Below are 57,671 nucleotides of genomic sequence, written 5' to 3'. Positions count from 1 at the left end.
CTCTTTTCGCTAGAGCTGGAGGCATAGAATTTTTTTATAACCGTCTATTTCTCAAAGATATAGCATGCAAGCTAGGGCATTTCTGGATCAAACTTATTCCAGAACAATTCCTTGAGCAAGCTAAGATAGGAAAATCCAGCAACTTTCATCTGGCTTGACTTTTTATGACTGAGAGGCAGCTTTTTCACTGCGTTTCTTTACCAGATATTGGCCCAGCAGACCACCGATTAAAGCACCTGCCACGACCGTAACGATAAAACTAGCGATGGTCGGAAAATCCAACGGCAGCAAAATCCTATTGATGTATTCTGCTGTCTTACCACGCGCTACTAAGCTATCAATATAAGCTCGCCGCGCTAGCCACATGAGGATAATAGGGCCTGAATTAACAAAAGAGAAACAAGCAAAGGAAAGCAGATTCAAGAATTTATTTTCGTATTTGCCTAAGCCTGCAATCGTGTCCGCCAAGAGACCGAACACCAAGCCCGGCAGACCAGCAATCATAAAATGACCAGACAGGAGGAAGAATCCTCCCATTATTAGGCCTACTAAGCTGATCGCTCCAAATTTCTTAATCTTACTTTGCAAGCACATATAAACGCTTCCGCCAAAAACTGCAGCAAAAACTGGAGCATAGAGCATATTGCCAGCATTGTCAAAAAAGTGCCCTACTAGTACTCCTAGACCGACACAGAGAAAGTAGAGCAGAGCAAAGACTCCCGTCCATTTCAACTCTTTCAGTGTTAACGATGTCATTATTGAATCCTTTCTAATTGTGAAGCTAAAACTTCATAAAACTATTGATAGCTATATCCTTGATAAGTGAAAATGTGCATTTCATGCTTTGCCATCCTTCCTGCAGGAGGAAGTTTTAGCAGGGTTTGTAGATCTAGCATCCTTGATAAGCTTTCTTCCTAGGAAAACTAGTTGTTTATTAAAGCAACTTTCCTCGGCATGGGCAAAATCCAGCACTGCCAAGAAGTAATTTATTATGCTATTTTTCTATACTTAGCTTTATTTATTATAGCATTATGAAAATAGAATGTAAATTAAATTTTCAGACTTTTCAAAGGAGGATAGCTGACAAAAGGAGGCTGGGACAAAAGTCCTAGCCTCTAAATTGTCTTTGGATTGTCGAGCCCTACTCAACTACGCGGAGGTGGGACGACGAAATCGAATTCTAACGAATTACCGATTTCTGTCCCACTCTCTGTCTAGCGATGACTGATCTTTCTAGTTAGGAAATCTCCCAGAAACTGGATAAAGAAGATAAGAAGCAAGAGCAAAACAGTCGCTAAAATGGTCACGTCTTGGTTGAAACGTTGATAACCGTAGGCAATCGCTACGTTCCCAAGACCGCCTGCACCGATCGCTCCCGCCATAGCTGTTTCACCAACTAGCGAGATTAGGGTCACTGTTGTCACCCGAATCAAGTCTGGTAAGCCTTCACGCAGGTAAACACCGATGATATCCCATGAGTTAGCTCCAACCGCCTGCGCTGCTTCAATCACACCGCGGTCTAATTCTGATAGAACCACCTGCACCTGACGAGCAAAGAAAGGAAAGACTGCCAAAGATAATGGTACCAAAGCTGCTGTTGGACCAATCCCTGTCCCCACAATCATCCGTGTGAAAGGATTGATCAAAGCTAGGAGAATGATAAAGGGAATTGCCCGAAAGATGGACGTGACCTTGTCCAAGATGAAAAAGGCTGTTTTATTTTCTAAAATACCGCCCGGCGCTGTCAATACCAGGAAAAGTCCAGCGATCAAGCCTAGAATCCCACCGATCAGAAAGGAAATAATTGTCATATAAAGTGTCAGATAAATCGCTGTTCCCCAGCCAGCCTGACCAGCCCAGCCCATTTTATAGACGTTAGGCAAAAATGTTTTAATCAAGTCTATCAATCTAAATTCCTCCCTTAAGCACTTTTAATTCTACGCCAGCAGCTTGTAAATTGCTTTGAGTAGACGCAAGATTTTCTGCATCTCCTGACAAAATGACTACCATCTCCCCAACAGGCACATTGTCTAAAATCTCAATGTTTGCATGTAAAATATTGGCTGAAACTTGATACTGCTTGTAGATATCGTTGATAATGGCTGTATCTGTCACCGTACCAGCATACTTCAAATGCGCCAAGACAGAATCTGCTGGCAGGTTTTGCACAATCTTCTGTTGATTGATTTTAACCATCGCTTCAGTGATACCTGTTGCCGTTGTGATAAAGTCTTGGGTCAATTCGTTCTGTGGATTGGTAAAGATATCTAAAACCGAGCCTTCCTCGATCAATTTCCCATTCTGCATAACAGCTACACGATTAGCAATATCTTTGACAATCTGCATTTCGTGCGTGATGAGTACAATCGTCAGCCCCAACTTTTGATTCAAATCCTGAAGCAAGACCAAAATTTGCTTAGTTGTTTTAGGATCCAATGCCGAAGTCGCTTCATCTGAAATTAAGATTTTCGGATCATTAGCCAAGGCTCTAGCAATCGCCACGCGCTGCTTCTGACCGCCAGACAGCTGAGACGGATAATTATCCGCTCGATCTTCCAGACCTACCAGTTCTAAAAGTTTGCGAACTTTCTCCTCTTTTTCAGCAGTAGACAGGGAAGAGTGCTTCAAGGCAAATGCGACATTTTCCTTAGCCGTCATCTGGGCCATCAGATTGAAATGCTGGAAAATCATACCAATATCTTTTCGCTTTTCCCGCAGTTGAGCCGCGTTCAGCTGGACTGTACCCTTGTCGTATAGGACTGTCCCATCCACAGTGATGCGACCACCAGATGGCTTCTGCAGGAGGTTAATAACCCGCACCAAGGTTGACTTTCCGGCACCAGAATAACCCACGATACCGTAAATATCTCCCTGATTAATGTGAATGGTCACATCTTCAACCGCCTTGATGACACGATTTTTCTGTGTAAAAGTGACATCAATACGGTCTAATTTGATAATTTCATTGCTCATAACTTCTGATTAACTCCTTGATTAATTCAATATGGGTATAATAATCGGCAATCTTGACATTTTCGTCGCCACCATGATCCCGACTATTGGCATTTCCCAAGCCAAAGGCAGCCATCGGAACTTCCAAAGCCTCAAAGACTGTATGCATGGGTCCTGTTCCTGCCGAGGTCGGAAGCACCGAGATGCCTTCTGGATAAAAATCCTTGGCCAGTTCAATCACATTCAGGATAGAAGGAGCACTCATATCGCTACGATAGCTCATTTCTCCCAATGTATAAGTTAATTCTACCTTATCATAGCCATTTTTGTCCAGTTGCTTGCGAATCTTGTCCAAGACATCATGAGGCTCTAAGCCTGGTACCAATCGTACTTCCATCTTGGCAGATGCATATGCTGGTAGGATCGTTTTGACTCCTTGTCCCTGATAGCCCGAACTGAAGCCTTCAATGTTAATGGCTGGCTCAAAATAGAAGCGACGGAGGAATTCCTGCCTATCCTCTTTCAAGACCGGAAGCTGGAGTCCATAAATTTCCTTCAACTCTTCTGGTGTTTTCAAGGCATACTGGGCAATCAAAGCCAGCTCTCGCTCATTGGGCTCCTGTACTTGCTCATAGATCCCCTCTACTAAGATTCGACCGTCAGCACTACGCAGGCTAGAGATAGCATCCATCAAGTACCAAGAAGCTGAATTAATGACACCGCCATAGCTAGAATGAATATCAACTTCCGCACTGCGAACAGACATATCAAAGGTGACAATCCCCTTATTTCCACCAGAAATTTCCAACTGGCCTAGATTATTACGCGTGCCCTGCTCCCAGACCAGCAAATCTGCTCCCTGCAAATGTTTCTTATGCTTGGCCAGATATTTATCCAAGTCTGTCGAAGCCGACTCCTCTGCACCTTCCATCATGAAGATGATATTGACTGGCAGCGAACCATGCTCTCGGATATACTTACGCACTGCTGTCAAACGCGCAGTGATGTGTCCCTTGTCATCATCGACCCCGCGACCATACATAACACCGTAGTGGACCGACAGAGTAAAGGGATCGTTGGTCCAAGGCTGGTCATTATCGGCCGGAACCGTATCATAGTGGTGATAGAAAATGATAGTCTTGGCCTCAGGATTGTCCGACTGAAACTCTGCCAATACAAAGGGAGCCGTGTAACTGTCATCAATCATCACTTTAGCACCTGCGGCAGTGAAAATTTCTCCCAGATATGTAGCTACTTCCTTGAGCCCAATTTGCTGGGCAAAGATAGACTTTTTAGAAATCAAAGTCCGCAACACCTCAAAATAGTGTTGGGCCACCTCATCATTTTCAAACTTTTTAATTTGTTCACTCTCAGTTGAGAAAGGCATGTGTAACTCCTACTAATCGCATCTCTTTAAAGATTATCTGCTATGATTCACGAAAGAGCAAAGACTTGCTGTCATGTAAGTCTTTGACTCAGCGTTTTAATATTGCTAAGTTATCTTTGCTGATAAAAACTCTAACTAATAGCAGATAAAGGGCTGGAGAAATCCATTCCCCGCCCTTTCTATCTTCAATTATTTTCTATAAAATCTTACCAAACTGGTTGATCCATACCATCTGAAGATTCTTCAATGACTTTTTTAACTTCGTCAGTATGGTAAGCCTTGATGATTTTCTTGATGGCATCTGCCTTGTCAGATTTTTCCCAATCTTTCTTAGCAGCAATCAGGTTGTACCACAATTTAGAATTTTCATCTGTCTTTTCTTTGTAAAGAGCGCTCTTGTAGTCAATACCAGCTTCACGAACGAAGGTATTGTTGACAACCGCTGCATCTACAGAAGTAAGAGAAGCTGCTGTTTGAGAAGCATCCAATTCAGAAATTTTCAAGTTTTTCTTGTTTTCTTTGATGTTAGCAACAGTCGCAAGCTTCGTTGAATCCACGTCTAACTTGATCAAACCAGCTGCTTGAAGAAGGTTCAAAGCACGGCTTTCGTTTGTTGCATCGTTTGGTACGGCAATGCTTCCGTTTTCTGGAATGTCTTTCACAGCAGTGTATTTGTTTTTGCCATCTTTAGTACCAGAGTAAAGGCGGATTGGTGCGATATACGTATCTGCTACAGAAACCAAGTCAGCATTGTTTTCTTTATTCCAGTTTTTCAAGTAGTAGTAGTGCTGGAAGGCATTAATATCCGCATCACCGTCGCGAACTGCTTGGTTAGGTTGAGAATAGTCTGTAAATTGGGTGAACTCCAATTTAACACCTGCTTTCTCCTTATCAAGGATTTCCTGAACCTTGTCCCAGCGCGCTTCTTCTGTATCGCTAAGGTTCATCACACCAACTTTTACAGTCACTGTTGCACTGTCTGCTGACTTAGCGTTTTTTGATGTTGAAGACGAGCAAGCTGCCAAACCAAATGCTGCTACAGCTAAGAGTGCTGTTGCACCAAACCATTTTTTCAATTTCATGAGATAATCTCCTTATAAAATATATTTTTTCTAATGAAAGGGTTGTAAGTTATTTCCAATTGCCTAGGGCAAAGAAAATCAGAACTTACTTGATATCCTTGGCATCTGGCAAATAAGTGCCGCCAAAGAATTCTTTTGATAATTTTTCAAGTGTTCCATCCTCGTAGAGTTCCTTGATCCGCTTGTTCATGAAGGTTTGAAGCTCTTCTTGTCCTGAAGCAAGGATCGGATAGACATACGGTTGTTGGTCACTTGGAAGTTCAATCACTTCGACATTATCTAAACCTTGGTCTTTGATGATGGTATCTACCGTGATACGCTCAAAGATCTTGTAGTCTGAACGGCCATCATTCAAATTAGCCAAGATTTGCTGGATTGTACCATCTGTGTAGTTGATGGTTGTTGGATTTGAACTGTGTTCTTCATTGTACTTTTCCAGTTGTTTGGCTGTTGAAGTACCTTGAACAACCTCAGTAGACTTGCCTCCGATATCGTCCAGCGACTTGATATTCACTCCTTTACGAACCACCAAGACGGTTGGGTTTTTAGCGTAAGGGTTGGTATAGAGGTATTTACCAGCACGGTCTTCTGAATAACTGATGTTATTGGCACCGATTTGGTAGCGGTCACTGTCCAAGCCAGAGAAAACAGAAGCCCATTTGGTTTTGTTGAAGTTGACTTCGTACTTATCTGAACCTTTGAAGATTTCACGAAGCACTTCAATTTCGTAACCAGTCAGTTTTCCGTCCTTATCCTCATAAGAGAAAGGCTTGGTTGTTCCAACCGTTCCGACTTCAATCGTCTTTTTCTTTGTAGTACTATCTTTACTTGCAGAAGACGAGCAGGCTACAAGCAGCCCAACTGCAAGACTTCCTACCACAGCAGTGGCAGTGTATTTCAATATTTTTTTAATATTCATATCTCTATCTCCTCCTAAAGAGCATGTTTCTATCATACCAAAAGTCGAAAATCCTGACCATTATATATTTTTTATCAAGGTGATAGATTTTCTTTATCACTGATTCGATTATTCAAACTATTTGAAAATATCGAAATCTTGTTTTTCTATGATAACAAAAGAAGAGGAGCTTGCCTAGTTCTTATTTTCTATGAAAGACTATAGTTATTTCTTATAGTGCTTGAGGAGGAAGAGGGCGTTTTCGACATAGTAAGGCACAGAAACCTGAAAGGCCGCATCGTCAATCGTCATGCTATCATGGTGCAGGTCAGGCGCATCTGCTGCACCATTTGAGCCGATAAAAGCAAAGACACCAGGGATTTTTTCTTGATAAAAGGCAAAGTCTTCGCCAGCTGAAGACGGCTGGGCAGGCAGTAGCTCCCCGATATTCTGAGAATTTTTAAAAATAAGCTCGGCTAATTCTGGATCATTATAGGTCACTGGCGGAGTCTGATCCCAGACAATGGCGACCTTAGCACCGAAGTTCTCCGCCGTATGTTCCACAATACGGATAAAATCTGCCTTCAAGCGCTTTTGCAAATCAGGGTTAAAACAACGAATCGTGCCTTCAAAGAAGCCATTTTGCGGCAGAACATTCCAAGTCGCCCCAGCCTCAATGTGGGTCACAGATAAAACAACTGGCTCAAAGGGCGAGACAGTCCGAGAAACCAGAGCTTGAAGATTTTGAATCATGCTGGTCAGGGTCAGCACCGTATCCACTCCCAAATCTGGCCGAGCCGCATGGCTGCTGACTCCCTCCACAGTCACCTTAAACTTTTCCACGCCTGCCATCATAGCTCCCGGCTTCAAGGCCATTTGCCCAGCTTTTAACTGGGGCATATTGTGAAAACCGATAATCGCAACTACATCATCCAGCAAACCCGTAGCCAGAACTTGACTGGCTCCTTGGGAGGTTTCCTCAGCTGGCTGAAAAATCAATCGAATGGTTCCCTGTAAATCTTCTTCCATAGCCTTGAGCAACTCCGCCGCTCCCAAAAGACTAGTCTGATGAAAATCATGACCGCAGGCATGCATGACACCAGGATTTTGGCTAGCGTAAGGCAGATCTGTCTTCTCTAAAATGGGCAGGGCATCAATATCTGCCCTTAAAGCGATAACTGGGTCTCCCTGACCGATTTCGGCAATCAAGCCCGTCTCTAAGCCAGAGTCCAAAATTTTAATTCCTAAGTCTTGCAAATAACGGCTTAGAAAGGCCGTTGTTTCATATTCTTGGCCAGATAGCTCTGGATGTTGATGGAGATAATGGCGCGTTTTTACTAATTTATCATAGAATTGTTTCATGCTAGACTCCTTTACTCTGCATATCTACCCTCCAGTATAGCACAAAGCTAGGCTAGGAAACAAAATAAAATAGAGAGCAGAATGAAGCATCCGCTCTCTCATCTTGCTATTAGGATATATCGCCCTCAAAAGCTCTGACGATGGATTCATAAGAATAATCACGCTCTAGGACCCATTTTCCATCTGTTTTGACAAATTTCAACTGATAATCTCGTTCTGGTGTAAGGAGAGGACGCGAATCCATTCCAGCCATCATATCATTAGCGTAGCTCTTATCGGTAGCTTTGTAGACGTCACTCAGACTTCCATATTCAGAGCGATGTTTGTCATAAAAATCTTGACGGTAGGTATACATGGTTTTATTTAGACTGACCGTTCTCGGTTTGATCTTGATAACGATTGAATTTGGCATGTACTGGGCTACTGTGTAATCAATTTCTGAGCGTTTGGCATTACTTTTCACATAGGCATCAATGAAAGCATTGATTTCATCATCACTAAAGGGATAATCATGCAATTTACGTGTGAAATCTGCTGCAAAAGCTGCTCTATAATCTTTTTTATCTTGCTCCAAATCGCCACCTAAGACCAAACCGCCTTTGTCTTTGGAGGATTTTGTCTTGGCTTCTCCTCCTAAGAAAACAGCATTGAGGTAATCAGAAGCTAATTTCTTTGATTCGTCAACGTGATTCGGATATTTCGCAGGATCAACTTTTAGTTTGATGGGTTCTGCTTTTTCATCGGAGCCGTAGGATTTCTTCTCATATTGAAGTTCATATTTCTTGCCATCTTCAACCTTAAAGACCAGATTACCAGAAAGAGTCTTTCCTTCCGCTAAATCTTCATAGCTTAGTGTTTTAAAGTTTTCTTTGTCGTCATAGACTCCGACCGGCTGGATCTTCTCTCCCTCTGAATCATAAAAACCAATATCTGAGGAGGAAATCATAATCTTATCATTTGTTTTATTCTTAAATTCCAAAGACAAGGCTAAGTATTTGGCATCAGCTGATCCGTTGCTTGGCATAATGAACTGACCATCCTTAATCTGGATATCAACCTGCCCATTGCTGGCTGATTTTTTGACAGTCGTTTCCTGGCTTGGCTTACCAGAATGTTTTTTATTTGGACTTGGAAGCAAAGCACAGGCTGTTAAGCTCACACCTGCCACAAGCAAGGCTGTGTATTTAAATACTTTTTTCATCATTGTCTCCTTAATTTCTTAATACTGTGACTTTTCTATTTTATCATACTTGGCTAAACTGGTAAATAGCGTTTGAAATCAACCTCATGTAAAAATGCATCCTTGCAATCTCTAAAATGACCAAGCAGATCAAATGAAAATTTTAAAGTGCACCCTTAAGTAAAACAGGCAACATTTCTAACCTTCATATAAGGAATTGGTTACAAAAGAAGCACAGCCTGAGCTGTGCCATTCTTTATAGTAGAATATCCCATTGCTATCCTTAAGCTACTTCATCTTCCTCAAACTGACTATTATAGAGGTCCGCATAGAAGCCATTCTGCTCCATGAGTTCATCGTGGTTGCCCTGCTCGATGATATTTCCATCGCGCATGACCAAGATAAGATCCGCATTACGGATAGTGGACAGGCGGTGGGCAATGACAAAGGAAGTCCGGCCCTCCATGAGTTTGTCCATAGCCTTTTGAATCAGCTCCTCCGTCCGCGTATCAACTGACGAAGTTGCCTCATCCAATATCAAGAGCGGCGCATCTTTGAGCAGAGCACGAGCAATTGTCAGCAGCTGCTTCTGACCGACCGATAAGTTGACCGTGTCATCCAGCACCGTATCATAGCCCTGTGGCAGAGTCATAATAAAGTGATGAACACCGACCGCCTTCGCTGCGGCAATAACTGCTTCATCCGTGACATGCTCCTGATTGTAAATTAAGTTCTCCCGAATCGTCCCCTCAAAGAGCCAGGTATCCTGCAAGACCATTGAAAAGGCATCGTGAACCTCGGAGCGTTTCATATCCTTAATATCTATACCATCAATGCTGATACGCCCTTTGTCAATTTCATAGAACTTCATGAGCAGATTAACAATGGTCGTCTTACCAGCACCCGTCGGGCCGACAATGGCAATCTTCTGTCCGGCTTTGGCCTGGGCTGAGAAATCATGAATGATTGTCTGGTCTGGCTTGTAACCGAAGAAGACTTCTTCAAAGGCAACATCTCCCTTGACAGCAGCAAGCTGCCGCTCTTTATACTGGTCGTCTTCCATCTCAGGCTCAGCCAGAAAGTCAAGGACACGAATCAGTGCTGCACCAGCCTGCTGCAAGACAGTTATACCTTGGGCAATCTGTGACAAAGGCTGAGAGAAGGTCCGCACATAAACCATAAAGGCGACAATAATTCCGATGCTAATAGAGCCATTAATCGCCAGAGCAGCACCGACTAAAATAACCAGCACATAGGCAAAATTCCCCGTAAAGAACATGAGCGGCATCATCATGCCAGAGATAAATTGAGACTTCCAAATACTGTTATAGAGATTGTGATTGAGAACTGCAAAGCGCTCCTTAGACTGCTCAATGGCATTATAGCTGGTAACAACATTATGACCAGAGTACATCTCCTCCACATAACCGTTGACAGCCGCCAGATCGTTTTGCTGGGCGGTGAAATAGCCCTGAGACTTGCCCATGATGAGGCCGACAAAGACAAAGCCGACTACAGTAGCCAAGATGGTTACCAAGGCTAAAATCCAGTTCATGAAGAACATGGTCAAAACCACAGCCACCAAGAGCAGGCTAGCAGAGATAACATTCCCCAGACTCTGGTTGAGGGATTGGCCGACTGTATCCACGTCATTGGTCACGCGCGACAGAGTATCTCCCTGAGAATGACCATCGAAATAGCCCAACGGCAGCTTATTTATCTTCTCTGCAATAGCCGTCCGCAGCCGCTTAGAGAAATACTGGATAACCGTACTGATGATAAAGGACTGGCCGTAGTTGAGCAGGGCTCCGACTGCATAGAGCACGGTCAGCAGAAGAGCAATCTGAGACACAGCTTTTAAATCAATGCTGGTAGCCAGACCATCAGAAATGAGATTGGTAATTTCTTTTAATTTATTTGGCCCATAGACTGTAATAATGTTTGACAAGACAGCTCCCACAAATGCCAAAGCAAGAGGAAGCTGGAAGCCTTTGAGATAAGGCCGTATCTGGCTAAATAATGAAGGCTTCTTATTTTCCATTTTCTAATTCCTCCTTGGATAGTTGTGAGTAGGCAATTTCTTGATAGACTTCGTTGCTGGCCAAAAGCTCTCGGTGAGTACCTTGACCGACAACCTTACCAGCATCCAAGACCAAGATTTGATCCGCATCCATGATAGTAGAAATCCGCTGCGCCACGATCAGCTTGGTCATATCCTGCGTCCGCTCAGCCAGTTCCTTGCGCAAAATGCGGTCTGTCTTATAGTCTAGGGCTGAGAAGGAGTCGTCAAAGATGAGGATTTCTGGCTTACGAGCCAAGGCTCTGGCAATGGCCAAGCGCTGACGCTGGCCACCAGAGAAGTTGGTTCCGCTTTGAGCCACTTCAGCTTTCAGCCCCTTTTCCTTCTCTTGGACAAAGGGCTTAGCCTGTGCTAGGTCAAGAGCCTCCCACATTTTCTGCTCATCCAGCGGGCTTTCTTGGCTTTGACCGAAGTCCAGATTGCTCTCGATATCGCCAGAGAAAAGCACAGCCTTTTGCGGGATGTAGCCGACCTTATTATGCAGATCTTCCAGTTGGTAATCCTGAACATTGACACCATCTACCAGAATCTCTCCTTCAGTCACATCATAGAAACGAGGGATGAGATTGACAAGTGTGGATTTCCCTGAACCAGTTGAGCCGATAAAGGCCACAGTATCACCAGCCTGCGCTGTAAAGCTGACATGCTCAATGACCGCTTCAGAATTCTTAGCATAGCGGAAGGACACATCTCGAAAGACCACTTCTCCCTTGCTATCTGCTGCTGCCTTAGGATGTTCCGGACTGGTGATAGAAGAATGCAGATCCAGCACCTCATTAATCCGGCCAGCGGATACAATGGTCCGAGGCAGGACGATAAAGAGGGCACCCATGAGCAAGAAGCCCATCACAACCTGCATAGCATAGGACATAAAGACGACCATATCACTAAAGAGCGGGAGACGCTCCTGCAGCCCAGCCTCCTGAATCAAATAAGCACCAATCCAGTAAATCGCCAGTGTCAAACCGCTGGAAATCCCCATCATAACTGGATTCATCATGGCCATCAGACGACCGATGAAAAGATTGAGTCGAGTTACTTCATCATTTGCCGCCGCAAATTTCTCATCCTGATAATCCTCAGCATTATAAGCCCGGACCACGCGAATCCCAGTCAGACTCTCTCTAGTGACACTGTTTAGCTTATCGACCAAGCGCTGCGCTACTGACTGCTTGGGAAAGGCCAGTGTAACCAAAACTACTGTCATCAGGATATTAACAAGAACGGCAATGAGAACAGCAACCAGCCAGTTCTCGGACTTACCGATAATCTTGGTCATGGCCCAAATCGCCATAATCGGTCCTCTGGTCACCACCTGAAGCCCCATGGTAATTAAGGTCTGTACCTGGGTAATGTCATTCGTCGTCCGAGTTAGCAGACTAGGAATCGAAAATTTCTTAATCTCCGTCTGCGAATAGTCTAGCACACGGTTGAAAATATCGCTTCGCAAACTCTGGGTAAAGCTAGCTGCTATACGAGCGGCAAAAAAGCCAACCACAATAGCTGACAGCAAACTAGCAAAGGACAAGCCAAGCATTTTCAATCCCGGTTCCCACAAATCTGCTAAGGCTGTTCCCGGCGTTTGTAGTAGCTATGTAATCGTCGAAATATAGGTCGGAACTTCTAATTCCAAATATACCGTCAGGAAGGTGAAGAGCACACTGAGAACAATCATGCTCACTTCCCTTACCGTCAGCCGTTTAAATAGCTTAATCATCTTTCCCTCCATTTTCTAAACTTTCGATATTCTGATAAAACTTGCTCATGACTTGAGAAAAAATCAACAGCTCCTGCTCAGAAACACCATTCAAAATAGACCGATCAATTTCACCAAAAAAGTCACGGATTTTCTTCATTCTTTCCTGCGACTGCGGAGTAAGGCGGATATACTTGGCCCGCTTGTCTGTCTTGCTCGTTTCCAACTGAATAAAGCCATTCTTCTCCATCCTTTTCATTAAGTTAGAGGCCACCGATTTGGAAATATCCAACTTCTGCTCAATATCCTTGATAAGAGTATCCTTCCCCTCTTCCGTACGACAGGCGACAATATGCAAGACCTGCCCCTGTGGCCCAGCCATGGACTCAATCCCGTGCTCCTTAGCAAGTTTCTCTACCATGAGATGAATCTTTCGGCCAAAACGCTTCATTTCTAATAAAGGCTTTTCCATCAATTCTTCCTTCCTAGATTGGTTCTCATGAGAACTAATTAGTTTCCATGAGAACCATTTTAGCACACAAAAGAAAGATGTCAAGAAAAAAGTTTCTATGAGAACTATTTTTTGACAAAAAATAAACTGGAACCAAGAGTCCCAGTTCTACCAATCCAAAGTTTTTTTAATTTTAATATTTTTAACCGAAACAGGAGTAGCAAATCCCTACTCTAGAATAATCTTCCTCGTCATTCATTTCTATGGAAAGAGCCACTTGATATGAGGCGCAAGATTGGAAATTTCTTGATGAAGTTCATTGAAGCTAGTATTTTTCACATCTGCCAAGTCTAAAGAGACCGCACTCTCCTCTTGATTTTTAGGATAGAAATATAAAATTCGACTGGTCGGTTCGGAAGATCTCATCCTAGGTCGAGATATGTCGTATTCAATTTGCTCAATCTCCTGCCACAAGAAGTACTTCTCTCTCTTAGCAGATAAACTTCTCAGCCTTATTCCCATCTCATCCATCTCTAAAATCGGTGGTTTATGATTTGAAACATAGCCTAGAACAAACATAAAAATAGCGGTTATGCCCATTCCCCAATAGAGCGAATTGAGCGTATTGTTGCTTTCTTCAGTAGTCTGCCTGCTTCTTTGGTCTTCTTTGTTGGTAGAAGCCCTATGAACCAGTTGATTAGCACTATTTTGACTTGTTGACTCAAGGGAGGACTTATCCATAGATACAAAAGCCATGATAAAAAAGATAGCAAATAGTAAGAGAAAGCCTATGGCATAAAATTTTGCTCCATCGCGCTGGTATACTTTCATTCTATTCCTATCCTTTCCAGATACATTTCCTATATGAGAATTCCTTCCAAATGATCCAATTCGTGCTGGCAGATTTGCGCTGGGAAATCCTCTAACGTGATGATCTTCTTCAGCCAATTCTGATCCAGATATTCGACAGTGATTTTCTGATAACGAATGGTTGACCGACTGCCTGTCAAAGACAGACAGTCTTCTTCCGTTTCATAAGCTCCTGATTTCTGAATGAGAACTGGATTAAACATGACCATGGGCAGCATGCCATACATAAAAATAATCACCCGCTTTTGGAAACCAATCATATTGGCAGCAAGACCGACACAAGACTCTCTATGGGCCAATAAGGTATCCTGCAAGTCCTGAGCCAAAAATAGATCAGCTTTCGTGGCAGGGACTGATTTTTGCTGTAAAAATAAAGGATCTTTCACAATTGCTTTTTGCATACTTCACCTCAAATGGAAGAGGCTGGATTCCCCTATCTCAGCCTCCTTAGTTTATTTGAACACTCTCGACGTTTTGTTTACTTATTTTGCATAGCGTTCGCTAATATCTTTTGCGAGGACAAAATTTCCTAGTGTGGCTGATCCATTTCCTGCGACAGCTGGTGTAACAATGTAATCACGCACATCTGGCACTGGCAGGTAACCATTGAGCAAGACAGTAAATTTCTCACGGACACGGTCTAACATGTGCTGTTGCGCCATCACTCCGCCACCAAAGACAATGACATCCGGACGGAAAGTCACCGTTGCTTGAATAGCCGCTTGCGCAATATAGTAAGCCTGAATATCCCAGACAGAATTATTGAGCTCAATGTTTTCACCACGCACACCCGTCCGCGCTTCTAAGCTAGGACCAGCTGCTAAGCCTTCCAAACAGCCCTTGTGGAAAGGACAGACGCCGTTAAAGCCTTTTTCCACATCCATCGGGTGCTGAGCTACATAGTAGTGTCCCATCTCTGGATGGCCTGTACCCCCAACAAATTCACCACGTTGGATAGCACCAGCGCCAATACCTGTTCCAATCGTATAATAAACCAGATTTTCAATGCGGCCACCAGCATTGTTACGGGCTACAACTTCACCATAAGCTGAGCTGTTGACATCTGTCGTAAAGTAGATTGGCACATTCAAAGCACGACGAAGCGCTCCCACGATATCCACATTGGCCCAATGTGGTTTTGGAGTTGTCGTAATGTAGCCATATGTTTTTGAATTAGGGTCAATATCAATAGGACCGAAAGAACCGACTGCCAGACCTGCTAAATTGTCAAAACGAGAGAAAAATTCAATTGTTTTATCTAGCGTCTCAATCGGCGTAGTCGTAGGAAACTGTGTCTTTTCTACAACATTAAAATTTTCATCGCCCACAGCACAGATAAATTTGGTTCCACCGGCTTCTAAACTTCCGTACAATTTTGTCATTTCAAACACCTCTTGTATTCTTTATACTCCATTATAGCATATTTCCATATTGGAAATGGCTCTATATTTTAGATTTTCCTCTGTAAATCTTAGCACTCAAGTAAAAAACGAACAAACATAAGTTGTTCGTTTTCCTTTGTTGACTTTCTATAGCTAAGATTAAGCTTTCACTTCAATAATCGCATCGCCTTTAGCAACAGTTCCTTCTGCTACTGGAGTCACAGATGCGTAGTCGGCTGTGTTAGTCACGATAACCATAGTCGTGTCATCCAGACCAGCTGCTGCGATTTTAGCTGAATCAAACGTTCCAATAATATCGCCAGCTTTGACTTTAGAACCTTGAGAAACTTTTTGATCAAATCCTTCGCCATTCATAGACACTGTGTCAATACCAACGTGGATCAGGATTTCAGCACCATTAGCTGTCTTCAAACCATAAGCATGACCTGTCGCAAAAGCAATTGTCACTTCTGCATCAGCTGGGGCATAAACGACACCTTCAGTTGGTTTGATCGCAATCCCTTGACCCATAGCTCCGCTTGAGAAAACAGGATCATTTACATCGCTCAAAGCTACTGCACTACCAACGATTGGAGAAATGATTGTTTCATCTTGGAGAGCTGCTGGAACATTACCAGTTGTTTCTTCTTCGACAAGTTTTTCAGTTTCAGCTTTTTCTTCAGCAGTTTCTTCGTCTTTGTATCCGAACATATAAGTCAGAACAAAACTCAAACCAGTTGTCAGAACAACCATAAAGATATATTGCAACAATTGACCATTCAGGTAAAGGAGTGTACCTGGAATAATTGTGATACCGAAACTTGTACCTGCAAGCCCCATAATAGAAGCTAACCAACCACCAACAGCACCAGCACCCAGTCCAATGACAAACGGTTTAACGAAGCGCAAGTTAACCCCGAAGATAGCTGGCTCAGTAATACCTAATCCTGCAGAAAGTGCTGCTGGGAATGCAAGAGCCTTGAGTTTTTTAGATTTTGTCTTCACAGCTACAGCCAAAGTTGCACCAGCCTGAGCTGTCATAGCAGCAGTGATAATCGCATTAAATGGATCTTTCCCAGTTTGAGATACCAATTGAGATTCCAGTAAGTTGAAGATGTGATGAACACCAGTTACGACAATCAGTTGATGTACTGCACCAATAATCAAGCCAGCAAGACCAAACGGAAGGCTAAGAAGGAACTCTGTACCATTCAAAACATATGACTCAACAATGTGGAAGACTGGACCAATCACAAAGAGTCCCAAAATAGACATTACAAGAAAAGTAAGGAATGGAACAAGAAGAAGATCCAAGACATCTGGAATTTTCTTGTGCAGCCATTTTTCAAATTTCGCACCAAACAAACCTACAAAGAAGGCAGGAAGCACCGAGTTTTGGTAGCCAACCACCGGAATAAAACCAAAGAAGTAAATTGGATGAGCTTTTGTTGCTGTAACTTCGCTAGCAAATTTCAGACTTCCTAGAACATCCATATTAGCAATTTTGTCTAAAATATCCTTAGAAGGATCAACAGCAAATTTAGTAGCCTGACCAGCTACATCCCAAGCATTTGGAAGTGCTGAGTTAACCATCATTAGACCAAGAACCAAACCAATGATGGGGTTCCCGCCAAAGACTCTAAAAGCTGACCAGCAAATCAAAGCTGGGAAGAAAGCGAAGGCTGTATCAGTTAATACTACTGTATAAGTATAGAAGTCAGTCGATTTGAAAGCATCCGCTGTGGTACCAAATAAAGATAAAACTTGATCCTGAGCAATCGCTCCACGAACTCCCATAAAAAGACCTGTCGCAACAATAGCTGGGAGAATTGGCACAAAGACATCACCGAAAGTACGGATGGCACGTTGGAACCAATTCCCTTGTTTAGCAGCTTCAGCTTTCATGTCATCTTTTGATGAAGTTGGCAAGCCAAGTGCTACAACTTCGTCATAGATTTTATTAACCGTACCTGTACCAAAGATGATTTGGTATTGGCCTGAGTTAAAGAAAGCACCCTGAACTTTTTCTAGGTTCTCGACAGTATTTTTGTCGATCTTTCCTTCATCTTTAACCATGACGCGCAGACGAGTCGCACAGTGAGCTACACTGTTAACGTTCTCACGTCCACCCAAGGCTTCGATGACCTTTTTTGCAATTTCAGTATTGTTCATTTGCAAAAATCTCCTTATAAAAATATTGTAAAACTTTTTGAAAGCGATTTTATCGCCTTTACGAATATTATTTTACCATGATTCAGAGATATGTCAAGCGTTTTGCAGAAAAAATATTTTTTTACTGTTAAATGTTGATTTTTCAGCAGAAAACGTTTACTATAGTAATAAGAAATAATATGATTCGGAGGACAAAAGATTGGCTTGGACGACTGAAAAACGCTACAAACGCTATGAAGACTGGACTCAGGAAGAGCTACAGCAGATCAAAGAAAACATCGCTAAATCTCCTTGGCGGGCTAACTACCATGTGGAGCCTCAGACAGGTCTGCTCAATGACCCCAACGGCTTCTCTTATTTTGACGGCAAGTGGATAGTTTTCTACCAAAACTTTCCTTTCGGGGCAGCCCACGGTCTCAAATGCTGGGTTCAATTAGAAAGTGATGACCTAGTTCACTTCACTGAAACTGGCCTTCGGGTGCTGCCAGATACTACTCTGGACAGTCATGGTGCCTATTCTGGCTCTGCCATGCAGTTCGGTGACAATCTCTTTCTCTTCTACACCGGCAATGTTCGTGATGAGAATTGGGTGCGTCATCCTTATCAAATCGGTGCCTTGCTAGATAAATCAGGCAAGCTCGAAAAAATTGACAAGGTCTTGATTGAGCAACCTGCCGAAGCAACCGACCACTTCCGTGATCCGCAGATTTTCAATTACAAAGGACAATTCTATGCCATTGTTGGTGGGCAAAATCTAGACAAACAAGGCTACGTCAAGCTTTACAAGGCAGTTGATAACGACTATACCAACTGGGAAGTCGTCGGCGATTTAAACTTCGCCAACGACAAGACAGCCTATATGATGGAGTGTCCAAACCTAGTCTTTATCAATGACCAACCAGTCCTGCTCTACTGCCCTCAAGGCTTATCTAAAGACGTACTGGACTATGGCAACATTTATCCAAATATGTATAAAATAGGTCAATCGTTTGACACAAATAAAGCCGCGATGATTGATCCTAGTCCTATCCAAAATCTGGATTATGGCTTCGACTGCTATGCCACCCAAGCTTTCAACGCACCTGACGGTCGTGCACTGGCTGTCAGCTGGCTAGGCTTGCCTGATGTTGAATACCCATCTGACCGCTTCGACCATCAAGGAGTCTTCTCCCTCGTCAAGGAATTGACCCTGAAAGACGGCAAGCTCTACCAATACCCAGTCCCAGCAATCAAGGACTTACGAGCAGAGGCTCAGCCTTTCACTCCTTTGACAGAAAGCAAGAATAGCTACGAACTAGAACTGAATCTCGCTGCGGACACCGAACACGAAATCGTCCTCTTTGCAGGCAAGGATGGCAAGGGGTTACGCATCAACTTCGACCTTAAGGAAGGTCAAGTGACTGTTGACCGCAGTCAAGCGGGCGATCCATTTGCTCTGGACTTTGGAACCAGCCGAAGCTGTGATATTGGCAAGAAAGCAACGAACGCTACTATTTTCATCGATAAATCGATTTTTGAAATTTTCATCAATAAAGGAGAGAAAGTATTTTCCGGCCGTGTCTTCCCGAGAGAAGACCAGACAGGCATTGCCATTACCAAGGGCAATCCAACCGGTACTTACTATGAATTAGATTATGGTCGCAAAGCTAACTGATGTAGCAAAACTAGCAGGAGTCAGCCCTACAACTGTTTCCCGCGTCATCAATAGGAAGGGCTACTTATCCGACAAAACGATTTCCAAGGTTGAAGCAGCCATGCGAGAATTGGCCTACAAGCCCAACAATCTGGCGCGCAGCCTCCAAGGAAAATCAGCCAAGCTGATTGGACTCATTTTCCCCAATATCAGCAATGTCTTTTATGCAGAATTGATTGGCAAGCTAGAGCACGAGCTCTTTAAACAGGGCTATAAAACCATCATCTGCAATAGCGAGCACGACTCAGATAAGGAGCGTGAGTACCTTGAGATGCTAGAGGCCAATCAGGTGGATGGTATCATCTCCGGCAGTCACAATCTAGGCATCGAAGACTATAATCGCGTAACTGCTCCTATCATTTCCTTTGACCGTAACCTTTCACCAGATATCCCAGTTGTCTCCTCAGACAACTATGGTGGCGGAGTACTGGCTGCTCAGACCTTGGTCAAGGCTGGCGCTCAAAATATCATCATGATTACTGGTAATGATAATTCCAATTCCCCAACTGGCCTGCGCCATGCTGGCTTTGCTTCCGTCCTGCCGGACGCACCGATTATCAATGTCTCCAGCGATTATTCTCCCGTCCGAAAGGAAATGGAAATCAAGCATATTTTAACCCATGAGAAGCCCGATGCTATCTTTGCTTCAGATGATTTGACAGCCATTTTAGTGATGAAAGTCGCTCAGGAGCTGGGCATCCAGATTCCTAAAGATTTAAAAATCATCGGCTACGACGGAACTTACTTTGTGGAGAACTATTATCCTCAATTAGCGACTATTAAACAGCCACTGAAGGAGATTGCCAAACTTCTGGTCGATTTACTGCTACAAAAAATTGACAAGCAAGAAGTCACAACGACCGGCTACTTCCTGCCTGTGAACCTCTTGCCTGGTAAAAGTGTGTAATTTTCATTCAATCCCTACTAAATAAGAAAATACGACTTCCAAAATGGAAGTCGTATTTTTATCTATCACGGCTGAGAAACATGGATTTCTACAACTGCTGAGTTTGGGACAAAAGTCCTGGCCTCTCAATTGTCTTTGGAATGTCGAGCAAGACGCAGTGATTGAGTGGGCTCTACTACGCTGATCTCATCAGCTTTTACAGCCCTACTCAACTGTGCGGAGGTGGGACGACGAAATCGAATTCTAACGAATTACCGATTTCTGTCCCACTCTCACTTTATTGCTTCTTTCTAAAAGCGAGCAAGCCAGCCAAGAAGGCAAGAGAACCACCTAAAATCGCCAGCAGAGAAGTTTCTGTGCCCGTTTTCGGCAAGACTTTTTCTGTCGAAGCAGTCTCAGTAGGACTTACTTTGTCCTGCTGTGGCTCTGCAGCAAGTTGTTTTTGACTCTCTGAAGATGGAGATGTAGTAGCAGATGGAACTTGAACAAGCTTATTCGACAAGCTAGGTCTAGGGCTTTGTTCTTTTTGAAGTTCCTTAACGCTGCCTTGAGACGGATTTTGCTGGATGTCTTTACTTGTATCTTGAGGCTTTTCTTCTTGAGCTGGACTCGCCTTTTTAATCCGCAAAATTATCGCTGTCAGCGGAGCTAGAGTCAATCCATTACTGTTTCTAGTGACACCTGCTGGATTTGAAATAGCAGAAACGCCTGCGCTATTGCCATCAACCACAACCTCTGCACCTGCTAGATGCTTGTAGGTTTCACCAAAGTTGAAGTTTCGCTCCTTTTTATCCGCATTGACAAAGACTGCATAAATATCGCCATTCGAAGCAACCACTTGGTAGCCAAGGACAAGGTCTTCTTTCTCAACGCCATCCTTGCCAGGCTGGGTGATGAGGGTCACATTTTGATCTACTTCTGCTTTGGAGCTGCGGGTAAAGGCGTCCGTTGATTTCCGCAGACTAATCAAGCCCCTCATATAAGCACGACTCTTGGCATTTTCTGGGAATTTCTCCGCATCAGTCGCCTTGGTCCAGTCAAAATGATTGACCGCGTCGCTCGAATCATAAGAATCATGAATGAAATACGGGTATTCAAACGGTGTGCCATCCTCATTGGTCAACAAATGCGCTTTGTTTGGAACTTTGTCTTCAGAGACAGGATATTTATAGGCAGGATCGCGGAATTGCTTGGTCCGGCCGTACTCTTGACCAGAGTGGATGAATGGAGTTCCTTGCGAAGTCAGCATCATCAGATTTCCTAGGCGCAGACGGCGATGAATCTCTTGATTATTGGCAGCGACTGCTGGATCTTTCTTAATCGACTGGGCAATAATATCAAAGAGGGTCAGATTATCATGGGCCGCAATGTATTGGATCACATCCCCTGGGCTATCTGCCTCAAAATTGGTTGGCTGCGCCTTGATATTCTTGAAAACATCTTCTACATTGCGCTTTCCACCGGTGATAAAGGCTGGCGTTCCCTCATTTGGATAACCCGATTTCAAGGTATTGCGAATGTCATCTGAGAAGACTGCTACCGTGTCTGTTGACTTCATCCAAGTTTGGTCAGCAGGCTGGACTGCTTTATTTTCATCACCTGTATAAGTCTTCCAACCCTCACCCAGCATAATGAGATTTGGATTAAGCTTCTTGGCTTCTTCAAAGGCTTTTTGGATGGACTCAGCATCGTGGTCCCCCATCATATCAAAGCGGAAGCCATCTACCTTGTACTGCTCTGTCAGGTACTTGATCGAATCCACCAAGACCCGTCTGCTCATATAGTGAGTAGTACCCAAGCGGCCGCCACCAAAGCTAGTTCTTGGTGTCCCATCCGCATCCATAAAGTGGTAGTAATTGGGCTCCAAGTCCTCGAAGATAGAAGTCTTGGCTGTGTGATTATAGACCACGTCCATGATAACGCCCATACCACGCTTATGAATTTCATTGACAAGATTTTTGAATTCCTCAATGCGCTTGGCTGGATCTGTCGGTGTGCTCGAATACATACCTGTCAACGAAAAGTAGTTTTGCGGGTCATAGCCCCAGTTGTAGTTGCTGTTGCTGGAAGCATACTTGTCCATGCGCTCAGCATTTTTCAGCTCATTTACAAAGTAATAACTCAGAACTGGTAAGAGCTGAACGTGGGTCACTCCCAAGTCTTTCAAATAATCCAATTTCTCAATGAAAGCTGAGAAGGTTCCAAATTGAGATTTTAAATCCTTTGAGATAGCTGGATCTGAAGTAAAATCACGAACATGCGCCTCATAAATCAAAGCATCTTCCCGCTTCTTGAAGTTCGGAATAGTTGCATAGGTCAGGTCTTTTGGTCCATATTCACTTGGATCTACAAAGGCTGCCTTGGCAATCTTGTAGGCATCCCCCTTGTCCGCATCCTCACTGTTCCAAGCAGCTAAAGACTTAGCATAAGGATCCAGCACCAGAACCTTTTTGCCGCCACGGCTAATTTCATAATGATAGAAATAGCCACGATAGTCAGAAAGACCTAGCCCGCTCTTAGGCGTCAAGCTGCCAGTCCATGTGCCAGACTCACCCTTCTGCATAGCTATGCGCCCAAGGACCTTGTTCTGATCTTCCTTGTCATAGACCACCAAATCAACTTGATCCGCACTCGGTGACCAGAAGGTCAGGTCTACTTGTTTGCCCGCTTGAGAAACACGCGCGCCCAAATCACCATCATACTTGTAAAGACTGTCCTTCAGCTGCCAGTTCATGCTGGTTTTAAATTGGTCGTTGCCATATTTGATAAGATAAGGTGACTGAGCTTGGTTAAAATCACCGATTAATTTTGCGCTTTTATTCTTAGGATCCAGAACCACATCTTTAACAGCGACTTCTCCGCCATCTTTATTGGTAATTTTTAGGTTTTTCAGAATATCTTCTTTTTTAGCATTTTCTAAGGTAGAGAAGGTCGCCTCAATCTCTGTCAAGCTAACATGCTGGGCTCCTGTCATGCGGATATCATTGACAAAGTAAGGGTTGGTATAAACCGTTGGATCCGCATCACGCAAGAAAATCTGGCTAGTCTTACCCAAATTTGCAAAATTATAATCCTGTTTTTGAATCTTCACATCATCTCCTGACTTGCTTTCATCTAAAAGCAGGAAGCCAATCATCTTTGCAGCCTCTTTCAGAGGAACATCTACGTAGCGACCGTATTTCCCAGTCTTTTCAAAGTCCACGCCATCAGGCCAATTTTGACCTGGATTTTGCACATCTCCCCAGAGCCAAAGGGATTTCTTATCATACTGACCATCTGTGCGATAATAATTGATCCGAAGCATTCCTTCTTTCAAAGGCTCGGAGGTATGAGGGTTATAGTCTTTGTCAAACCAAACTTCATTCATCTGAGGGCTGAGCAGCTCAACCGTCTTATCACCCGTAATATTTTGACCTGCTGTATTGTTGATTAAGAGACTAACCTTGCTCCTTTTCTCTGCCATCTTGACATCAAGGTAATAGCCATAATCATCTTTTTTAGCTGTCGCAAAACTAGTCGCACCGGTCGGCCAGCCTCCCTTTTGACCAGAAGGGGTTTCAACATCATCCCAAGTCCATAAACCTAAGCTATCCAGATTCTCGGATGGTAGATTTTTGAAATGGAAACGCATATGGCCATCTGCGATAGCATCCTTGGTCGATATCTCTGACTGATCAGTTGACGCTGGCTTTTCTTTCTCGTCAGATGCAGCTGTTTCCTTGGCTTCTTTCCCAGCTGCTTCTGGAGTCGCACTAGAGTCTGCCCCCTCTGTCGGCTGAGCAGCTTGATTTACTACTGCCTCAGGCTGGGCGCTTTTCTCGATATTGCCTTTTTGTTCGCTTTCTTTTTGCGCGGAACTATCCACTTCCTCGGCTTTTGCTTCATCTGCTGGCTTAGGCAAAGCTTCTGAATTAGTAGCTGATACTGTTTCCGTTGTTGGGCTAGTCGTAGCCTTTGTCTCATCCGCTTTGACTAACTGGGCACCTCCAAAGAGAAAGCCAGACGCAATCACGACAGATGCTACTCCGACTTTCAAGCGACGAATTCCAAAATAATGACGCTTTTCACTGGTCCGAGACTGTAGATAATAGTTTCTTTTCATAAATAAAAAAACTCCTTTATTTTTTCCTATAGAAAATACGTGTGCAAACGTTTTCTGTATTTATTATACAGATTCTCTATCGAAATGTAAAGGTTTTCATAGATCATTTTTTTATTCCAAAGCTTTATGTATGATTTCAGATTCCTTTCATACGAAATCCACCACCTCTCTCTTTGTTGTTTAAGTTGATGAAACTAAAAATTTCTTTAGGCTCATCAAAAAAGCATTTCTTGCATAAATCTTTTCTTTAAAAGTATTTTTTAATGCAGTCCAATCCCTGATTACTTTTTGATCTCATAATCATTACCGTTTTCCTTAGCCTATCGCCTGCATCCAATAGCACTGTTCGTTTTTTAGAAAGATAAGGTTTTCCCAAATTCTAAAGGAAATCAAACTAATCTACATAGAAAAATCTTCTATAAATTCGCGCAATCGTTAAAATTATGATTAAAAGTATAGCTATTATAGACAATACTATTTTCCAAAAACTTATTTCCGAACGGATTATAAAAATGTGAAAGAGAGGTGCCAATCCTACACCTATAGCAATTAGATAACTAGCAAAGTTTATGGCACCAAGCCCTGCAAAAAAATGTTTCATTTTAAATACCTAACTTTTTAACTTTCATTTTATAGTGACTCTCTCTAAATCAGTTTCATTGCTTACTTCTCACCTTTTCAAAGAAATTTGATAGTAAATGTACTCCACTGAGGGCTATTACTATGTCAATTGGTAAGAAATAGTAATCCCATATAAAATGAGACAAAATCAATGATAGAAATAGAATACAATCAATATAACTATTCTTAAAATGTTCTGCGATTTTATGATATAGAAATGCAATAATAACTGAAATCAAAACAATCGTCATGCTTATCCTCCTGTAATCTGCAAATAATCCTTGTATTCACCTGCTCTAAGCTATTCCTCTTCTTGGAATTTTTCAAGTACCTTAAAGCTCTTAATAATACAAACTATTAGATACTCCCTTGGGGCGATCTCATATCCAAACATAATAAATGCAACACTGACCATTATTAGCATTATCTTTAAGATAGTCATTAAGCACCGCTCTATTGCAATTCCAACTTCTAATTTAATCTATTCTTTTTTCAAGCCGAAACATTCCGTCTGGAAATTGCTCATCAAATTCCTTAACATCCGCTTCTGGCTCATTTGGGTCAGGATGAAATTTATTAAAAAATTCAACAATATGAAACCCACATCTATTTACATAAAAATGTATATTACGCTGCTCAAAGTATGGTGTCATAGTCTCCCAAATTTTGACTTCTGGATGTAACTTTTCAACTTGACACCAGGCAGCATATCCAACTCCCTTACCGTGAGCATCTGGGGAAACGAATAGCAGGTCTAAACTTCCTTTTTCTCCATCAACTTTAATTACAGCACCGCCAACTTTTTTCTCTTCAAGAATAATACGATAAGCCTTTCCGTGGTCAATGGACTGTTCGATGGTCTCTCGTGAAATGATTTGACCATCTTCTTCAAAGTGGTTATCTCTACACCCAAACTCCTCCAAAGCCCCGTAGTTAAAAGCTTCCTGATTGTCCAAAATAAACAGCTCTCGGTCATCTTCTTCCATCAAACATAACTGTATATCTTTTTCCATTTCAACACACCTACAACCTCTAATTTGTCTACACCGCTTTAATCTTCTCATTTATCAATTCAATAAAAGCGATCACAGTCGCTCCTATCATCGGAAGACCATCAGGACTAAATATGTATTCTACCTATTATACCATTCTTATTACTTTATTTTATTATTTCTTACAAGCTTTTAGATAATTGTAGATACATTCTATAATTTTATGTAAACGCTCAACTAGAGTTACGAAGTGTTAAGCAAATAAGCTTTCAAGGGTGTCAGAACATTTCCAAGTGTCATCGCGACGTCCATAAGCGGGGATCAAAGCTGGACTAAAGTTCCCATTACGATCTCTTGGAATGGTTAACTGAACAGTCCCATATTTGGTTTCAAATTTCTGTGAATAGGTTCCGTTACGACTATTTCCAGTATGATAGCCTACTTTATCGTAAGGCTCATACCCTAAAAAGGCTGATAACTCCGCTTGAAGCAGATCATTCATGGCTGTTTCAAGAGAAGAACGGCAACATTCATCAATATCTTGCTGTTGGGCTAGGAAGTTAAGTAGTTCTGTGGTAAACTGAGTCATATGAATAAATCTCTTTCTAGTAATGTTTCGCAACTCTACTATAACGGATTTATTCCTTTTTTGTGTTTACACAACTTATTTTACACTACCACTATACAAAAACAGACAGGAACTTTTTCAACATTATCAAGTTTACTAGCAATTTAAATTTCCCCACATAGCCGTATTCAATCCAAAGTTCCCCCTCAAAAACTCTCTTCTGAAGAATTACTCTTTAGTCGATTTTCTCTTATCTCTTTCTTTTCTTACTTAGACTGACTAGACCATTCCTCATCTCTAAAAGACCTAGTAAAAATCGTAAGAAACGAAAGCGATTCATCCTATAAATAGAGATGAAAAGCACATTCGAGGTCTAGATTGTCATGAAGCTATAGGAAAAGTGAATAGCTAAGGCCTAGATTACCATGATTCTATAGGGAAAGTGACCAGACGAGACCTAGGTTACCATGAATCTATAAGAAAAATGACCGGCCGAGGCCTAGGTTACCACGAATCTATAGGAAAAGTAAGCAGCCGAGGCCTAGGTTACCATGATTCTATAGGGAAAGTGACTAACCGAGACCTAGATTGCCAGGAATCTATAGGAAAAGTGAGCAACCGAGGTCTAGGTTACCAGGAATCTATAGGAAAAGTAAGCAGCCGAGACCTAGGTTTCTATAATGGAAACTTCTTAAGCATTATCAGCAACTACAACTATCAAAAACCAAAAAAAGCTGAGACAATCGTCTCAGTCTTTTTCTTCTGTTATAAATTGGCTTAAAATACCATTGATAAACTTACTTGATTTTTCATCAGAGAATTGCTTGGAAAGTTCAATAGCTTCATTGACCGCTACTCGCTCAGGAGTATCAAACTCTGTGATTTCAAAGATGCCTAATCGCAGGATATTCTTTTCCACCAAGGTCAGACGCTCAACTGTCCAGCCTGCTTTCAAGTGCTGGGCGATTTTCTTATCTAATTCTTCCTTGGATTGAGATACTCCTGTGACCAAGTTGAGTAGAAATGCTGGGATATTGACTTCAGCATCTGTCTGCTCTTCGTCCTTATCATAAGTATAGGCAAAGCGACAAGACTCAATGGCATCCCCTTCATACTCTAGGCTCATCAAGGCCTGAAACGCCCGCTGGCGTAGCTCTCTTCTAGATTCTAACAAAACATCAGTCATTGAGGAAATCCTCATCAAACAGATCTTTCAAATCTGGTTTTGGTGATTTTTCTGGAACAATACCTGCCACATGGATATTGACAGCAGACAGCTCCACTTCAGCCATATCGCTTACAGCGCTTTTGACTGCTTTTTGGATTGCAACTGCAACTGTTGGTACACTGATACCGTACTCCAGATAGAGGTAGATATCAACTGATATGTCGCCACTTTCATCCGTATGTAGCGCAACACCGCGTCCAAGCGTACGCATAGAAAGGCTATCTGACATGCTTTTATTTGCAAAAGAATGAACGCCCTCTACCTTAGCCGTAGCAATGGCAATAATTTTTTCCAAGACTCGTGGCGCAATAACGATTTCGCCTAATTGTTCGTTTGCCATAAGAATTCCTTTCTATATGAAAGATTGAAATTACGCACGAGAAACGTAAGTTCCTTCGGCTGTATTGATGACCAATTTTTGTCCAACTTCGATGAAGTCTGGTACATTGACAACAAGACCTGTTTCAAGAGTTGCTGGTTTACCAGAACCTGTTACAGTAGCACCCTTGATAGATGGTTGTGTTTCTGTTACCACCAATTCAACAGTTGTAGGTACTGTCACACCGATCACTTCTGATCCGTAGAATTGGATTTTCACATCTGAGTTTTCAAGGATGAATTTCAACTCGTCCTCTACATTAACGACTGGAATTTCGTATTGGTCATAAGTCTCAGTATTCATGAAATACGCAGTACCATCCATTTGGTACAAGTATTGTGCTGGTACTGTTTCGATGATAGCTTGTTCAAATTTTTCTTCTGGACGGTAGCTAGTCTCAAATGTAGAACCAGTACGAACATCACGCAATTTCATACGCATGATAGTATTTCCCTTACCTGGTTTGTGGTGACTTGCTTCCAAGACACGGATCAATTTACCATCAGCAGTTTCAAAAGTCATTCCAGCTTTCAGCTTGCTTGCTTCAATCATTTGTTTTTTACCTCTTTAATAAATAATTTACTCTTTATTCTACCATAAAGCTTGATAATTCTCAAATCACAATCAACTCTTTTGGAGCGAGGGTCAAGACCTCACAACCAGTCTCTGTGATCAGAAGGTCATCTTCGATCCGAACGCCGTATTTGCCATCCAGATAGATACCCGGTTCATCTGTCAGAACCATGCCAGCCTTGATCGGCTCTTCTGACTTACCAAAGTAAGGAATCTCATGGATATCCAGCCCAATTCCGTGGCCAATTCCGTGGCTAAAGTAAGGACCATAGCCTGCGTCGTTGATAATTTGACGAGGAATCCGGTCAAAATCAATACAGCTGAGTCCAGCTTTAGCCGCTTCTATCAGAGCCTGATTACTACGCAAGACAATGTCATAAATCTCCCGCTCTTCATCTGTCACTTGCCCCACATGAACAGTCCGCGTCATATCGCTGACATAGTGGTTGTAATAGCAACCAAAATCCATGGTCAGGGTTTCACCATTTTGAATAACCTTGTCACTGGCCACACCATGTGGCATAGCAGAACGGTAGCCCGAAGCGATGATGAAGTCAAAAGAGGCACCTGAAGCACCTAGCTGGCGCATGCGAGCATCCAAAAAGTTCATAACAGCCAGCTCTGTCGTCTGACCAGGCTTGATAAAGTCCAGCACGTCTAGGAAGGCTTGATCAGAAATCTGACAGGCCTTGCGAATGGTCGCGATTTCTTGCTCATCCTTGATCATGCGCAGATTTTCGATAAAACCTGTCATCGGCACCAACTCATGACCAGCAAACACACTTTCCAGCATCTTGAAGTAAGCATAGGAAATTTCATCATCAAAACCGATTTTTGCCAACTGATCGTCTGCAATGATTTTAGCAATTTCTCCAACTGCATCCCGCGTTTCAACAATATCAAAGCCCTCAACCACGCCCTTGGCAATCAAGGTATAGCGAGAATCCGTCAGGAAAATCCGACGTGACTTGCTGATGAAAACCGTCGCTTCTGTGCCACTAAAACCAGTCAGATAGTAAATATTTTTCAGATTGGTTACTAGGACAGCATCGCATTCTGTCTGAGCCAAGGCTGCTTCAAATTTTTCAACTCTTGATAACATGAGAAAACCTCCGTAAAATAATTCGATTGAGTATCGTAAAATAAAAATTCTGCTGATGAAGAGTCGCTACTCTTCGTCTTTTGTTTCTTTTTGCGCCTTTTCCACATTACGCTGATAAGCCTGAATCTGTCGCTCCAACTCCCGTTCGATCGCTGGTTCTGGCGCATATTTTTCTTCCCAGTCATCTGGTTTGAGGATTTTATGGGTTACTGGATCAAAATGCGCTTTTCCATCTGGGAAAATTTTCCCCATATTGGCCTGATGGACAATATCGAAAATCCGCTCAGGATCAACTCCCATCAAGACAAAGCTACCGTAAGTAAAGTAGAGCGTATCAATCAGAGCATCCACTTGACCAACTAAGGAGATTTCTGCCTTGCTCTTGCTACGAACCTTGGCAGCAGCCTTATCTAAAGCCTCGTGCATTCTGGCCATCGACTGATCAAATTCTTCCTCTGAAGAGCTGGCAGCTCTGAGAAATTCAACCAACTCTTCCAACTTGAAGTCAGCACGGTGCCGAGCTTCCTCTGGTGTCCAAGCGATGGGTTCTTCCTGCGTAGACTCATCCATGACACCATGGAAAGTCTTGACCTTATTGAAGTGGTGATCGCGAGACACAAAGACTTTCTCACTCGCTAAAATACCAAAATGTTCTAGTGCCCGATGAATCCCGTCCTGACTATTGCTGCTAGTCGTATGCTTGGCTACTTCCTTGACAGAGCTGGTACCATTCCCCATGGCAATAGACAAACCAACTCCCGACAGCATTTCCAAGTCATTGTCAGAGTCGCCGAAGGCCATGACCTGATGGATATCAAAGCCATACTCTTGACCGACTAGACGAATGCCCTCTAGCTTGGACATCCCTTGATTGATGATGTCCGCTGCATAAGGACTAGAACGAGTAAATTTCAAATGTGGAAAATCTGCTTCAATCTTTGCACTCTCAACTGGATCCGCCAAAATCAGCACCTGGTAAATAGGCTCTTGGATCAATTTCAACAGGTCTTCTTCATGCTGAGGCAAGGCCTTGCTCACAATCTTGTTAAAACCATGGCTCACCGTCCGAGTCATCTTCCTAGGAATAAACTGGGTAGCCCACTGTGAAAAAGAACTCATACCAAAGGTCATAATTTTTGAACCTTGCATGGCCTGTTCTGTCCCCAAGGAAATCTCTTTTCGGTGCTCCTTGGCATAGGCAATCAGATCACGCAGGCTCTGCTTATCAATCGGTGTGGCAGAAATGACCCTGTCTTTTGAAAAAATATATTGACCATTGTAGGTGACAGCAAAGTCTAAATCCAGCTTATCCATAAAAGGCTTGACAAAGAAGGGGCCCCGACCTGTTGCTAAACCGACCAAAATCCCTTGTTCCTGCAAACTCTTAATGGCAGCTTCTGTCGATTTCAAGACGGTTCGACTGTCATTAATCAAGGTTCCATCTATATCAAAAAAGACGGCTTTTATTTCCATTGATTTTCTCATTCTTTCCTTTTATGATACAATAAATTATAACACAATTCACGGAGAAGCTCATCTATGAATAAGCAAATTTTAGTTTTACATACGGGTGGAACCATTTCCATGCAGGCTGACGGAAGTGGTGCCGTCAATAGTAGCCAAGACAATCCCATGAACCATGTGGCTGTTCCTTTAGATGGTATTGAAGTGACGGTGGTTGATTTCTTCAATGTTCCCAGTCCTCACATCACTCCCCAGCACATGCTCGACCTCTACCAAAAAATCAAAGCTGACGCTGACCAATACGACGGTGTGGTCATTACCCACGGAACCGATACTCTGGAGGAGACTGCCTACTTCCTTGATACCATGGACCTGCCTGACATCCCTGTCGTTTTGACCGGAGCTATGAGAAGTTCAAATGAACTTGGTAGTGACGGAGTTTATAACTACCTGACTGCTTTGCGGGTGGCCAGTGACCAGAAAGCTCGTGGCAAGGGTGTCCTAGTCGTCATGAATGACGAAGTGCATGCTGCCAAATATGTCACTAAAACCCACACCACCAACGTCAGCACCTTTCAAACTCCGACGCACGGTCCTCTAGGCCTGGTCATGAAACACGAAATTCTCTATTTCAAAACAGCAGAACCTCGCGTCCGCTTTGACCTGACTAGCATTTCAGGGCTGGTACCCATCATCCCAGCCTATGCCGGTATGAAAACAGAACTGCTTGATATGCTGGATTGGCAAAAGCTAGACGGTCTCATCATCGAAGCCTTTGGCGCAGGCAATCTGCCAAAAGAAACTGCGGAAACATTAACAGCGATGGCAGAAGCTGGTCTCCCCATCGCTCTCGTTTCACGTTGTTTCAACGGCATTTCTGAGCCTGTCTACGCCTACGAAGGTGGCGGTGTCAAGCTACACCAAGCCGGAATCATGTTTGTCAAAGAGCTCAATGCACCGAAGGCTCGCATCAAGCTACTGATTGCCCTCAATGTCGGCCTAAGTGGTCAAGCATTAAGAGACTATATAGAAGGATAAAAAACCAAGCTTGTCTACTCGCTTGCTAGGCATTATTTCTTGATTTTCCTTTATAAATGCTGTATCCCTCGATATAAAATTCATAAATATTCTTAGCCTTAAGCTAAGTTATAAATTCAAAAAAAGAGTCTGGGACAAAAGTCCTAGACTCTTCAATTGTCTTTGGATTGTAGAGCAAGACGCAGTGGTTGAGTGGGCTCTACTACGCTGATTTCATCAGCTTTTACAGCCCTACTCAACTGTGCGGAGGTGGGACGACGAAATCGAATTCTAACGAATTACCGATTTCTGTCCCACTCTCTCTTTTTCTTGTTTTTATGAATTTGGATCATCTAGACTGCGGCCATGAAGACCTTTCTCGCGCTGAACTTGGCGCAATTTTTCAGGCGTCACATCATTGCCGTCCTCATCAACGATCTTGATGCCTTCAATGTGATGGCGAACAGAACGGCGGTAGCCTTCGATGTACTCTTCACGAAGCTTGGCTTGTTCCACTTTTTCCTCAGCAGTTAGGCCTTCGGTTTTTTTCTTTTTAGCCAGTTCGTTGATGCGTTCAATTTTTTTAGGATCCATGATTCTACCCCTCTTACCTTTTATTTGGTATTAATCTGATTAAACTGAGCCATTTGTCCCGCCTTGGCTGTCAAAGAAGCTAGGAGAGCTAGGCGATTGTTACGCACAGCCTCATCTTCTGCCATGACCATGGTATGGTCAAAGAAAGCGGCAATAGCTGGACTGAGGGCAAAAAGTTGATCCAGATTAGCAGCTAAGTCTGCCGTCAGCTCCACTTTTTCAATGGCCGCAGCCAAGTCTTTTTCCTCTTGATTTTCAAAGAGGGCTGGATTGACAGCTGTCTGCCCTTGGGCTTTCTCAGCTAGATTGAAGACTCGAGACAGGCTTTCTACTGCTGACTTGAAGTTGTCTTCCTGAGCTTTTTCTGCTAAAAGCGCAGCAGTTTCTACTAAATCGCGTACGACAAAGTGAGTGCTTTGAAGAACAGCCGTCACGATGTCTTTCGGAATGCTGCGGTCCATCATTTTCTCAACGCGGGCACGGAAGAAGTCTAGCACTGCCTCTTGATTTTCATAACTTAGGCTATCAAATTTCAGTTCGTAAAGTCGGCTAACCAACTGAGCCAAATCAATGTTCCAGCCAAACTTATCCAAGATACGCACAACACCCTGAGTCGCACGGCGCAGCGCATAAGGGTCATTAGATCCGCTCGGAATCAGTCCAACAGAGAAGAAGGACAGAATGGTATCCAGCTTATCAGCCAGAGCCAAGACGGCTCCGACCTTGGTGTCAGGCAATTCGCCATCGGCTGAAGTTGGCATATAGTGCTCCCGAATGGCAGCTGCCACTGCAGCATTCTCACCAGCCAGAAGAGCATACTTCTCACCCATGATACCTTGCAGCTCATCAAATTCCCCAACCATGCCGGTCAGCAGGTCAAACTTATAAATAGCCGCTGCACGAGCCAAGTCAGCTGTCTCATCAGCATCCAATCCTGCTTCTTGCGCTAAGAGAGCAGCAATCTTGCCAGTCCGCTCCATGTGCTCTGCCAGAGAGCCAATCTTTTCGTGGAAGGTCACATTGCTCAGCTTTTCAACCAAGTCGGCAATAGCTAGTTTTTGGTCTTCCCGCCAGAAGAATTCCCCATCTTCCAGACGAGCCACCAAGACTTTCTCATTCCCCTTGATAACATTTTCCAGATGCTCTGCATTTCCGTTGCGGACAGAGATAAAGTGTGGCAAAAGCTTGCCTTCACTATCGCGCACAACAAAGTAACGCTGGTGCTCTTTCATAGAAGTTACCAAAACTTCCTCTGGCACCTCTAAGTATTTAGCATCAAAATTACCTAGGAAAGCAGTTGGATATTCTACCAGATTCAAGACTTCATTAAGCAAGTCTTCGTCAATCTCAATAGAAACCCCGTGCTCCTGCTCTAACGCCCGAATCTGCTCGATAATCATCTTTTCTCGTTCAAGAGGATTGGTAATGACAAACTGAGCCCGCAAGTCATATTCATAGGAATTTGCTGAAGAAATCTCCGTTTCTTGACCCAAGAAGCGATGGCCACGGCTAGTACGGCCGCTCTTGATGTCCAAGAAATCCAAATCAAAGGCCTGCTCATCTAAGAGCACAGTCAAGGTGTGGACCGGGCGGATGTATTCAAAGGTGTTGTTGGCCCAGTGCATGCTGACAGGGAAGGTCAAAGCTTGCAGAACTTCCGTCACTGCTGGGATGATTTCCTCTACAGGGCGACCGATTTCTTCCTTGGTCACATAGACATATTCTTCCCCTTTGATTTCACGGAAAGTAATGTCCTCAACCGTCAAGCCCTTGCCACGGACAAAGCCTTCTGCAGCCTTGGTAAAGTTGCCATCTGCATCCAGAGCAATTTTCTTAGAAGGGCCTTTGAAATCTTCGGTCAAATCAGACTGCTTGTCTGCCAAGCCAATCACGCGCACCGCCAGACGGCGAGGCGTTGAGAACATTTCAATTTTCTCAAAGGTCAGACGATGGTCTGTCAGGAAGGCTCCCATCTTGTCGCGCAGCTGCTTCATGCTCGGAGTTACGACATAGGCTGGCATTTCCTCCAAACCTAACTCGACTAATAAATTTTTTACCATGATTATTCTCCCTCCTCTGCCAAGAGTTTCTCGCGAGTCTCTGCATCCAAAAGTGGATAGCCCAGACGCTTGCGCTCAGCCACAAAGGTCTTAGCGACAACACGAGCTAGATTACGAATACGGGCGATATAGCCAGCCCGCTCTGTCACAGATACGGCTCCACGCGCATCCAAGAGGTTAAAGGTATGCGAGCATTTGAGAACATAGTCATAGGCCGGGTGCACCAGATGCTCGTCCAGACAGCGCTTGGCTTCCGCTTCAAACTTCTCAAAATTCCCCAGGAGCAAGTCTTGGTCGCTGACCTCAAAGCTGTACTTGGAATGCTCGTACTCAGGATGAGTGAAAATTTCACCGTACTTAACGCCATCAGCCCACTCAATGTCGTAGACTGAGTCCACTTCTTGGATATAAGAAGCCAGACGCTCCAGACCATAAGTCACCTCAGCGGTCACTGGCTGAGTTGGCAGACCTCCGACCTGCTGGAAGTAAGTGAACTGAGTGATTTCCATACCATCCAGCCAGACTTCCCAGCCCAGACCAGCTGAGCCAGTTGACGGATTTTCCCAGTTATCCTCAACAAAGCGAATGTCGTGCTCCAGCGGATTAATCCCCAAAAGCTCCAAAGACTGCAAGTAAAGTTCTTGGATATTGCTTGGAGAAGGTTTCATAACCACTTGAAATTGATGGTGCTGGTAAAGACGGTTCGGATTTTCTCCATAGCGTCCATCTGCTGGCCGGCGAGACGGCTCTACATAAGCCGCATTCCATGGCTCTGGCCCAATAGCCCGCAGGAAGGTATAGGGACTCATCGTTCCCGCCCCCTTCTCATTATCATAAGCCTGCATGAGCATACAGCCCTGGTCATTCCAGAATTGCTGTAAAGTCAAGATAATTTCCTGAAAAGTCAATTTTTTAGACATTTGTTACTCCTTTTGTTTGTTTATATCTCTTTGTCTATTATTTTCTGTTCTATGAACCAATCCAACAAGGGAAGTGTTTTATCTGTGTTTGCCCACCGATGATAAGAATCAAAGACCGCTTGCACGCTGCCTAGATTTTCTACTAGCTTGTCAACTGTCAAAAAACTGCGCCAGTATTCGTAAAAAATACTAGCATAATTCCCTTGATAAGTCGAAGTACCGAAATCATTCAATGAGTGCCAACCGTGCTTTTTCTGAAAGAGCTCAACAAGAGACTGATTACAAGCTTTTTCCACTCGAAATTCCTCATCTGTAAAGAAATACTTGCGGCTAATATACTCAACCATCCCTTCTTCAAACCAGATATAGGCACCGTATCCATCAAAGTCATCTAAAAAATGCTCCGACCAATGAGCTAACTCATGGCCCACAATCTGCAAGAGAGAATTTTCAGACAAAGACTGATAGTGGTTTGCTATTGCTTGAGTTTGGTGAGAGGTCTCGTAATTCTCCAACTGAAGGAGATACAAATCTTTCCAAACCGTCAATTCGGGAGTCATAACCATCCGCCTATCATTTGTATAGGCTGGTACAGGAATTTCCCGAATGATCTGCGTAGCAGAATCAAAATCGGACCAAATGATGGCTTGCGGCAAGTCATAAACCGCAAACTCGTCTTTTAAAAATGTTAGATAATCCTGCAACTTTGCGGAATTCTTTGCGACGAAATCTTGAAAAGCTGCGAATTGGTTCTCGTCTTTTACAAGATAAAAGTTCTCCACGAATCTCCTTTCTTTCGAACAATAGGTTCAGTACGCAAAAGAACCACATCCGACAGTCCTAGGCTATGCGACCTAGGGGCGTCAAGACGCGGTTCCACCCTAATTTATTACTTCATTACGTTTAAAAATGTTTATCGAAAGCGCCATCTGCACTGCTTCCCTATCCGGCTCCCACCAACCCAGACTCGCTAAAAAGTAGACAATGAGAATTCTTTCTAGAAAAGATTATAGCAGAAAATAGATGATTTGTAAAATACTTCTTGAGATTCAGCTATAAATTCTTCCTATATAAATTTGCTTTCTATCAATCTAGTAGATAAGCATTTTCATAGAAATTTTCAACAACTTTCATATATTAACCTAGTTACATTGATAATCTAATCTTCATCTAATTATTTAGTGAGAAGAAAAGATCAAAAAATGCTGATATAACAGCGTTTTTCACTAGAAATGGAATTTGAAAATGATTGCCGCTTCGATTCAGGTACTTGCATTTTTCATGAAAACGTTTTATAATAATAGTTAGCCTTAAAGTTTTCTTAAACTTAAGTCAAACATTTTATAAGGAGGAAAAACAATAATGAGTATTGGAATCATTATTGCCAGCCACGGTGAATTTGCTGCCGGCATTCATCAGTCAGGTTCTATGATTTTTGGTGAGCAAGAAAAAGTTCAAGTTGTAACTTTCATGCCAAACGAAGGTCCTGATGATCTGTATGCAAAATTCAATGACGCTGTGGCTTCGTTTGATGCGAACGATGAGGTATTGGTCTTGGCTGACCTTTGGAGTGGGTCACCATTTAACCAAGCTAGCCGTGTCATGGGTGAAAATCCAGACCGCAAGTTCGCGATTATTACAGGTTTGAACCTGCCTATGCTAATTCAAGCCTACACAGAACGCATGATGGATGCAAACGCTAGCGTAGATGCTGTCGTTGCAAATATCATCAAGGAAGCTAAGGAAGGCGTCAAAGCTCTGCCTGAAGAGCTGAATCCAGTCCTAGAAAGCGCTGCTCCTGCTGCTGCACCAGTTGCTCAATCAGCTATCCCAGAAGGAACCGTTATCGGAGACGGCAAGCTCAAAATCAACCTTGCTCGTATCGATACTCGTTTGTTGCATGGACAAGTTGCAACAGCTTGGACTCCAGATTCAAAAGCAGACCGTATCATCGTTGCTTCTGACTCAGTAGCTAAGGATGAACTTCGTAAAGAACTCATCAAACAAGCTGCACCTGGTAATGTTAAAGCAAACGTTGTTCCAATTGATAAACTGATTGCTGTTTCAAAAGATCCACGCTTTGGTAATACGCACGCTCTTATCTTATTTGAAACTCCGCAAGATGCCCTACGCGCTATCGAAGGCGGTGTGCCAATCAAGACTCTCAACGTCGGCTCAATGGCTCACTCAACTGGTAAGACAATGGTCAACAACGTTCTATCAATGGACAAGGACGACGTGGCAACTTACGAAAAATTGCGTGATCTCGGAGTTGAATTCGACGTACGTAAAGTACCAAATGACTCTAAGAAAGATTTGTTTGACTTAATTAACAAAGCCAACGTTCAATAATCTGAAACGTTTCGCTCTCATATTATTATGAAAGGATTTAAAACATGTCTATTATTTCTATGGTTTTAGTAGTCTTTGTTGCCTTCTTAGCTGGTCTAGAAGGTATCTTGGACCAATTCCAATTCCACCAACCGCTGGTTGCTTGTACCTTGATCGGTCTTGTAACTGGTAACTTAACTGCTGGTGTTATCCTTGGCGGATCTCTTCAAATGATCGCTCTTGGTTGGGCTAACATCGGTGCTGCCGTTGCTCCTGACGCTGCCTTGGCTTCAGTTGCCGCTGCCATCATCATGGTTCAAGGTGGAGATTTCACTGACAAAGGTATCACAGTTGCAACTACAATCGCGATTCCTCTTGCCGTAGCTGGTCTCTTCCTTACTATGATTGTGCGTACTATCTCTGTTGCCTTGGTTCACGCTGCAGACTCTGCTGCTAAAAAAGGCGACTTTGCTAGCGTTGAACGTGCGCACTTTGTAGCTCTCCTTCTCCAAGGACTTCGTATCGCTATCCCTGCAGCCCTTCTTCTTGCTATCCCTGCAGAAGCAGTGCAAAAATTGCTTGCTATGATGCCTGATTGGTTGGCAGGCGGTATGGCTGTCGGCGGGGGAATGGTTGTTGCCGTTGGTTACGCTATGGTTATCAACATGATGGCAACTCGCGAAGTATGGCCATTCTTTGCTATCGGTTTTGCTCTTGCTGCTGTTAGCCAATTGACTTTGATTGCCCTCGGTGCTATCGGTGTAGCAATCGCCCTTATCTACCTCAACCTTTCTAAGAAAGGCGGAAACAGTGGTGGCGGTTCTGCTACATCTAACGACCCAATCGGCGATATCCTAGAAGACTACTAAGAAAGGAGCTGCTATATCATGACTGAAAAAATTCAATTATCTAAATCAGACCGTCAAAAAGTTTGGTGGCGTTCTACTTTCTTGCAAGGTTCTTGGAACTATGAACGTATGCAAAACTTGGGTTGGGCTTATTCTTTAATTCCAGCTCTCAAGAAACTTTACACTAAAAAAGAAGATCAAGCTGCTGCTCTTGAGCGTCACTTGGAATTCTTCAATACTCACCCATACGTTGCTGCTCCAATCATCGGTGTAACACTCGCCCTTGAAGAAGAAAAAGCAAACGGTGCAGAAATTGACGATGCAGCTATCCAAGGGGTTAAAATCGGTATGATGGGACCTTTGGCTGGTATCGGTGACCCAGTCTTCTGGTTCACAGTTCGTCCGATCCTTGGAGCACTCGGTGCATCTCTTGCTCTGTCAGGAAATATCATCGGCCCACTCCTCTTCTTCGTTCTTTGGAACGCAATCCGTATGGCCTTCTTGTGGTACACTCAAGAATTGGGTTACAAGGCTGGTTCTGAAATCACAAAAGACATGTCTGGTGGTATCCTCCAAGACATCACTAAAGGTGCTTCAATCCTCGGTATGTTTATCTTGGCTGTTTTGGTAGCACGCTGGGTAAACGTTAGCTTTGCGCTTCAATTGCCATCTACAAAACTCTCTGAGGGAGCTTACATCAACTTCCCTAAAGGTGCTGTAACTGGCGAGCAACTTCAAAAAATCTTGGGTGATGTTGCAGGCGGATTGAGCTTGACTCCTGAAAAAGCAAATACCCTTCAAGGACAAATTAACTCTTTGATTCCAGGTTTGATGGGACTTCTCCTTACCTTCCTCTGCATGTGGTTGCTTAAGAAGAAAGTTTCTCCAATCACAATCATCATCGGACTTTTCGTTGTTGGTATCGTTGCCCGCCTTATTGGTTTGATGTAATTAAAAAGAAGGTTTCGGCCTTCTTTTTATTATGGTATAATAGCTATAGTATTTAAAAGGGAGATGTTCTATGGCGCAATCGCAAAATAAATCGATTGAATTTCAAACGACAGGGGTTTCCTATCTGGGTTTAGGTGGCAAGGTTGGGAAGTTTTTAGTTGGTGATGTTGCACTGGAATTCTACGCTGATGCTAATGTAGAAGACTATATACAGCTACCTTGGTCTAGCATCCAGCAGATCGGTGCCAATGTCTCTGGGAAAAATGTCAGCCGCCATTTTGAAGTGTTTACAGACAAGGGCAAGTTTCTCTTTGCCTCCAAGGACACTGGAAAGATTCTCAAAATTGCACGGCAACATATCGGGAATGAGAAAGTCGTCAAATTGCCTACTTTGATTCAAACAATTGGCCAATTCTTTAAAAATCTATTTGCAAAAAAATAGAAAATCCTGTATAATCTAGGAAACGGATAAGTAAGACTATCGCTTCTTTCAGAAAGTCTGCGGGTGCTGCGAGCAGATAGGAGCCTAGTGTGAAATTCTACCGTTGCAATACAACTACATACATAATCAAGTGCACACCTGTGAAGTTGGATGGAACCGCGGCCTAGCCGCTCCAACAGTCTCCTCGGTGTGCTTTTATTTTTTGGAGGTTTTATGTTAGATTTAAAACGTATTCGGACAGACTTTGATGCTGTCGCAGAGAAATTAGCTACCCGTGGTGTAGCAGCTGATGTGCTCAATCAAATGAAGGAAATTGATGAGCAAAGACGTGATTTGTTGGTAAAAGTAGAAAATCTCAAAGCCGAACGCAACACCGTTTCTGCAGAGATTGCCCAAGCCAAACGCAACAAAGAAAATGCAGATGACAAGATTGCAGCCATGCAAAAACTATCTGCTGAAATCAAGGACTTAGATGCTACTTTAGCTGACTTGGATGCTAAGTTAACCGAGTTCACTACAACCCTACCAAACATTCCGCACGATAGCGTGCCAGTCGGAGCAGACGAGGATGACAATGTAGAAGTCCGCCGTTGGGGTACACCTCGCCAATTTGACTTTGAAGCTAAGGCTCACTGGGATTTAGGCGAAGACTTGGACATTCTGGACTGGGAACGTGGCGCAAAAGTTACTGGGGCCCGCTTCCTCTTCTACAAGGGCTTGGGCGCTAGACTAGAGCGTGCTATCTACAACTTTATGCTAGACGAGCATGGCAAAGAAGGCTATACGGAAGTCATCACTCCCTATATGGTCAACCATGACTCTATGTTTGGTACTGGCCAATATCCTAAGTTCAAAGAAGATACCTTTGAGCTAAGCGATACTAACTTCGTTCTGATTCCGACTGCTGAAGTTCCGCTGACCAACTACTATCGAGACGAAATTCTAGATGGCAAGGAATTGCCAATCTACTTCACAGCTATGAGCCCATCTTTCCGCTCTGAAGCTGGTTCTGCTGGTCGTGACACGCGCGGTCTGATCCGCCTGCACCAATTCCACAAGGTTGAAATGGTGAAATTTGCCAAGCCAGAAGAATCTTATGAAGAGCTGGAAAAGATGACTGCCAATGCAGAAAACATCCTGCAAAAGCTCAATCTGCCTTACCGTGTCGTTGCTCTTTCTACTGGCGACATGGGCTTCTCAGCTGCTAAAACCTACGACTTGGAAGTCTGGATTCCAGCGCAAAATACCTACCGTGAAATTTCTAGCTGCTCTAACACAGAAGATTTCCAAGCTCGTCGGGCACAAATCCGCTACCGTGACGAAGCAGATGGCAAGGTCAAACTCCTCCACACTCTCAATGGATCTGGTCTGGCTGTCGGACGCACAGTGGCTGCTATCTTAGAAAATTACCAAAACGAAGATGGCTCTGTAACCATTCCTGAAGTCCTACGTCCTTACATGGGTGGCTTGGAAGTCATCGCACCAAAATAAACAATGAAAGGTCCGAAACAAATCGGACCTTTTCTTATTCTAGTTGAGGAGAAATCCAACAGTTCAGAAAGAGAAACGAAATATAGGATTTTCTACTTTAAAAGAGAGTGGGACAAAAGTCCTAGCCTCTCAATTGTCTTTGGATTGTCGAGCAAGGCGCAGTGGTTGAGTGGGCTCTACTACGCTGATTTCATCAGCTTTTACAGCCCTACTCAACTGTGCGGAGGTGGGACGACGAAATCGAATTCTAACCAATTACCGATTTCTGTCCCACTCTCCTTTTCTTTTACTTAACGTGACTTGCTAACTCTTCTTGAGCTTTTTTAGTTGATTCTTCTTTTTCTTTTTCCCATTTTTTCAAAGCTTTTTGATAATCAGCTACTGTCAGAACCTTATCTTGAAGCTCCATTCCCTTAAATACATAGACATCACCCTTGATACCTACATAAGAGTAGGCTTTGGTAAATGGTACGACCTTTTGAACCATTGGTGAAGCACCTGCAGAAATAGATGGGATCACAATAGAACTATCTGTTAACCAAGCCTGCGCTGCTGCATATTTCGTATAGCGAGCATTGGTATCTTGCTTTTCTGCATCTGCCTGATCCAAAAGCGCTTTGTAGTCCGTTAAACCAACCTTGGAAGCAAGGTCTTGGTTTTGGCCTTTTGTCAGACCAATATTGTCCAAGATATCCCCTGTCTCTGGGTTAAAGATATTCAGATAAGTCACTGGATCTTGGTAGTCTGCTGACCAACCAGACATGTTGAGGTCATAGTCCTTTTGGGCAGCTGTTTCTGCGAAGTAAGTAGAGTTATCAAAATCGTCTGATGACATTTGATGTACGTCAATCACAACGTTTTCTTGGCCTAGAGCTGCCTCAACAGATTGTTTGAAGGAATTGGTCCGCTGCACCATGATTTTATCAGTTTGGTCAACTGGTACATCTAGATGAATTGGGAATTCAACTCCCTGGGCTTGCAAAGCTTCTTTGGCTTTAGCAAATTCTGCCTTGGCCTTTTCTGGGTTGTAAATGCTATCTTGGGCATCAGCTAATTTGACACCTTGCCATTCATCCCCATAAGAAGCCAACTGTGATTCAACGACATCTGAGAAGTCCTTGCCATCTACTTGTACAAAACTAGGAGGGACAAGCAAGCTTCTGATAATTTTCGTTGCTCCTTCATTACCATTCATCTGGGCACCAAAGGATTTACGGTCAAAAGCGAAGTTAATTGCTTGGCGGAAGTCCTTATTTTGAATTGCTTCTTTGCTGGCAGCTTTTTGGGCATCTGTCTTAGAAGTGTGGCTATAAGCCTGACGATTCAAGTTAAAGGCATAGAAATAGCTAGTTGAATTTTGTGGAGTAAAGATGATGTTGTCTTTGTATTTCTTTTCTACTGATGCGTAGTTTGAGCTAGTCGGATAGAGACGAGCTTGTGTGTAAGCACCATCAGTAAAGTTACGGATCAATGACTCCTGGTCAGAACCATCGTAGTAAGTCAACTTGACATCTTCAATCTTCACATTGTCCTTGTCCCAATAGTTTTGGTTTTTAGAATATTCGATAACAGACTTAGAAGTAAATGACTTTAATACATATGGACCATTGTAGAGGATACCGGAAGGTTTCACGGTACCAAAGTCTTTGCCTTCTTTCTTCAGAAATTCTTCGTTAATCGGGAAGAGAATGCCCATGGTTGTCTTAGAATTCCAGTAGCTTTCTGGCTGATTCAGAGTGTATTGAACTGTATAATCGTCGATCGCCTTAACACCTACAGTAGAGAAATCATTGCTTTCTCCTTTGATATAAGCATCTAATCCCTTGATAGAGTTTTGCACGATTGGTAATGCTTCTGATTTTTCATCTGCAGCGTGCTTAAGCCCTGTTACAAAGTCTTGTGCCTTGACAGCAGCATACTCTTCACCTTCTGCTGTGTACCATTTAGCGTCCTTACGCAACTTATAAGTATAAGTTAGGCCGTCTTTGGACACAGTCCAGTCTTCAGCCAATGAAGGAACAAGATTCCCATATTGATCATTTTCTAAAAGACCGTCGACCAAATTGGCAATAACGTCAGAAGTGGAGGAACGATTGGAGTTTACATAATCCAATGTATCTGGATCTGTATTATAGACATAAGAATATGTCTTTGCCGAGCTGGTGCTTGACTTGCCACAAGCAGCTAAGAACAGCGCTGATGCTGCAACCAAACCAGTAATAGCCAACCATTTAGATTTTTTCATGAGCAAATCTCCTTCTTTAGATTATGTATTATTATACATCATTTCTAGACAAATACAAGTCTTATTTAAGAAAATTTTAAAATTCTATGCATTTTTCTTATTTTTATTGAAACAAAGTATAGGAAAATTTATATGCATTTTCATATATTTTCATAAACATGCAGAAAATCTTATAAATAAAATTTGTTCAATATTTTACAAGGATTCTTGAATAGGATTATCAAAAATATCGGCTTTTTTATGTTACAATAGATTTATTACTAATCTAGGGGAGAGAAATGAAAAAACTTTTTGTATTCCTACTGCTATTCTTTGGTCTGATTGCCAAGCCTGTTCTGGCAGATGACTATGAAATTGCTGCTAAAAGCGCCATTGCTGTCGATGCAAATTCAGGAAAAATCCTCTATGAAAAGGAGGCTACAAGCCCACTAGAAGTCGGTGCTATTACTAACATTTTGACTGCTTATCTGGTTTACGAAGCTATTGCTGATGGCAAACTGAGCCTAGAAACTGAGGTTGATATTTCTGATTATGCTTACCAGCTGACAGTAAACCCCTCTATCGCGAACCTGCCTCTGGAAGCACGACGCTACAAGGTAAAGGACTTGCTGAATGCTTCTCTTTTGGCCAGCGCCAACAGCGCCACCATCGCTCTGGCAGAAAAAGTTGGTGGAAGTGAGGAAAATTTTGTCAAGATGATGAAAGCCAAACTCAAAGAATGGAATATTTCTGATGCAACCATTGTAAATGCTACTGGTACGGATATTCGTTTATTAGATGGTTCGCTAGAAACTAGCAGTGCTGAAGAAGAGACCGCAGAGAATTCTAAAAGCAAGAAAAAACAAGAGACTGTCAATAAGTTCAGTGCTTATGATATAGCTGTGATTGCCTCACATCTAATCGATGACTATCCAGAGGTCCTTGGTATCACTTCCAAATCTCATGTGAATTTTGCAGGAATCCAACTAGAAAATCCCAACTTAATGTTGGAAGGCTCTCCTAGTTTTCGGACAGGAGTGAAGGGCTTGAAGACAGGTGGGTCCGAGCAGAATGGTGTTTCATTTGTCGGTGTAACAAGTGAAAAAGGGATGCGATTGATCACAGTCGTTTTAGGAGTCGCGCAGGAAGATAACGACCCTAATACCCGTTTTGGCGTTACATCTAGCCTAATGACATACGTTACGCAAAATTTTTCTCCGACGGTCTTGGTCAAAAAAGGCGAACGATATAATAATTCACAAGTAGCTATTAGAGACAGCCAAGAGGATCAGGTCGCTGCAGTTGCTAGTGAGGACTTGGTAATCCTAGAACGGATAGCCAATCAGGCTGAACATAAAGTCACCTTTACTCCAAGTCCACAGGAGCTGCAGGCACCCTTGAAAAAAGGTAGTGTAGTGGGCACTCTCACTTATACAGATTCTGAGCCAATCGGCCAGGGCTACATCGAAAATAAGAAAACTTCTATTTCTATGGTTACAGAAAAAAAAGTTGAAAAAGCTATCATTTTCAAAGTCTGGTGGAATGATTTTATCCGCTTTGTCAATGAGAAGTTATAAAAGAAATACCGCGAATCAATTGATTCGCGGTTATTTGTATAGTCGTAAACGTTTAATATAATCCAAAAAATTCTTTGAGGGTTAACTCGCATCGAGTATCCACTACTGTTTAACAGGTCCTCTGAATTTTTTAAACACCTTGCTTAAGTAAAGATTTATTCGCAATTAAAAAGAGGCCAACGCCTCTTTTTATCCAACAGACCCTTCCATTTCATAGCTGATGAGACGGTTGAGCTCAACAGCATATTCCATAGGTAGTTCTTTGGTAAATGGCTCAACAAAGCCCATGACAATCATTTCTGTTGCTTCGGATTCCGATAGGCCACGGCTCATGAGGTAGTAGAGCTGCTCCTCTGAAATCTTAGAAACCTTAGCTTCATGTTCCAAAGCCACTTGCGAGTTGTGAATTTCATTAAATGGAATAGTATCTGAAGCAGACAAGTCATCCATGATAATAGTATCACACTCGATATGGCTGACAGATTTCTTAGAATTGCGAGCAAAGGTCACTTGGCCACGGTAGTCAACTTTTCCTCCACCTTTAGCGATGGATTTAGACACGATGGACGAGCTGGTATGTGGCGCATTGTGAATCATCTTAGCCCCTGTATCCTGGTGTTGTCCAGCATTGGCAAAGGCAATAGAAAGCATGGTACCACGCGCTCCTTCTCCATCAAGGTAAACAGATGGGTACTTCATGGTTGTTTTGGCACCCAAGTTTCCATCGATCCACTCAACTGTCGCATCTTTCATAGCACGCGCTCGTTTGGTTACAAGGTTGTAGACATTATCTGACCAGTTTTGAATCGTCGTATAGCGCATATAGGCACCGTCAAGGGCAAAGATTTCGACAATAGCCGCATGTAAGCTGTTGCTTGAATAAGTAGGCGCTGTACATCCTTCTACGTAGTGAACACTTGCTCCCTCATCAACGATAATCAAGGTCCGCTCAAACTGACCGGAATTTTCATTGTTGATACGGAAGTAGGTTTGAAGCGGGATGTCTACCTTGACACCTTTTGGCACATAGATAAAGGTACCACCAGACCAGACGGCAGAGTTGAGGGCAGCCAACTTGTTGTCTGTCGGCGGAACCAACTTAGCAAAATACTGTTTGAAAAGCTCTGGGTATTCCTTAAGAGCTGAGTCAGTATCTGTAAAGACGATTCCTAGCTTTTGGAACTCTTCCTTCATATTGTGGTAGACCACTTCGGACTCATACTGGGCAGCTGCACCAGCAAGGTAAGCTCGCTCTGCTTCTGGGATCCCAATCCGCTCAAAGGTTTCCTTGATCTTCTCAGGCACTTCATCCCAGCTTCTAGCAGGCTTATCAGAGGCCTTTTGGTAATAAATCAAGTCATCAAAATTAATTTCTGACAAATCTGGCCCCCAAGTCTGCATCGGCATCTTTTTGAAAACCTCGTAGGACTTAAGGCGGAAATCCAACATCCACTCTGGTTCACCCTTGGCTGCAGAAAGCTCACGAATGACCGCTTCATTCAGCCCTTTCCCTGTCGAGAGAACAGGTTCAACATCGTCATGGAAACCAAACTTGTACTCACCGAGATCAATCGGTTTTGGTTCTACTCTTTCTTCTGACATAATTTCCTTTCACATTCTTACTTTTTATCTTCTTCAATTGCTCGCTTGAGGGCATTCCAACCCAAGGTCGCACACTTAATCCGCTGCGGGAATTTGGCAACGCCAGCTAAAAAGGCTCCATCTCCCAATTCTTTCTGGCGACTGTCTTCCTGGCCCTGAACCATCTGTGAGAAGACTTCTGCTAATTCCAAGACCTGCTCTTTTGTCTTGCCCAGAACCGCATCCGTCATCATGCTGGCCGAAGCCGTTGAAATGGTACAGCCGGAATTCACAAAGGCAATATCCTCAATCTGGTTTTCAGCATTAAACTTCACAGACAGGCTGATAACATCGCCACAGGTTGGGTTATTGAGGACTACTTGCTCTACATTCTCCAGTTTCCCATGATGATGGGGGTGAGCCGAGTGGTCGGTCACAACCGCCTTGTAAAGACTGTCTAACTTAGAAAGTGCCATTGAAAAACTCCTTTGTCTTTTCTAAAGCATCTACCAGCTTGTCGCAATCCGCATAGGTATTGTAGATGTAAAAGCTAGCCCGCACAGTCGCTGGTACCTGCAGGTAGGTGAGCAAAGGCTGAGCACAATGGTGACCCGCCCGAACAGCTACTCCCTCATAGTCTAGAGCCGTCGCGACATCATGCGGATGGAGACCATCCAGATTAAAGGCAATCACGCCTGAGCGCTGGGCCAAATCTTGAGAGCCATAAATGGTCAAACCTTCCACTGCCTGCAGCTTAGGAAATACGTAGGCAATCAGGTCCTGCTCATGCTGGGAAATGGCATCCATGCCCAAGTCTTCCAAATAATCAATGGCCGCAGCAAGACCGATTGCTCCTGCCATATTTGGCGTTCCAGCCTCAAACTTCCAAGGCAATTCCTTCCAAGTTGCTTCCTGTTCATAGACAAAATCAATCATTTCGCCGCCGAACTCAACTGGCGACATCTGCTCTAGCAATTCTTCCTTGCCATAGAGAACCCCGATGCCAGTTGGGCCTGCCATCTTATGTCCCGAAAAGGCGAAGAAGTCCACATCCAAGTCCTGCACATCAATCTTCATGTGCGGAATGGATTGAGCCCCGTCCACCACCAAAAGCGCTCCTTGCTGATGAACCAACTGGGCAATTTCCTTGATGGGATTGATAATACCGAGGACATTAGAAGCATGAGCCAGAGAGACAAACTTGGTCTGATCATTGAGCTTGGCACGGAAATCCTCCATATCCAGAGCACCATCTTTGAGATAGGCATAGACTAACTTTGCTCCGGTCTTCCTACAAACTTCCTGCCAAGGAATGACATTGGAATGGTGCTCCATGATAGAGATCATCACTTCATCACCAGGCTGCAGCCTTTCAGCCGCAAACTGAGCCACCCAATTGAGACTCGTCGTGGTTCCTCGCGTAAAGAGGACTTCTCTGCTAGAAGCTGCATTGATAAAAGCACGAACTCTTTCTCTGGCTGCTTCATAGGCTGCTGTCGCTCGCTCGGCTAGCGTATGCACACCGCGGTGGACATTGGCATTGTCTCTAAGATAGTAGTTTTCGATAGCCGCTAGCACCTGCTTGGGTTTCTGGGTTGTCGCCGCATTGTCCAAATAAACCAAAGGCTCATCATTGACAATTTGGTCCAAAATGGGAAAATCTTTCTTGATTGCTTCTGCATTAAATCCAGACATGAAGACTCCTATCTACTTATACGGGACAAGGCCCAGCTTTTTATCTTTTTGCGAGAATAATATCGATATTTTCAATCATTTCATCACGAACTTCTTTAACAGGGATTTCCACAATCACTGAACCTAAGAAGCCGCGCACGACTAAGCGCTCGGCTGTCGCCTTATCAAGACCCCGACTCATGAGGTAATACATATCTTCTGGATCCACCTGACCGATAGAAGCCGCGTGACCAGCCGTTACATCGTTCTCATCTATCAAGAGGATTGGGTTAGCATCTGAGCGTGCTTGGTCAGACAGCATGAGAACCCGGCTTTCCTGCTGGGCGTCTGCACCCTTAGCACCCTTGATAATATGGCCGATACCATTGAAAGTCAAGGTTCCTTTTTCTAGGATAACCCCGTGCTGCAGGATATTTCCGATAGAGTTGCAGCCATAGTTAGTTACGCGGGTGTCAATCCCTTGAACCTGCTTGCCGCTAGAGAGAGCCACCACTTTCATATCCGCATGGCTTCCCTTACCATAGAGGTCGCTGTCAAAGTCAGCTACGACATTGCCTTCGTTCATAACGCCGATGGCCCAGTCAATCATGGCATCGTTGTCCAGCTTACCGCGACGGCTGATATAAGCCGTTACATTTTCGCCCAAGCGGTCAATAGCTGAAAACTTAATCTGAGCTCCAGCCTGGGCAATGACTTCAACGGTGATATTGGCAGTTGCTGGAACAGCTCCTTCACCGTAAGTTTCCAAACGTTCCAAGTAGTTAACCTTGGAATGCTTGCCCGCGATAATCAAAATATGCTTGTTAAAAGGAACATCGCTTTCGCTGTCCTGATAAAAAATCCCTTCAATCGGCTGGTCAATCTCAACATTATCCGGCACATAAAGAACGGCACCGCTGTTGAAATAGGCAGTGTGGTAAGCTGCCAATTTGTCCTCGTCATACTTGACTGCGGACATGAAATGCTTCTCTACCAACTCTGGAATTTCTTCCAAAGCAGAGTGGAAATCAGTGAAGATCACACCTTGCTCTGCTAAGCCAGCTGGCAATTGCTCAAGGACAGTTTGGGTTCCCATTTGGATGAACTTGAGATTGTCTCCAAGAGCCGTGAAATCTGGCACATTGGTCAAAGGCTCGCTATCAGAAATTCGTCCGTCTCCCAGATTCCAGCGGTGAAATTTGACCCGCTCAATAACTGGCAAGTCCAGTTGATCAATCTTGTCAAAGGCCTGCTGACGAAGATCAGCCAACCATGCTGGTTCTGCGTGAACTTGTGAAAATTCTTGAATCAATTCTTTTGTCATGTCATTCTCCTATCTTTTATCAAAGTCAAAAGAATGTTTGACTAGACTTCTTCAGTATAGTTGAAGCCCAACTCTTCAGCCAATTTGGCATAGCCTTCTTTTTCCAAGCGAACTGCCAATTCTGGACCGCCAGAAAGAACAACTTTCCCCTCCATCATGACATGAACAACGTCTGGAGTGATATAGTTGAGCAGGCGTTGGTAGTGGGTGATGATCATAGCACCAAATCCCTCTCCACGCATAGCATTGACCCCTTTAGACACGACCTTGAGAGCGTCGATATCCAGACCTGAGTCAATCTCATCCAAAAGCGCAAAAGTTGGCTCTAACATAAGCAACTGCAAGATTTCATTACGTTTTTTCTCACCACCTGAGAAGCCTTCATTGAGGTAGCGCTCAGCCATTTCTTCCTTCATGTTGAGCAATTCCATCTTTTCATCTAGTTTAGTAATGAAGTCGCGGACAGAGATTTTTTCATCGTCTTCCTTGCCAGCATTCATGGCCGCACGGAGAAACTCTGCATTGGTAATACCAGGAATTTCACTAGGATACTGCATTGCAAGGAAGAGTCCCATGCGAGCCCGTTCATCCACTTCTAGCTCCAAGATATTAACCCCATCAAAAAGCACCTCTCCTTGAGTCACTTCGTAGTTAGGATTGCCCATAATGGCTGCAGACAAGGTAGATTTCCCTGTTCCATTTGGACCCATGATGGCTGCAACTTCTCCCGTTTTCAGAGTAAGATTTACCCCTTTGAGAATTTTTTTCCCTTCAATTTCAACATGAAGATCTTTGATTTCTAAGACAGACATTTCTTTTTCCTTTCTTTGCTTAGCTGATTTACATACTTTAGTATACCAAAAAAAAGCCCAAAAGGCTTTTATTTTGTTTAGAACTATTCTTGTTTATGTTTCTTTTGGTATCTTTTCTCTCGAACTTCTTCTCGATAAGAAGAGTTTCCGATAAAGCGCAGAATATTGAGCAGAGGCGTCCTCTGCGGCCCCAGAACCCCTATTAGTTCTACCAAGAGTTCGACACCTAGCAGAAGTCCAATTACGAGGAGGAGTCCACCGATGCGGGTCGATACATTTAACAAGAGGGAAATCATTGAGAAAATCATCGAAATCCCATAGATAACCAGAACTGTTCCCCGATGTGTCAGCCCCAAGGACAAGAGCCTATGATGAAGGTGGTGACGGTCAGGCTGGTAAAATTTCTGACCAGACAAAGTCCGACGAACGATTGCTAAAAAAGTATCGGTAATCGGTACACCCAAGATAATCATAGGCGTGACAATCGCTACCGCCGTCGCATTTTTCAAGCCTTGTAGAGACAGGACCGAAATCATAAAACCGATGAAAAGAGCCCCCGTATCCCCTCCATATATAATGGCTGGATGATAATTGTAAGGAAAGAAGCCAGCAATAGAGGCTACTAAGACCAGGATTGTCAAAGTCAGGAATAAATTATGGCCCGGCAAGAAAAAGTAGGAAACAATCCCCATGGTTAGCAAGGAAATAATGGAGACCCCGCTAACAAGGCCGTCTAAACCATCCATGAGATTAACCGCATTGGTAATAGAGACAATCCAGAGAATGGTCAAAATAAAAGATAGCCAAGGTGGGAAAAAAAGATGGGGACCACCAAACGGAATCTTAAAGTCATCCAAGCGGAAATCCGTCAGCCACCAAATCAGACAGGCAGCTAGCACAATCCCCCCTAACTTCATCAGAGGACTTAATTCTTTAATATCGTCGATAAGCCCCGTCAGGGCAACAATCAAGCCCCCCAACACAACCGGCCAAATATAGTCAAAATAAGTCTGTTCAAAAAAAGTGACGCCAACAATCTGCGGCATGAAGACCAAAGTTGCCAAGGTAAAAGCCGTCACAACTGCCAGACCGCCTGCACTCGGCATGGGCTTCTTATTGATTCGTCGAGCATTAGGATAGTCGACGGCATCCATTTTAAAAGCCAAGAGCCGAACGAGGGGAGTCAGCAAAACTCCGACAAAAAATGTCGCTAGCAGCACCAAAATGAACTTCAATGGAAAAGAAATCATACGCATTCAACTTTCTGCAACTGTTGGATGGCTTCTGTCACCAAAAGCAGACGCCCGTGTTCTTGTAGGACAGAACGTGTAATATCTGTATCCTCAGCAAATTCACGCATTTTAGCCAGTAACCAAGCTGGATAAAGAGCAGGTTGCTCTTCCAAATCTACCAAAATAGTCAGGTAGTAGGCAGAGTCATATTTATAAAGTTCTGATAGGTCTATTGGGTAGTCAACCGTTTTGGCGAAAGAAACCGCACTCTGCAAATCAGTAAATGACAAAATATAGTAGACATAACGGTCTAGGTTCTCTTCGTCCTTCTCCTCTGAAGAATCTGCAGAATCCTCCTGATCAGCCTCTGCTGCCTCTAAAGATTTAACCGCCTCGAGATCATCCTTACTCTTTTCAAAGATATTTTTTTCCAAAGTCTTTAAAAACTCATCTGGAGACATTTGGCTAAGTTCATCCATATCTGGTAGATTACCCAAGTCTTCAAAATTCAAATTCTTATCAATCTTGGATCTCGTCACAAAGACATCCAGCTTGTCTGGCTTAGGCGTCACTCGAAAACTGAGCATGCCACTGTCTAAAAAGCTGTCCGGCATTTCCAACTCATCCAAAATAGTATAGAAAAACTCTTCTGTTTTTTCTTGGGGAACTAGGAAATCTGCAATTTCCATTCCGTGTTCTTCCAAATCTTCCAACTGGATGGTGATTTTAATCGTCGAATCATTAATCTGTTTCACTTCCATCTCATCAACCTCATACTTTCATAGTCTTTCTATTATACTAAAATTCTAAACTTATTTCAAAAAAATAACTGGTCAAATAAGAAAAGGCTGGGAAAATTTCCCAAGCCTTGATTAACCAATAATGACCTTGATCAGACCGTAAACCAACAGCAAAACTCCGAGTCCGATCCGATATTTACCAAAGATTGTAAAGTCATGATTCTTGACATAGTCTGTCAGGAAGCGAATCACATAAAGACTGACTCCGAAAGCCACTCCCATCGCTACCAATAAAAGGAATAATTGATCGAAACCTAAAGAATTACCCTTGATAATAAATTTCAGGATTTTCAGCCCACTTGCACCAAACATGATTGGGATACCCAAATAGAAAGTAAACTCTGTCACAACTGGTCGGCTGACACCATTCAAGAGACCACCGACAATGGTCGCACCTGAACGGCTGGTTCCCGGAAAGAGGGACAAGACTTGGAAAAGACCAATATAAAGAGCGGTTTGATAAGGAAGTCTGCTCAATTCTGTAACAGTCGGTTCCACCTGCTCTCGTTTTTCCAGATAGATAAAGGCAACCCCGTAGATAATCAGCATGATCGCAACGGATACCAGATTATAAAAATGGGCTTCAAACCAATCGTCTAGGAAAAGGCCGATGATTGCGGCTGGCAAAGCAGCAACGACTACCTTGGCCCAGAGCTGCCATGTCAGCTGAATTTGACGAGCTGTTTTCCCTGGTTTAAAAGGGTTGAGCTTATCAAAATAAATCACCACAACCGCCAAGATTGCTCCCAGCTGAATGACTACATTGAACATTTCCATGAAGGCTGGATTTTCATTTTTATACTTGATAAAATCTTGAATCAGAATCAAGTGGCCGGTACTCGAAATGGGTAGCCACTCTGTAATTCCTTCAACAATTCCATAAATAATGGACTTTAAAATTTCAATAATAAACATAGATAACTCCTAAAACAACTTTAACATTTATTATACCACATATTGGAGGAGAGGAAAAGCTTTCTTAAGGGCTTTGGCAAGCTTTTTATCAAAAGGCTCCGCCCCCGCCGCCTCCACCGCCACCAGAGAAGCCACCTCCTGCTCCGCCTCCCGATGAAACAGAAAAATGACTGGCCGTCGAGGCAATGTGTCCATAATTTGACAAACTATGGGAACTTGCGTAGAAAATAGGATGAAGATTGTATTGTAGATAAGTATTCATAGACGCGTTTTCCAAGGAAATCTGACGCAGCTTCATGACCCGACTAACACGATCTGCATAGCCAAATAGGGTAGCATAGACCAAAAGCCGGTTCCACAGGACAATGCCCTCCACCTCGGTATCGTATAGGCGAGCGATGTAGCGTAGCATATTCGCAAAGCTATTCCAGAGATAGAAATCATGGGCTCCCTCATCGCTCAAGACACCATCCCGCTGATATAACTGCAAGGCTCTGCCCAGCAGAACCGTCAACACCGAAGCAACAGCTGCAAGTGGAAGATAGGACCAAATAAAACCGTCTAGCTTGATCAAATAGACAAAAAATGTCAAGAGAGACAAGACAAAAGCAAGCACACTAGCGATTAAGGCCAACCAAAACAGAAACTTTTCGCCTCGCTTTAAAGGACGGTAGTGATCCAGCAAGTTCAGCTCCTGAGTCTCCCTTAGCACTTGTTCAGACAAGATGTTTAAATTAGTTGAAAAGCGATTTTTGATCCGATTTCCAATTTGGCGAATTCGTGCTTCATCTGTTGATTTTTTATTTTTATAAAGGTCTTCTGAAATCTGATAAGATTCAAACAAGTCTACTACAGCCGCTTGTTTATGGTCACCAAATGCCATCTGTAAGAATTGACCTTCAAACTCTGACAAACCTTTTTTAGAAGTTGGTTTCAAGATTGGCTTGTCTGCAGTTCCTAAAAGCTCTATGTAGCCTCGATCCATCAAATCCAGCAAGGTTGCCTGCACTAGATTTTCAAATTTTAAATGGGCTCGTCCGCCACTGGTCGGATCGACTTCTCTCATATCCACAGCAAAGATATTGGCCGCTACAACAAGAGGGGCCAGATCTTGCGGAGCTTCATAGAGGCGAGCGTCTCTAGGAAAAGCTTGGCTAGGGCGAATCTTAATCCGAAAAATCAGATAAAGTATTCCCGAAAGGATCAGCAAAAACAGGCAGATAAGAGGCAGATAAACTTCCCCCAAGCGATGATAAAACTGGCTCTTGGCTACAATCTCTTTCTCAACTGCTTGAAAAGTCTGTAGATAGTTGGTTGCTTTTGGATCCTCTGCTGCCTGATGCAGGGCCTGGCGATGCCAATATCCATGCAGTTCGACCTTCTTCCTGCTAGGCAAATGAGATAGCTGAATCCGATAATCACCACGTTCCCTATCTATAGTGGCCGATTGGCCAAAATAACCTGTATGAACATACATGTCCGTTAAGGTCCAGGTTCCCAGGCCCCAAACCTTAATCGTCACATTTTGCAGTTCCTCTTCCCAATCACTGATCGGCGTCCATTTGAGCTCTGCAATATCTTTATGGAGAAACAGAAGATTGGTCAGGTTCCATGTGACTGTTACTTTGACCGTATCACCTTCTTTACCTGCATTGTAAATCTTGACTTCGTAACCATCTCCCAAATCCGTGACTCGTGGCTCAAAGTCATACTTTACGACTCCGTTGGTTTTCACGGAAACTTTTGGATCTGAATTAATAGCAAAGCCTTCTGGCATCTTTCCTGCCGACCCTAAGGAGACCATCTGGCCATTGTAATCATCATCAAAATGATAAGTCACCTCTTCTGTATAGGTAGCTGTATTATCGGCGTGGATCTCCAAATCTCCATTATAAGACTGGATTTGATAGTCTAAAGCTGACACCGTCCCAGCAAAAAATAAACTCAAAAAAAGAATAAAAATCCCTGACAAGTACCTTTTCATAAACCAAAGTCCTTTTCTAAATCTTTATCCTATTATAGCATTTTTCTCAAGTAAGGGCTTACCGGGATTGAAAAGTCGAATATTTTTCGGTAGAATAGAAAGAACTATTTTAGAAGGACTAGGAGAGAATATGAAAAAATTCATTTTAACCTTATTGACAGCCCTCCTCGTCTGTCTGGGGACCTTTACCGTAGCTCAGGCGGATGATTATCTTAGAATTGGGATGGAAGCGGCCTATGCCCCTTTCAACTGGACCCAAGATGATGATTCAAATGGCGCTGTTAAAATCGAAGGAACAAATCAGTATGCCAATGGCTACGATGTCCAAGTTGCTAAGAAGATTGCTCAGGAAATGGGCAAGGAACCTCTAGTTGTGAAAACTTCTTGGAACGGACTGATTCCAGCCTTGACCTCTGGTAAAATCGATATGATTATCGCTGGTATGAGCCCAACAGCCGAACGGAAAAAAGAAATCGCCTTTTCTAACAGCTACTATACTAGTGAGCCTGTTATGCTGGTTCGAAAAGACGGCAACTACGCTAATGCTAAGACCCTCAAAGATTTCAAAGATGCTAAAATCACCTCTCAGCAAGGTGTCTATCTTTACAATCTGATTTCTCAACTGCCAGGTGCTAAGCAAGAGACCGCCATGGGAGATTTCGCCCAAATGCGTCAAGCTCTAGAATCTGGTGTTATTGACGGTTACATTTCTGAACGTCCCGAAGCTCTGACAGCCGAAGCTGCCAACTCTAAGTTCAAAATGATTCAATTCAAAGAGGGCTTTGAAGTTGGTGAAGAAGATGCCTCCATCGCTGTCGGTATGCGTAAAGACGACAGCCGAATCGAGCAAGCTAATGCAGCTATCGCTAAACTCTCAACAGATGACCAAGTCCAGCTGATGGATCAGATGATTAAAAATCAACCGGTGGACACTGATACTGACGATGCTGAAGACTCATTCTTCAATAAAGTTTTTAAGATTTGGAAGGAAAACTGGCCGCAGTTCTTACGCGGAGCTGGTTTGACCTTGCTTATTTCCATCACAGGGACAATCGCTGGCCTCTTCATTGGCTTGTTGATTGGGGTCTATCGAACAGCGCCCATTTCAAAAAATAAGGCTTTAGCCTTCCTACAAAAACTATTCGGTTGGTTCCTCAATGTTTACATTGAAATCTTCCGTGGTACTCCTATGATTGTACAATCCATGGTTATCTACTATGGAACAGCTCAGGCTTTTGGTATTTCGATTGACCGGACGGCCGCAGCCATCTTCATCGTTTCTATCAATACTGGTGCTTACATGAGTGAAATTGTCCGCGGTGGTATCTTTGCCGTTGACAAGGGACAATTCGAAGCAGCTACTGCACTCGGAATGACCCACGGCCAAACCATGCGCAAGGTCGTCCTGCCACAGGTGGTCCGCAACATTCTGCCTGCGACGGGGAATGAATTTGTCATCAATATCAAGGATACATCTGTCCTGAATGTTATCTCCGTGGTGGAGCTCTACTTCTCAGGAAATACTATTGCTACTCAGACTTATCAGTATTTCCAAACTTTCACTATTATCGCAGTTATTTACTTTGTCTTGACCTTTACCGTCACTCGAATCCTACGTTTCATCGAGCAGAAATTTGACACAGATCATTACACAACAGGTGCCAACCAAATGCAGACGGGAGAATTGAAACAATGACCGAAACAATTTTAGAAATTAAAAATCTCAAAAAATCTTATGGGGAGAATCAAGTCT

At 43.3% G+C, this 57,671-nt stretch carries 49 protein-coding genes and 2 pseudogenes (1 of these 51 only partly in view); 11 read left to right on the top strand and 40 right to left on the bottom strand.

Going from position 1 to position 57,671, the window contains the following annotated elements; translation table 11 throughout:
* Positions 1-162 precede the first annotated feature (162 nt).
* From ACWPVL_RS09720 to ACWPVL_RS09650, 15 genes and pseudogenes are all read right to left on the bottom strand, one after another.
* Positions 163-756 (bottom strand): MptD family putative ECF transporter S component, encoded by a 594-nt coding sequence (locus ACWPVL_RS09720; protein WP_454388567.1) that lies wholly within the window; start codon positions 754-756, stop codon positions 163-165.
* Positions 757-1,214: 458 nt separating this feature from the next.
* Positions 1,215-1,907: a methionine ABC transporter permease gene (locus ACWPVL_RS09715; protein WP_005591809.1), complete on the bottom strand. Its 693-nt coding sequence runs from the start codon at positions 1,905-1,907 to the stop codon at positions 1,215-1,217.
* 1 nt (position 1,908) lies between these two features.
* Positions 1,909-2,973 (bottom strand): methionine ABC transporter ATP-binding protein, encoded by a 1,065-nt coding sequence (locus ACWPVL_RS09710; protein ID WP_454388565.1) that lies wholly within the window; start codon positions 2,971-2,973, stop codon positions 1,909-1,911.
* Positions 2,963-4,339, bottom strand: a complete 1,377-nt coding sequence (locus ACWPVL_RS09705) for a M20/M25/M40 family metallo-hydrolase (protein ID WP_454388563.1) — start codon at positions 4,337-4,339, stop codon at positions 2,963-2,965. Before ACWPVL_RS09705 ends, ACWPVL_RS09710 begins: the two co-directional genes overlap by 11 nt.
* Positions 4,340-4,545: 206 nt before the next feature.
* Positions 4,546-5,421: a MetQ/NlpA family ABC transporter substrate-binding protein gene (locus ACWPVL_RS09700; RefSeq protein WP_454388561.1), complete on the bottom strand. Its 876-nt coding sequence runs from the start codon at positions 5,419-5,421 to the stop codon at positions 4,546-4,548.
* 85 nt (positions 5,422-5,506) lie between these two features.
* Positions 5,507-6,340: a transporter substrate-binding domain-containing protein gene (locus tag ACWPVL_RS09695; protein ID WP_045500765.1), complete on the bottom strand. Its 834-nt coding sequence runs from the start codon at positions 6,338-6,340 to the stop codon at positions 5,507-5,509.
* Positions 6,341-6,544: 204 nt separating this feature from the next.
* A complete protein-coding gene (locus tag ACWPVL_RS09690) occupies positions 6,545-7,681 on the bottom strand; it encodes an amidohydrolase (protein ID WP_454388558.1) in 1,137 nt (378 codons plus the stop codon).
* A gap of 109 nt (positions 7,682-7,790) precedes the next feature.
* Positions 7,791-8,885, bottom strand: coding sequence for a DUF4352 domain-containing protein (locus tag ACWPVL_RS09685; protein WP_454388556.1), 1,095 nt, complete (start codon positions 8,883-8,885; stop codon positions 7,791-7,793).
* 259 nt (positions 8,886-9,144) lie between these two features.
* Positions 9,145-10,902: an ABC transporter ATP-binding protein gene (locus tag ACWPVL_RS09680; protein WP_454388554.1), complete on the bottom strand. Its 1,758-nt coding sequence runs from the start codon at positions 10,900-10,902 to the stop codon at positions 9,145-9,147.
* A pseudogene (locus ACWPVL_RS09675) lies at positions 10,892-12,658 on the bottom strand (ABC transporter ATP-binding protein). The gene ACWPVL_RS09680 and the pseudogene ACWPVL_RS09675 overlap by 11 nt, the downstream one beginning before the upstream one ends.
* The gene (locus ACWPVL_RS09670; protein ID WP_454388552.1) at positions 12,651-13,109 is read right to left on the bottom strand and encodes a MarR family winged helix-turn-helix transcriptional regulator; all 459 of its coding nucleotides are present in this window, start codon (positions 13,107-13,109) and stop codon (positions 12,651-12,653) included. The pseudogene ACWPVL_RS09675 and the gene ACWPVL_RS09670 overlap by 8 nt, the downstream one beginning before the upstream one ends.
* Before the next feature lie 240 nt (positions 13,110-13,349).
* Positions 13,350-13,919: a hypothetical protein gene (locus tag ACWPVL_RS09665; RefSeq protein ID WP_454388550.1), complete on the bottom strand. Its 570-nt coding sequence runs from the start codon at positions 13,917-13,919 to the stop codon at positions 13,350-13,352.
* Positions 13,920-13,948: 29 nt separating this feature from the next.
* A complete protein-coding gene (locus ACWPVL_RS09660) occupies positions 13,949-14,359 on the bottom strand; it encodes a peptide deformylase (RefSeq protein WP_454388548.1) in 411 nt (136 codons plus the stop codon).
* 81 nt (positions 14,360-14,440) lie between these two features.
* Complete coding sequence (gene scrK / locus ACWPVL_RS09655) at positions 14,441-15,340, bottom strand: fructokinase ScrK (protein WP_062123547.1); 900 nt, start codon at positions 15,338-15,340, stop codon at positions 14,441-14,443.
* Between the two features lie 159 nt (positions 15,341-15,499).
* The gene (locus ACWPVL_RS09650; RefSeq protein WP_454388545.1) at positions 15,500-17,512 is read right to left on the bottom strand and encodes a sucrose-specific PTS transporter subunit IIBC; all 2,013 of its coding nucleotides are present in this window, start codon (positions 17,510-17,512) and stop codon (positions 15,500-15,502) included.
* Between the two features lie 199 nt (positions 17,513-17,711).
* On the opposite strand from ACWPVL_RS09650, the gene ACWPVL_RS09645 reads away from it, so the two are divergent.
* Positions 17,712-19,166: a sucrose-6-phosphate hydrolase gene (locus ACWPVL_RS09645; RefSeq protein WP_454388543.1), complete on the top strand. Its 1,455-nt coding sequence runs from the start codon at positions 17,712-17,714 to the stop codon at positions 19,164-19,166.
* A complete protein-coding gene (locus tag ACWPVL_RS09640) occupies positions 19,147-20,112 on the top strand; it encodes a LacI family DNA-binding transcriptional regulator (RefSeq protein WP_062005526.1) in 966 nt (321 codons plus the stop codon). The genes ACWPVL_RS09645 and ACWPVL_RS09640 overlap by 20 nt, the downstream gene beginning before the upstream one ends.
* A gap of 277 nt (positions 20,113-20,389) precedes the next feature.
* Here ACWPVL_RS09640 and ACWPVL_RS09635 read toward each other — a convergent pair whose 3' ends face one another.
* The 11 genes and pseudogenes from ACWPVL_RS09635 to ACWPVL_RS09585 form a co-directional block, all read right to left on the bottom strand.
* A complete protein-coding gene (locus tag ACWPVL_RS09635) occupies positions 20,390-24,214 on the bottom strand; it encodes a pullulanase (RefSeq protein ID WP_454388541.1) in 3,825 nt (1,274 codons plus the stop codon).
* A 394-nt stretch (positions 24,215-24,608) separates the two neighbouring features.
* Positions 24,609-24,815, bottom strand: coding sequence for a hypothetical protein (locus ACWPVL_RS09630; RefSeq protein ID WP_454388539.1), 207 nt, complete (start codon positions 24,813-24,815; stop codon positions 24,609-24,611).
* Between the two features lie 55 nt (positions 24,816-24,870).
* Positions 24,871-25,086: a hypothetical protein gene (locus ACWPVL_RS09625; RefSeq protein ID WP_005591792.1), complete on the bottom strand. Its 216-nt coding sequence runs from the start codon at positions 25,084-25,086 to the stop codon at positions 24,871-24,873.
* A 225-nt stretch (positions 25,087-25,311) separates the two neighbouring features.
* Complete coding sequence (locus tag ACWPVL_RS09620) at positions 25,312-25,848, bottom strand: GNAT family N-acetyltransferase (RefSeq protein ID WP_454388536.1); 537 nt, start codon at positions 25,846-25,848, stop codon at positions 25,312-25,314.
* Positions 25,849-25,876: 28 nt separating this feature from the next.
* Positions 25,877-25,963, bottom strand: coding sequence for a CD1845 family protein (locus ACWPVL_RS09615; RefSeq protein WP_221760745.1), 87 nt, complete (start codon positions 25,961-25,963; stop codon positions 25,877-25,879).
* A 159-nt stretch (positions 25,964-26,122) separates the two neighbouring features.
* Positions 26,123-26,416, bottom strand: a pseudogene (locus tag ACWPVL_RS09610) (transposase); the annotation flags it as partial.
* 727 nt (positions 26,417-27,143) lie between these two features.
* On the bottom strand, positions 27,144-27,581 hold the full coding sequence (gene nusB, locus ACWPVL_RS09605; protein ID WP_181951229.1) for a transcription antitermination factor NusB: 438 nt from the start codon (positions 27,579-27,581) through the stop codon (positions 27,144-27,146).
* Positions 27,574-27,963 (bottom strand): Asp23/Gls24 family envelope stress response protein, encoded by a 390-nt coding sequence (locus ACWPVL_RS09600; RefSeq protein ID WP_005591787.1) that lies wholly within the window; start codon positions 27,961-27,963, stop codon positions 27,574-27,576. The genes nusB and ACWPVL_RS09600 overlap by 8 nt, the downstream gene beginning before the upstream one ends.
* A gap of 30 nt (positions 27,964-27,993) precedes the next feature.
* On the bottom strand, positions 27,994-28,554 hold the full coding sequence (gene efp, locus ACWPVL_RS09595) for an elongation factor P (protein ID WP_045500742.1): 561 nt from the start codon (positions 28,552-28,554) through the stop codon (positions 27,994-27,996).
* Between the two features lie 61 nt (positions 28,555-28,615).
* Complete coding sequence (locus tag ACWPVL_RS09590) at positions 28,616-29,677, bottom strand: M24 family metallopeptidase (RefSeq protein ID WP_454388533.1); 1,062 nt, start codon at positions 29,675-29,677, stop codon at positions 28,616-28,618.
* 66 nt (positions 29,678-29,743) lie between these two features.
* Positions 29,744-31,150, bottom strand: coding sequence for a Cof-type HAD-IIB family hydrolase (locus ACWPVL_RS09585; protein ID WP_454388531.1), 1,407 nt, complete (start codon positions 31,148-31,150; stop codon positions 29,744-29,746).
* A 66-nt stretch (positions 31,151-31,216) separates the two neighbouring features.
* On the opposite strand from ACWPVL_RS09585, the gene ACWPVL_RS09580 reads away from it, so the two are divergent.
* A complete protein-coding gene (locus ACWPVL_RS09580) occupies positions 31,217-32,179 on the top strand; it encodes an asparaginase (protein ID WP_454388529.1) in 963 nt (320 codons plus the stop codon).
* 315 nt (positions 32,180-32,494) lie between these two features.
* Here the strand turns inward: ACWPVL_RS09580 and ACWPVL_RS09575 are convergent, their stop codons facing one another.
* Genes ACWPVL_RS09575 through ACWPVL_RS09560 form a run of 4 tightly spaced genes read right to left on the bottom strand, consistent with a single transcriptional unit; the run spans position 32,495 to position 36,514 of the window.
* Positions 32,495-32,752: a DUF896 family protein gene (locus tag ACWPVL_RS09575; RefSeq protein WP_039975732.1), complete on the bottom strand. Its 258-nt coding sequence runs from the start codon at positions 32,750-32,752 to the stop codon at positions 32,495-32,497.
* Positions 32,753-32,772: 20 nt separating this feature from the next.
* Positions 32,773-34,812 carry a glycine--tRNA ligase subunit beta gene (gene glyS, locus ACWPVL_RS09570; RefSeq protein WP_454388526.1) on the bottom strand — a complete coding sequence of 680 codons (2,040 nt, stop codon included), beginning with the start codon at positions 34,810-34,812 and terminating at the stop codon, positions 32,773-32,775.
* Positions 34,813-34,814: 2 nt separating this feature from the next.
* Positions 34,815-35,732 carry a glycine--tRNA ligase subunit alpha gene (gene glyQ, locus ACWPVL_RS09565; protein WP_002893545.1) on the bottom strand — a complete coding sequence of 306 codons (918 nt, stop codon included), beginning with the start codon at positions 35,730-35,732 and terminating at the stop codon, positions 34,815-34,817.
* 20 nt (positions 35,733-35,752) lie between these two features.
* Complete coding sequence (locus ACWPVL_RS09560; protein WP_314042486.1) at positions 35,753-36,514, bottom strand: elongation factor Tu; 762 nt, start codon at positions 36,512-36,514, stop codon at positions 35,753-35,755.
* Between the two features lie 580 nt (positions 36,515-37,094).
* Between ACWPVL_RS09560 and ACWPVL_RS09555 the strand changes: the two genes are divergently transcribed.
* From ACWPVL_RS09555 to serS, 5 genes are all read left to right on the top strand, one after another.
* A complete protein-coding gene (locus ACWPVL_RS09555; protein WP_062006203.1) occupies positions 37,095-38,084 on the top strand; it encodes a PTS sugar transporter subunit IIB in 990 nt (329 codons plus the stop codon).
* Positions 38,085-38,128: 44 nt separating this feature from the next.
* A complete protein-coding gene (locus ACWPVL_RS09550; RefSeq protein ID WP_454388523.1) occupies positions 38,129-38,932 on the top strand; it encodes a PTS mannose/fructose/sorbose transporter subunit IIC in 804 nt (267 codons plus the stop codon).
* A gap of 18 nt (positions 38,933-38,950) precedes the next feature.
* Positions 38,951-39,862 (top strand): PTS system mannose/fructose/sorbose family transporter subunit IID, encoded by a 912-nt coding sequence (locus tag ACWPVL_RS09545; RefSeq protein WP_045500727.1) that lies wholly within the window; start codon positions 38,951-38,953, stop codon positions 39,860-39,862.
* A 70-nt stretch (positions 39,863-39,932) separates the two neighbouring features.
* Positions 39,933-40,304: a DUF956 family protein gene (locus ACWPVL_RS09540; protein WP_005591777.1), complete on the top strand. Its 372-nt coding sequence runs from the start codon at positions 39,933-39,935 to the stop codon at positions 40,302-40,304.
* Between the two features lie 213 nt (positions 40,305-40,517).
* Entirely contained in the window at positions 40,518-41,795 is a 1,278-nt protein-coding gene (gene serS / locus ACWPVL_RS09535) for a serine--tRNA ligase (RefSeq protein ID WP_314042481.1), read from the top strand.
* A gap of 286 nt (positions 41,796-42,081) precedes the next feature.
* Here serS and ACWPVL_RS09530 read toward each other — a convergent pair whose 3' ends face one another.
* The gene (locus ACWPVL_RS09530; RefSeq protein WP_454388520.1) at positions 42,082-44,040 is read right to left on the bottom strand and encodes a peptide ABC transporter substrate-binding protein; all 1,959 of its coding nucleotides are present in this window, start codon (positions 44,038-44,040) and stop codon (positions 42,082-42,084) included.
* A 278-nt stretch (positions 44,041-44,318) separates the two neighbouring features.
* On the opposite strand from ACWPVL_RS09530, the gene pbp3 reads away from it, so the two are divergent.
* Entirely contained in the window at positions 44,319-45,596 is a 1,278-nt protein-coding gene (gene pbp3 / locus ACWPVL_RS09525; RefSeq protein WP_454388518.1) for a D-alanyl-D-alanine carboxypeptidase PBP3, read from the top strand.
* Between the two features lie 189 nt (positions 45,597-45,785).
* Here pbp3 and sufB read toward each other — a convergent pair whose 3' ends face one another.
* The 9 genes from sufB to ACWPVL_RS09480 form a co-directional block, all read right to left on the bottom strand.
* Positions 45,786-47,198: a Fe-S cluster assembly protein SufB gene (gene sufB, locus ACWPVL_RS09520; protein ID WP_125383452.1), complete on the bottom strand. Its 1,413-nt coding sequence runs from the start codon at positions 47,196-47,198 to the stop codon at positions 45,786-45,788.
* Positions 47,199-47,215: 17 nt separating this feature from the next.
* Entirely contained in the window at positions 47,216-47,653 is a 438-nt protein-coding gene (sufU, locus tag ACWPVL_RS09515; RefSeq protein ID WP_454388516.1) for a Fe-S cluster assembly sulfur transfer protein SufU, read from the bottom strand.
* On the bottom strand, positions 47,640-48,872 hold the full coding sequence (locus ACWPVL_RS09510) for a cysteine desulfurase (protein ID WP_454388514.1): 1,233 nt from the start codon (positions 48,870-48,872) through the stop codon (positions 47,640-47,642). The genes sufU and ACWPVL_RS09510 overlap by 14 nt, the downstream gene beginning before the upstream one ends.
* A gap of 40 nt (positions 48,873-48,912) precedes the next feature.
* Entirely contained in the window at positions 48,913-50,175 is a 1,263-nt protein-coding gene (sufD, locus tag ACWPVL_RS09505; protein ID WP_454388512.1) for a Fe-S cluster assembly protein SufD, read from the bottom strand.
* A gap of 41 nt (positions 50,176-50,216) precedes the next feature.
* Positions 50,217-50,987: a Fe-S cluster assembly ATPase SufC gene (gene sufC / locus ACWPVL_RS09500; protein ID WP_005591767.1), complete on the bottom strand. Its 771-nt coding sequence runs from the start codon at positions 50,985-50,987 to the stop codon at positions 50,217-50,219.
* A gap of 83 nt (positions 50,988-51,070) precedes the next feature.
* Positions 51,071-52,243 carry a glycosyltransferase family 4 protein gene (locus tag ACWPVL_RS09495; protein ID WP_454388509.1) on the bottom strand — a complete coding sequence of 391 codons (1,173 nt, stop codon included), beginning with the start codon at positions 52,241-52,243 and terminating at the stop codon, positions 51,071-51,073.
* On the bottom strand, positions 52,234-52,980 hold the full coding sequence (gene mecA / locus ACWPVL_RS09490; RefSeq protein ID WP_454388507.1) for an adaptor protein MecA: 747 nt from the start codon (positions 52,978-52,980) through the stop codon (positions 52,234-52,236). The genes ACWPVL_RS09495 and mecA overlap by 10 nt, the downstream gene beginning before the upstream one ends.
* 111 nt (positions 52,981-53,091) lie before the next feature.
* Entirely contained in the window at positions 53,092-53,934 is an 843-nt protein-coding gene (locus tag ACWPVL_RS09485; protein ID WP_125378906.1) for an undecaprenyl-diphosphate phosphatase, read from the bottom strand.
* Between the two features lie 88 nt (positions 53,935-54,022).
* Positions 54,023-55,918, bottom strand: coding sequence for a DUF2207 family protein (locus ACWPVL_RS09480; protein WP_454388505.1), 1,896 nt, complete (start codon positions 55,916-55,918; stop codon positions 54,023-54,025).
* A gap of 130 nt (positions 55,919-56,048) precedes the next feature.
* Here ACWPVL_RS09480 and ACWPVL_RS09475 point away from each other — a divergent pair, with 130 nt between their 5' ends.
* Both ACWPVL_RS09475 and ACWPVL_RS09470 read left to right on the top strand, forming a co-directional pair.
* Positions 56,049-57,614 (top strand): ABC transporter substrate-binding protein/permease, encoded by a 1,566-nt coding sequence (locus tag ACWPVL_RS09475; RefSeq protein WP_454388503.1) that lies wholly within the window; start codon positions 56,049-56,051, stop codon positions 57,612-57,614.
* Positions 57,611-57,671 carry the 5' portion of an amino acid ABC transporter ATP-binding protein gene (locus ACWPVL_RS09470; RefSeq protein ID WP_454388501.1) on the top strand. It continues 680 nt past the right edge of the window, so the window shows 61 of its 741 coding nt (coding positions 1-61); the start codon lies at positions 57,611-57,613; its stop codon lies off the right edge, out of view. Before ACWPVL_RS09475 ends, ACWPVL_RS09470 begins: the two co-directional genes overlap by 4 nt.

This window comes from Streptococcus sp. Marseille-Q8145, assembly GCF_965112035.1.
This window is presented reverse-complemented; position numbering and strand designations above follow the sequence as displayed.

Bases quoted from the DNA above. Each gene is read 5' to 3' on its own strand.
- ACWPVL_RS09720 (WP_454388567.1), bottom strand. From the start codon at position 756: ATGACATCGTTAACACTGAAAGAGTTGAAATGGACGGGAGTCTTTGCT.
- ACWPVL_RS09710 (WP_454388565.1), bottom strand. From the start codon at position 2,973: ATGAGCAATGAAATTATCAAATTAGACCGTATTGATGTCACTTTTACA.
- ACWPVL_RS09705 (WP_454388563.1), bottom strand. From the start codon at position 4,339: ATGCCTTTCTCAACTGAGAGTGAACAAATTAAAAAGTTTGAAAATGAT.
- ACWPVL_RS09700 (WP_454388561.1), bottom strand. From the start codon at position 5,421: ATGAAATTGAAAAAATGGTTTGGTGCAACAGCACTCTTAGCTGTAGCA.
- ACWPVL_RS09695 (WP_045500765.1), bottom strand. From the start codon at position 6,340: ATGAATATTAAAAAAATATTGAAATACACTGCCACTGCTGTGGTAGGA.
- ACWPVL_RS09690 (WP_454388558.1), bottom strand. From the start codon at position 7,681: ATGAAACAATTCTATGATAAATTAGTAAAAACGCGCCATTATCTCCAT.
- ACWPVL_RS09685 (WP_454388556.1), bottom strand. From the start codon at position 8,885: ATGATGAAAAAAGTATTTAAATACACAGCCTTGCTTGTGGCAGGTGTG.
- ACWPVL_RS09680 (WP_454388554.1), bottom strand. From the start codon at position 10,902: ATGGAAAATAAGAAGCCTTCATTATTTAGCCAGATACGGCCTTATCTC.
- ACWPVL_RS09670 (WP_454388552.1), bottom strand. From the start codon at position 13,109: ATGGAAAAGCCTTTATTAGAAATGAAGCGTTTTGGCCGAAAGATTCAT.
- ACWPVL_RS09665 (WP_454388550.1), bottom strand. From the start codon at position 13,919: ATGAAAGTATACCAGCGCGATGGAGCAAAATTTTATGCCATAGGCTTT.
- ACWPVL_RS09660 (WP_454388548.1), bottom strand. From the start codon at position 14,359: ATGCAAAAAGCAATTGTGAAAGATCCTTTATTTTTACAGCAAAAATCA.
- scrK (WP_062123547.1), bottom strand. From the start codon at position 15,340: ATGACAAAATTGTACGGAAGTTTAGAAGCCGGTGGAACCAAATTTATC.
- ACWPVL_RS09650 (WP_454388545.1), bottom strand. From the start codon at position 17,512: ATGAACAATACTGAAATTGCAAAAAAGGTCATCGAAGCCTTGGGTGGA.
- ACWPVL_RS09640 (WP_062005526.1), top strand. From the start codon at position 19,147: ATGGTCGCAAAGCTAACTGATGTAGCAAAACTAGCAGGAGTCAGCCCT.
- ACWPVL_RS09635 (WP_454388541.1), bottom strand. From the start codon at position 24,214: ATGAAAAGAAACTATTATCTACAGTCTCGGACCAGTGAAAAGCGTCAT.
- ACWPVL_RS09630 (WP_454388539.1), bottom strand. From the start codon at position 24,815: ATGAAACATTTTTTTGCAGGGCTTGGTGCCATAAACTTTGCTAGTTAT.
- ACWPVL_RS09625 (WP_005591792.1), bottom strand. From the start codon at position 25,086: ATGACGATTGTTTTGATTTCAGTTATTATTGCATTTCTATATCATAAA.
- ACWPVL_RS09620 (WP_454388536.1), bottom strand. From the start codon at position 25,848: ATGGAAAAAGATATACAGTTATGTTTGATGGAAGAAGATGACCGAGAG.
- nusB (WP_181951229.1), bottom strand. From the start codon at position 27,581: ATGACTGATGTTTTGTTAGAATCTAGAAGAGAGCTACGCCAGCGGGCG.
- ACWPVL_RS09600 (WP_005591787.1), bottom strand. From the start codon at position 27,963: ATGGCAAACGAACAATTAGGCGAAATCGTTATTGCGCCACGAGTCTTG.
- efp (WP_045500742.1), bottom strand. From the start codon at position 28,554: ATGATTGAAGCAAGCAAGCTGAAAGCTGGAATGACTTTTGAAACTGCT.
- ACWPVL_RS09590 (WP_454388533.1), bottom strand. From the start codon at position 29,677: ATGTTATCAAGAGTTGAAAAATTTGAAGCAGCCTTGGCTCAGACAGAA.
- ACWPVL_RS09585 (WP_454388531.1), bottom strand. From the start codon at position 31,150: ATGGAAATAAAAGCCGTCTTTTTTGATATAGATGGAACCTTGATTAAT.
- ACWPVL_RS09580 (WP_454388529.1), top strand. From the start codon at position 31,217: ATGAATAAGCAAATTTTAGTTTTACATACGGGTGGAACCATTTCCATG.
- ACWPVL_RS09575 (WP_039975732.1), bottom strand. From the start codon at position 32,752: ATGGATCCTAAAAAAATTGAACGCATCAACGAACTGGCTAAAAAGAAA.
- glyS (WP_454388526.1), bottom strand. From the start codon at position 34,812: ATGGTAAAAAATTTATTAGTCGAGTTAGGTTTGGAGGAAATGCCAGCC.
- glyQ (WP_002893545.1), bottom strand. From the start codon at position 35,732: ATGTCTAAAAAATTGACTTTTCAGGAAATTATCTTGACTTTACAGCAA.
- ACWPVL_RS09555 (WP_062006203.1), top strand. From the start codon at position 37,095: ATGAGTATTGGAATCATTATTGCCAGCCACGGTGAATTTGCTGCCGGC.
- ACWPVL_RS09550 (WP_454388523.1), top strand. From the start codon at position 38,129: ATGTCTATTATTTCTATGGTTTTAGTAGTCTTTGTTGCCTTCTTAGCT.
- ACWPVL_RS09545 (WP_045500727.1), top strand. From the start codon at position 38,951: ATGACTGAAAAAATTCAATTATCTAAATCAGACCGTCAAAAAGTTTGG.
- ACWPVL_RS09540 (WP_005591777.1), top strand. From the start codon at position 39,933: ATGGCGCAATCGCAAAATAAATCGATTGAATTTCAAACGACAGGGGTT.
- serS (WP_314042481.1), top strand. From the start codon at position 40,518: ATGTTAGATTTAAAACGTATTCGGACAGACTTTGATGCTGTCGCAGAG.
- ACWPVL_RS09530 (WP_454388520.1), bottom strand. From the start codon at position 44,040: ATGAAAAAATCTAAATGGTTGGCTATTACTGGTTTGGTTGCAGCATCA.
- pbp3 (WP_454388518.1), top strand. From the start codon at position 44,319: ATGAAAAAACTTTTTGTATTCCTACTGCTATTCTTTGGTCTGATTGCC.
- sufB (WP_125383452.1), bottom strand. From the start codon at position 47,198: ATGTCAGAAGAAAGAGTAGAACCAAAACCGATTGATCTCGGTGAGTAC.
- sufU (WP_454388516.1), bottom strand. From the start codon at position 47,653: ATGGCACTTTCTAAGTTAGACAGTCTTTACAAGGCGGTTGTGACCGAC.
- ACWPVL_RS09510 (WP_454388514.1), bottom strand. From the start codon at position 48,872: ATGTCTGGATTTAATGCAGAAGCAATCAAGAAAGATTTTCCCATTTTG.
- sufD (WP_454388512.1), bottom strand. From the start codon at position 50,175: ATGACAAAAGAATTGATTCAAGAATTTTCACAAGTTCACGCAGAACCA.
- sufC (WP_005591767.1), bottom strand. From the start codon at position 50,987: ATGTCTGTCTTAGAAATCAAAGATCTTCATGTTGAAATTGAAGGGAAA.
- ACWPVL_RS09495 (WP_454388509.1), bottom strand. From the start codon at position 52,243: ATGCGTATGATTTCTTTTCCATTGAAGTTCATTTTGGTGCTGCTAGCG.
- mecA (WP_454388507.1), bottom strand. From the start codon at position 52,980: ATGGAAGTGAAACAGATTAATGATTCGACGATTAAAATCACCATCCAG.
- ACWPVL_RS09485 (WP_125378906.1), bottom strand. From the start codon at position 53,934: ATGTTTATTATTGAAATTTTAAAGTCCATTATTTATGGAATTGTTGAA.
- ACWPVL_RS09480 (WP_454388505.1), bottom strand. From the start codon at position 55,918: ATGAAAAGGTACTTGTCAGGGATTTTTATTCTTTTTTTGAGTTTATTT.
- ACWPVL_RS09475 (WP_454388503.1), top strand. From the start codon at position 56,049: ATGAAAAAATTCATTTTAACCTTATTGACAGCCCTCCTCGTCTGTCTG.